This is a genomic window from Rhodanobacter thiooxydans (genome assembly GCF_021545845.1).
Taxonomy (GTDB): Bacteria; Pseudomonadota; Gammaproteobacteria; order Xanthomonadales; family Rhodanobacteraceae; genus Rhodanobacter.
This window is the reverse complement of sequence record NZ_CP088923.1, coordinates 2,783,512-2,838,937: the sequence shown is the minus strand read 5'-3', so window position 1 is coordinate 2,838,937 and position 55,426 is coordinate 2,783,512. Positions and strand designations below refer to the sequence as shown.

The 55,426-nt window shown below is 68.4% G+C and carries 54 protein-coding genes and 3 tRNA genes (2 of these 57 running past the window's edge); 25 read left to right on the top strand and 32 right to left on the bottom strand.

Annotation, left to right across the window (positions count from 1 at the left end; all coding sequences use genetic code 11):
* On the top strand, positions 1-299 hold the 3' end of the coding sequence (locus LRK53_RS12840; protein WP_027493073.1) for a pseudouridine synthase. It extends 403 nt beyond the left edge of the window; 299 of the gene's 702 nt are visible here — the last part of the coding sequence; the start codon falls outside the window, past its left edge; the stop codon is at positions 297-299.
* A gap of 38 nt (positions 300-337) precedes the next feature.
* Here the strand turns inward: LRK53_RS12840 and LRK53_RS12835 are convergent, their stop codons facing one another.
* The 3 genes from LRK53_RS12835 to LRK53_RS12825 all read right to left on the bottom strand — a co-directional run bounded on the left by LRK53_RS12835 (position 338) and on the right by LRK53_RS12825 (position 2,637).
* Complete coding sequence (locus tag LRK53_RS12835) at positions 338-1,360, bottom strand: IS110 family RNA-guided transposase (RefSeq protein ID WP_081666535.1); 1,023 nt, start codon at positions 1,358-1,360, stop codon at positions 338-340.
* A gap of 306 nt (positions 1,361-1,666) precedes the next feature.
* Positions 1,667-1,999: a YkgJ family cysteine cluster protein gene (locus LRK53_RS12830; RefSeq protein ID WP_027491578.1), complete on the bottom strand. Its 333-nt coding sequence runs from the start codon at positions 1,997-1,999 to the stop codon at positions 1,667-1,669.
* A 47-nt stretch (positions 2,000-2,046) separates the two neighbouring features.
* On the bottom strand, positions 2,047-2,637 hold the full coding sequence (locus tag LRK53_RS12825) for a DUF1415 domain-containing protein (protein WP_027491577.1): 591 nt from the start codon (positions 2,635-2,637) through the stop codon (positions 2,047-2,049).
* 562 nt (positions 2,638-3,199) lie between these two features.
* On the opposite strand from LRK53_RS12825, the gene LRK53_RS12820 reads away from it, so the two are divergent.
* Together LRK53_RS12820 and LRK53_RS12815 are read left to right on the top strand one after the other, a co-directional pair.
* A complete protein-coding gene (locus LRK53_RS12820; RefSeq protein ID WP_235642252.1) occupies positions 3,200-4,138 on the top strand; it encodes a lysozyme family protein in 939 nt (312 codons plus the stop codon).
* A gap of 65 nt (positions 4,139-4,203) precedes the next feature.
* Positions 4,204-5,763, top strand: coding sequence for a protein adenylyltransferase SelO (locus tag LRK53_RS12815; protein WP_027493905.1), 1,560 nt, complete (start codon positions 4,204-4,206; stop codon positions 5,761-5,763).
* A 150-nt stretch (positions 5,764-5,913) separates the two neighbouring features.
* On the opposite strand, the gene LRK53_RS12810 is transcribed toward LRK53_RS12815, so the two are convergent.
* A tRNA-Arg gene (locus tag LRK53_RS12810) sits at positions 5,914-5,990 on the bottom strand.
* A 225-nt stretch (positions 5,991-6,215) separates the two neighbouring features.
* Between LRK53_RS12810 and amaB the strand changes: the two genes are divergently transcribed.
* The 4 genes from amaB (at position 6,216) to murB (ending at position 10,344) form a co-directional block, all read left to right on the top strand.
* Positions 6,216-7,751, top strand: a complete 1,536-nt coding sequence (gene amaB / locus LRK53_RS12805) for an L-piperidine-6-carboxylate dehydrogenase (RefSeq protein ID WP_027493904.1) — start codon at positions 6,216-6,218, stop codon at positions 7,749-7,751.
* 91 nt (positions 7,752-7,842) lie between these two features.
* A complete protein-coding gene (locus LRK53_RS12800) occupies positions 7,843-8,145 on the top strand; it encodes a DUF4190 domain-containing protein (RefSeq protein ID WP_027493903.1) in 303 nt (100 codons plus the stop codon).
* A gap of 122 nt (positions 8,146-8,267) precedes the next feature.
* Positions 8,268-9,305: a quinone-dependent dihydroorotate dehydrogenase gene (locus LRK53_RS12795; protein ID WP_027493902.1), complete on the top strand. Its 1,038-nt coding sequence runs from the start codon at positions 8,268-8,270 to the stop codon at positions 9,303-9,305.
* A gap of 10 nt (positions 9,306-9,315) precedes the next feature.
* Complete coding sequence (murB, locus tag LRK53_RS12790) at positions 9,316-10,344, top strand: UDP-N-acetylmuramate dehydrogenase (RefSeq protein WP_027493901.1); 1,029 nt, start codon at positions 9,316-9,318, stop codon at positions 10,342-10,344.
* An 840-nt stretch (positions 10,345-11,184) separates the two neighbouring features.
* Here the strand turns inward: murB and LRK53_RS12785 are convergent.
* A complete protein-coding gene (locus LRK53_RS12785) occupies positions 11,185-12,435 on the bottom strand; it encodes an MFS transporter (protein WP_343230344.1) in 1,251 nt (416 codons plus the stop codon).
* A gap of 239 nt (positions 12,436-12,674) precedes the next feature.
* Between LRK53_RS12785 and ppk1 the strand changes: the two genes are divergently transcribed.
* A complete protein-coding gene (ppk1, locus tag LRK53_RS12780; protein WP_027493899.1) occupies positions 12,675-14,834 on the top strand; it encodes a polyphosphate kinase 1 in 2,160 nt (719 codons plus the stop codon).
* A gap of 440 nt (positions 14,835-15,274) precedes the next feature.
* Here the strand turns inward: ppk1 and LRK53_RS12775 are convergent.
* Together LRK53_RS12775 and rnd are read right to left on the bottom strand one after the other, a co-directional pair.
* Positions 15,275-15,350 (bottom strand) — tRNA-Ala (locus LRK53_RS12775).
* 59 nt (positions 15,351-15,409) lie between these two features.
* A complete protein-coding gene (gene rnd / locus LRK53_RS12770) occupies positions 15,410-16,525 on the bottom strand; it encodes a ribonuclease D (protein ID WP_027493898.1) in 1,116 nt (371 codons plus the stop codon).
* Positions 16,526-16,625: 100 nt separating this feature from the next.
* Between rnd and LRK53_RS12765 the strand changes: the two genes are divergently transcribed.
* Positions 16,626-18,560, top strand: a complete 1,935-nt coding sequence (locus LRK53_RS12765; RefSeq protein WP_027493897.1) for a formylglycine-generating enzyme family protein — start codon at positions 16,626-16,628, stop codon at positions 18,558-18,560.
* A gap of 60 nt (positions 18,561-18,620) precedes the next feature.
* Here LRK53_RS12765 and LRK53_RS12760 read toward each other — a convergent pair.
* The 22 genes from LRK53_RS12760 to LRK53_RS12655 all read right to left on the bottom strand — a co-directional run bounded on the left by LRK53_RS12760 (position 18,621) and on the right by LRK53_RS12655 (position 38,682).
* Positions 18,621-18,706, bottom strand: a tRNA-Leu gene (locus tag LRK53_RS12760).
* A 27-nt stretch (positions 18,707-18,733) separates the two neighbouring features.
* The gene (locus LRK53_RS12755; protein ID WP_027493896.1) at positions 18,734-19,315 is read right to left on the bottom strand and encodes a cysteine dioxygenase family protein; all 582 of its coding nucleotides are present in this window, start codon (positions 19,313-19,315) and stop codon (positions 18,734-18,736) included.
* A gap of 47 nt (positions 19,316-19,362) precedes the next feature.
* Complete coding sequence (metX, locus tag LRK53_RS12750; RefSeq protein WP_027493895.1) at positions 19,363-20,487, bottom strand: homoserine O-acetyltransferase MetX; 1,125 nt, start codon at positions 20,485-20,487, stop codon at positions 19,363-19,365.
* Positions 20,488-20,489: 2 nt separating this feature from the next.
* The gene (locus LRK53_RS12745) at positions 20,490-21,542 is read right to left on the bottom strand and encodes a tetratricopeptide repeat protein (RefSeq protein WP_027493894.1); all 1,053 of its coding nucleotides are present in this window, start codon (positions 21,540-21,542) and stop codon (positions 20,490-20,492) included.
* Positions 21,539-21,985, bottom strand: coding sequence for a cytochrome c-type biogenesis protein (locus LRK53_RS12740; RefSeq protein ID WP_027493893.1), 447 nt, complete (start codon positions 21,983-21,985; stop codon positions 21,539-21,541). The genes LRK53_RS12745 and LRK53_RS12740 overlap by 4 nt, the downstream gene beginning before the upstream one ends.
* Before the next feature lie 71 nt (positions 21,986-22,056).
* Positions 22,057-22,599 (bottom strand): DsbE family thiol:disulfide interchange protein, encoded by a 543-nt coding sequence (locus LRK53_RS12735; RefSeq protein ID WP_027493892.1) that lies wholly within the window; start codon positions 22,597-22,599, stop codon positions 22,057-22,059.
* Complete coding sequence (locus LRK53_RS12730) at positions 22,596-24,575, bottom strand: heme lyase CcmF/NrfE family subunit (RefSeq protein ID WP_027493891.1); 1,980 nt, start codon at positions 24,573-24,575, stop codon at positions 22,596-22,598. The genes LRK53_RS12735 and LRK53_RS12730 overlap by 4 nt, the downstream gene beginning before the upstream one ends.
* Before the next feature lie 105 nt (positions 24,576-24,680).
* Positions 24,681-25,130, bottom strand: a complete 450-nt coding sequence (ccmE, locus tag LRK53_RS12725) for a cytochrome c maturation protein CcmE (RefSeq protein WP_027493890.1) — start codon at positions 25,128-25,130, stop codon at positions 24,681-24,683.
* A gap of 24 nt (positions 25,131-25,154) precedes the next feature.
* Positions 25,155-25,361, bottom strand: a complete 207-nt coding sequence (gene ccmD, locus LRK53_RS12720; RefSeq protein WP_027493889.1) for a heme exporter protein CcmD — start codon at positions 25,359-25,361, stop codon at positions 25,155-25,157.
* Entirely contained in the window at positions 25,358-26,116 is a 759-nt protein-coding gene (locus LRK53_RS12715; RefSeq protein ID WP_235642247.1) for a heme ABC transporter permease, read from the bottom strand. The genes ccmD and LRK53_RS12715 overlap by 4 nt, the downstream gene beginning before the upstream one ends.
* Positions 26,117-26,121: 5 nt before the next feature.
* Positions 26,122-26,808: a heme exporter protein CcmB gene (gene ccmB / locus LRK53_RS12710; protein ID WP_027493888.1), complete on the bottom strand. Its 687-nt coding sequence runs from the start codon at positions 26,806-26,808 to the stop codon at positions 26,122-26,124.
* An 84-nt stretch (positions 26,809-26,892) separates the two neighbouring features.
* On the bottom strand, positions 26,893-27,534 hold the full coding sequence (gene ccmA / locus LRK53_RS12705; protein WP_425504507.1) for a cytochrome c biogenesis heme-transporting ATPase CcmA: 642 nt from the start codon (positions 27,532-27,534) through the stop codon (positions 26,893-26,895).
* 58 nt (positions 27,535-27,592) lie between these two features.
* Positions 27,593-28,000, bottom strand: coding sequence for a DUF3293 domain-containing protein (locus LRK53_RS12700; RefSeq protein ID WP_027493886.1), 408 nt, complete (start codon positions 27,998-28,000; stop codon positions 27,593-27,595).
* Positions 27,993-29,495, bottom strand: a complete 1,503-nt coding sequence (locus LRK53_RS12695; RefSeq protein WP_027493885.1) for an FAD-dependent oxidoreductase — start codon at positions 29,493-29,495, stop codon at positions 27,993-27,995. Before LRK53_RS12695 ends, LRK53_RS12700 begins: the two co-directional genes overlap by 8 nt.
* A 193-nt stretch (positions 29,496-29,688) precedes the next feature.
* Positions 29,689-31,236 (bottom strand): M4 family metallopeptidase, encoded by a 1,548-nt coding sequence (locus LRK53_RS12690; RefSeq protein ID WP_027493884.1) that lies wholly within the window; start codon positions 31,234-31,236, stop codon positions 29,689-29,691.
* 183 nt (positions 31,237-31,419) lie between these two features.
* On the bottom strand, positions 31,420-32,181 hold the full coding sequence (gene phbB, locus LRK53_RS12685; RefSeq protein WP_235642230.1) for an acetoacetyl-CoA reductase: 762 nt from the start codon (positions 32,179-32,181) through the stop codon (positions 31,420-31,422).
* 111 nt (positions 32,182-32,292) lie between these two features.
* Positions 32,293-32,790 (bottom strand): polyhydroxyalkanoate synthesis repressor PhaR, encoded by a 498-nt coding sequence (gene phaR / locus LRK53_RS12680; protein ID WP_027493883.1) that lies wholly within the window; start codon positions 32,788-32,790, stop codon positions 32,293-32,295.
* A gap of 94 nt (positions 32,791-32,884) precedes the next feature.
* Positions 32,885-34,447, bottom strand: a complete 1,563-nt coding sequence (locus LRK53_RS12675; RefSeq protein WP_027493882.1) for a DHA2 family efflux MFS transporter permease subunit — start codon at positions 34,445-34,447, stop codon at positions 32,885-32,887.
* A gap of 8 nt (positions 34,448-34,455) precedes the next feature.
* Positions 34,456-35,664: an HlyD/EmrA/EmrK family protein gene (locus LRK53_RS12670; protein ID WP_027493881.1), complete on the bottom strand. Its 1,209-nt coding sequence runs from the start codon at positions 35,662-35,664 to the stop codon at positions 34,456-34,458.
* On the bottom strand, positions 35,651-37,126 hold the full coding sequence (locus LRK53_RS12665) for an efflux transporter outer membrane subunit (RefSeq protein ID WP_235642228.1): 1,476 nt from the start codon (positions 37,124-37,126) through the stop codon (positions 35,651-35,653). The genes LRK53_RS12670 and LRK53_RS12665 overlap by 14 nt, the downstream gene beginning before the upstream one ends.
* A gap of 11 nt (positions 37,127-37,137) precedes the next feature.
* Complete coding sequence (locus LRK53_RS12660) at positions 37,138-37,662, bottom strand: MarR family winged helix-turn-helix transcriptional regulator (protein WP_027491852.1); 525 nt, start codon at positions 37,660-37,662, stop codon at positions 37,138-37,140.
* A 234-nt stretch (positions 37,663-37,896) separates the two neighbouring features.
* The gene (locus tag LRK53_RS12655) at positions 37,897-38,682 is read right to left on the bottom strand and encodes a TatD family hydrolase (protein ID WP_027491853.1); all 786 of its coding nucleotides are present in this window, start codon (positions 38,680-38,682) and stop codon (positions 37,897-37,899) included.
* 158 nt (positions 38,683-38,840) lie between these two features.
* Here LRK53_RS12655 and LRK53_RS12650 point away from each other — a divergent pair, with 158 nt between their 5' ends.
* Entirely contained in the window at positions 38,841-39,422 is a 582-nt protein-coding gene (locus LRK53_RS12650; protein WP_235642662.1) for a glycine zipper 2TM domain-containing protein, read from the top strand.
* A gap of 25 nt (positions 39,423-39,447) precedes the next feature.
* Positions 39,448-39,948: an outer membrane lipoprotein gene (locus LRK53_RS12645; RefSeq protein WP_027491854.1), complete on the top strand. Its 501-nt coding sequence runs from the start codon at positions 39,448-39,450 to the stop codon at positions 39,946-39,948.
* 163 nt (positions 39,949-40,111) lie between these two features.
* On the opposite strand, the gene LRK53_RS12640 is transcribed toward LRK53_RS12645, so the two are convergent.
* The gene (locus LRK53_RS12640; RefSeq protein WP_027491855.1) at positions 40,112-40,546 is read right to left on the bottom strand and encodes a cell wall hydrolase; all 435 of its coding nucleotides are present in this window, start codon (positions 40,544-40,546) and stop codon (positions 40,112-40,114) included.
* Positions 40,547-41,022: 476 nt separating this feature from the next.
* Positions 41,023-41,826 carry a CAF17-like 4Fe-4S cluster assembly/insertion protein YgfZ gene (gene ygfZ / locus LRK53_RS12635; protein ID WP_027491856.1) on the bottom strand — a complete coding sequence of 268 codons (804 nt, stop codon included), beginning with the start codon at positions 41,824-41,826 and terminating at the stop codon, positions 41,023-41,025.
* Between the two features lie 67 nt (positions 41,827-41,893).
* Between ygfZ and LRK53_RS19470 the strand changes: the two genes are divergently transcribed.
* The 14 genes from LRK53_RS19470 (at position 41,894) to lpxK (ending at position 54,932) form a co-directional block, all read left to right on the top strand.
* Positions 41,894-42,124: a DUF1674 domain-containing protein gene (locus tag LRK53_RS19470; RefSeq protein ID WP_369491340.1), complete on the top strand. Its 231-nt coding sequence runs from the start codon at positions 41,894-41,896 to the stop codon at positions 42,122-42,124.
* Between the two features lie 87 nt (positions 42,125-42,211).
* Complete coding sequence (sdhC, locus tag LRK53_RS12630; protein ID WP_027491857.1) at positions 42,212-42,604, top strand: succinate dehydrogenase, cytochrome b556 subunit; 393 nt, start codon at positions 42,212-42,214, stop codon at positions 42,602-42,604.
* The gene (sdhD, locus tag LRK53_RS12625; protein WP_027491858.1) at positions 42,601-43,014 is read left to right on the top strand and encodes a succinate dehydrogenase, hydrophobic membrane anchor protein; all 414 of its coding nucleotides are present in this window, start codon (positions 42,601-42,603) and stop codon (positions 43,012-43,014) included. Before sdhC ends, sdhD begins: the two co-directional genes overlap by 4 nt.
* A 4-nt stretch (positions 43,015-43,018) precedes the next feature.
* Positions 43,019-44,806, top strand: coding sequence for a succinate dehydrogenase flavoprotein subunit (gene sdhA, locus LRK53_RS12620; protein WP_027491859.1), 1,788 nt, complete (start codon positions 43,019-43,021; stop codon positions 44,804-44,806).
* Positions 44,807-44,827: 21 nt separating this feature from the next.
* Complete coding sequence (locus tag LRK53_RS12615) at positions 44,828-45,610, top strand: succinate dehydrogenase iron-sulfur subunit (protein WP_027491860.1); 783 nt, start codon at positions 44,828-44,830, stop codon at positions 45,608-45,610.
* Positions 45,611-45,713: 103 nt separating this feature from the next.
* Positions 45,714-45,962 (top strand): FAD assembly factor SdhE, encoded by a 249-nt coding sequence (locus LRK53_RS12610; protein WP_027491861.1) that lies wholly within the window; start codon positions 45,714-45,716, stop codon positions 45,960-45,962.
* Entirely contained in the window at positions 45,934-46,371 is a 438-nt protein-coding gene (locus tag LRK53_RS12605) for a protein YgfX (RefSeq protein ID WP_027491862.1), read from the top strand. The genes LRK53_RS12610 and LRK53_RS12605 overlap by 29 nt, the downstream gene beginning before the upstream one ends.
* Before the next feature lie 97 nt (positions 46,372-46,468).
* The gene (locus tag LRK53_RS12600; protein WP_027491863.1) at positions 46,469-47,710 is read left to right on the top strand and encodes a lipoprotein-releasing ABC transporter permease subunit; all 1,242 of its coding nucleotides are present in this window, start codon (positions 46,469-46,471) and stop codon (positions 47,708-47,710) included.
* A gap of 7 nt (positions 47,711-47,717) precedes the next feature.
* The gene (gene lolD / locus LRK53_RS12595; RefSeq protein ID WP_027491864.1) at positions 47,718-48,416 is read left to right on the top strand and encodes a lipoprotein-releasing ABC transporter ATP-binding protein LolD; all 699 of its coding nucleotides are present in this window, start codon (positions 47,718-47,720) and stop codon (positions 48,414-48,416) included.
* A 227-nt stretch (positions 48,417-48,643) separates the two neighbouring features.
* Complete coding sequence (locus LRK53_RS12590) at positions 48,644-50,944, top strand: DNA internalization-related competence protein ComEC/Rec2 (protein ID WP_027491865.1); 2,301 nt, start codon at positions 48,644-48,646, stop codon at positions 50,942-50,944.
* Between the two features lie 107 nt (positions 50,945-51,051).
* Positions 51,052-51,699: a MotA/TolQ/ExbB proton channel family protein gene (locus LRK53_RS12585; protein ID WP_027491866.1), complete on the top strand. Its 648-nt coding sequence runs from the start codon at positions 51,052-51,054 to the stop codon at positions 51,697-51,699.
* A gap of 9 nt (positions 51,700-51,708) precedes the next feature.
* Positions 51,709-52,140: an ExbD/TolR family protein gene (locus tag LRK53_RS12580; RefSeq protein ID WP_027491867.1), complete on the top strand. Its 432-nt coding sequence runs from the start codon at positions 51,709-51,711 to the stop codon at positions 52,138-52,140.
* Positions 52,137-53,921, top strand: a complete 1,785-nt coding sequence (msbA, locus tag LRK53_RS12575; RefSeq protein WP_027491868.1) for a lipid A export permease/ATP-binding protein MsbA — start codon at positions 52,137-52,139, stop codon at positions 53,919-53,921. The genes LRK53_RS12580 and msbA overlap by 4 nt, the downstream gene beginning before the upstream one ends.
* A 9-nt stretch (positions 53,922-53,930) precedes the next feature.
* On the top strand, positions 53,931-54,932 hold the full coding sequence (gene lpxK, locus LRK53_RS12570; protein WP_235642224.1) for a tetraacyldisaccharide 4'-kinase: 1,002 nt from the start codon (positions 53,931-53,933) through the stop codon (positions 54,930-54,932).
* On the opposite strand, the gene hutI is transcribed toward lpxK, so the two are convergent.
* Positions 54,869-55,426 carry the 3' end of an imidazolonepropionase gene (gene hutI / locus LRK53_RS12565; RefSeq protein WP_235642214.1) on the bottom strand. Its footprint extends 705 nt past the window's final position, so 558 of the gene's 1,263 nt are visible here — the last part of the coding sequence; its start codon lies off the right edge, out of view; its stop codon occupies positions 54,869-54,871. The two genes, lpxK and hutI, sit on opposite strands and share 64 nt — an antisense overlap.

Here is a 55,426-nt window from a genome sequence, read left to right as displayed (position 1 = left end):
CCCTGGCGCAGGACCTGCGCGGCGACGAGGGCGAGCTGTTCGCCAGCGGCACGCTGATGCTGGAAGAGGAAACCACCCCGCTCGCGCCTGCCGCGCTGGAGGTGCTGGGGTCGCGGCACGCCCGGCTCGGCGTCAGCGAAGGCCGCTACCATCAGGTGCGCCGCATGTTCGCCGCCGCCGGCAATCACGTCGAGACGCTGCAGCGGGTGTCGATCGGCGCCCTCACGCTGGGCGGGTTGGCACCGGGCGAATGGCGCGCGCTCGATGCCGCCGAGGTCGCACTGATTTTCGCGGCGTAGGGCAACGGCAACCTCTGTAGATACCGTCTCGTTCCGCGTTATGCAAGCGAGCATCCAGGTGATGCGTGCGCAGAGGCAACGAGGCGGTGTCTGGGGTAGTCAGGATCAAACAGCGAGTTGGTATGGATGACGCCCCAGACTAGGTGCAGGAGCTTCCGCATGGCGGCACACACGGTCACGATGGGGAGCTTCCCGCGTGCGAGCAACCGTTCGCAGAAGGCACGAACCACGGGGTTGTGGTTCTTGGCGCAGATGGCGGGAAAGTAGAGTTTGGCGCGCAAGCCGGGGGCACCGGTTTTGGAGATCCGGACCTGTCCCTTGAGCGTGCCCGACTCGCGCCGTGCCGGGTTGAGGCCGGCGAAGGCGACCAGCTTGCCCGGCGCGTCGAAGCGTCGCAGGTCGCCCAGTGCGGCGAGCAGGGAGGCCGACGTGGTCTTGGCGATGCCGGGGATGGACGTCATCAACGCCGCGTCGTAGCGCAGCTGGGGATCCTTGTCGATGTGATTGTTGATGCGCTGCTCCAGCGCCTTGATCTGCTTGCGCAGTTCCTTGAGCGACGCTTCCACCGAGTCGCGTACGGCGTCATTGGCGACGTCGAGTCGGTTCGCTTCCATCCGCTCCATGCCCTTGAGATCGTCCAGCCGTTCGACCAGCGCGCGCAAGGTGCGCTGGGCCGCTGTCGGCGGCATCCACGGCGCCATCGGATGGGTGCCGGCCTGCTGACTGGTGGCGAACTGCGCAATGAGCTTGGCGTCTGTGCGGTCGGTCTTGGTTCGCGTCAGCTGGCTCTTGCCGAAGTACTTTACTTGCGCCGGATTGGCCACGTAGACCGTCTTGCCTTGCTGTACCAGGAAGATGGCCAGTGCCTCGTGATAGATCCCCGTCGCTTCCATGCACACCGCCGCTTCCGGCGCGTGCTTGTCCAACCAGGTCATCAACTCCTGGAAGCCTTCTTCACGATTGGCCACCTTGGCGCGTGTCTGGAATTTGCCCGGCTTGGCCAGACCAACGGCCACATCAAACGTGGCCTTGGCCACATCCACTCCCACAACGTTTGTCATCGCCTTACCTCGCATGGTTTGTTCCGATCACCATGCTCATCCGGCTGATCCTTAGGTGTGCAGGCTCACGCCAGTGGCGGGCCGAGGGTACCGTTCAAACTTCTGGATGAGCGAAATCGGAACCGGGGTGTGCATCTACGTCACGGGCTCGAAGCCAAAGGAGCGCATCGGCATCACCCGGTTCCCCCGATGATCAGTCGGGAATGCTCGACCCTGACAGGTCGGACATCAAGACCTAAGGAGCGCACCCTGTGCGCGATGCTTTTCGTTACGTGACGAAGAGCATCGCGCGCACAGGGTGCGCTCCTACAATAGGTGCACCACGGTGGGAATCGTGTTGCCGAACCACTTGCGTCGTTCGTCGCGGCAGCTCGGGCTGCCCATCGCGAACTTGCGGCAGATGGTGGGGCGGTCTTCGTAGATGGTGCAGCGGAAGGTGTTCGGGTCGACCGCGGCGCACCAGCCGTCCTCGCCCTTGGCCAGGGTCGCCATGCCATGTTCGTCGTGGTCGATCAGCCAGGCGGGCACGCGGTCTTCCGGCATCAGCACCACGGTGAGGCGACAGCACACCGCTTCGCAGGTCGTGCATTGCACGGCGGGGTCGGTGCTTTCCGCGTGGGGATCGGGGAGATTGTTCACGCGTCAGCATGACAGCACCGGCATGAACACTTTGTTGTGGCGGCTGTTCAGCGCGGCTTGTCACGCCACAACGCCTGCCAGCCATCAGCCCCCAGGCGCTGCAGTGTCTCGATATTGCGGCGGTAGATGCTGTCGGTATCGCACATCCCCTCCATCGCACGCTCGACGCTGGATTCGCGCAGCAAATGCAGCGTGGGATACGGCGAGCGGTTGCTGAGGTTGCCGACGTCGTCCGGCGCGCTGTCGGCGAACTGGTAGTCGGGGTGGAAGCCCGCCACCTGCCATTCGCCTTCCAGTCCCAGCGTCTGCACGGCGGCGTCGGCCACGTCGAGGAAGTCGTTGTAGTCGAGGAAGTCGCCGAGCACGAACGGGTGGATCAGCAGGCCGGTCTCGCATTCGTCCGGCGCCAGTGCATTGAGCGACTGCAGCTCGCCGCAGAGGTCGTCGAGCAGCGTATCGGTGTCGCGTGCCTGGCTCACCCGCAGGCGCAGCTTGCCCTGCACGTGCGGCGCGCGGGCGAACGGGCACAGGTTCAGCCCGATCACCGCACGTTCCAGCCAGCGCGTGGTGGCGGCGAGGTAGGGCGCGTCCCCGGGCAGCGCGTCAGCGTTGAGGTCGTTGGCGGGCGTCGGGTCCATGCGGTTTTCGCGGGGAGAGGCAGTCGACTATAGCGGCTGGCTGGTGCACGGGCTTGTGCCCGCGCTGTCGGGGCCGTGCAGGCTTGCATCCGGTTTCGCGGGGGAGCACCCGGATGCGGGAACCGATTTCACAAACCTGATTTAATGGCGGTCCCCGGCACGGGGAACCCGCCGCGGTCGTGCCCCTGAACAGGATTCGCTCGTGGATGGTTCGACCCCAACGACCGCAGGTACCTCGCACGGCGCGAGCCGCGGGTATGCCGGGGTTGATGCTTGCGTGGTCACGTCCGGTGGCGTGCCGCCACGGGGGAAAGTTTGCGCCGAGGCGGGCGGTGGCAGGTATCCGGCCAAGCGCCCCGCGATCGCGCGGGAGATCCCCCGGAAGCCGGGCCAGGTTTATCTGATGGCGCCGGCGTGCTGGAGGTCCGGCGGTTCGTCGGGACGCCACCGCGCCGCCACCCCGCTCGTGGTGATGCCAGCACCTGCCCAGTGGGCCCGTTCACGGGCCGTGCCCGCCCGGCTGTCACCGCGTACGCGGCAGCCGCCAACCGAACGCTGGCTGTTGCCGCCCACCTGGCCGCTGGATGGTTGGCAGGTGACGGCAGCCGCCGGCTTGTGGCGACTCGTCGTCGCCCGGATCGTGCCGTGGGCACGCGCGCGCATCTCGACGTGGCCGGAATGGGCGGGTGCGCGCCGGCTGGTCGCCGCGAGCGCGATCGCCGGCGTTGCCCTGGTGTTGCTGCGCATCGGCACGCATCCGGCGACTGGATCAGGATCGGCCGCGGTCGTGGTTGGTGCACCGGCAACGCCGGCACCCACCCTGCGCGCCGCGCCCTTGCCGGTCAGGCCGGTGCCAATGCTGGCGGTTGCCGCGGCAGTCCCGGCAAACGCGGCGGCGGTTCCATCGGCAGTACGCTCCGCGCCGGTCGAGAGCGGCCGCACGCTGTTGTCCGAAGTCAGCACGATGGACCTGATGATGCCGATCGAGGAGCCCGACCTGGACATCACCTCGCGGGACAGCCTGTGGTCGCAGATCGGCCACAGCGCCGGCGTCGATCCACTGCTGCTGTACAGCATCGCCCTGGTGGAGTCGAAGGCGCTGTACCCGGACGGCAAGGTTGCGCCTACGCCGTGGCTGTTCCGCGTCAACGATCGCCTGGTGCGCGGTAAGCGCCATGACGTGCAGCTGGCGATGGCGGCGGCGAGCCAGTTCGGTTCGGCGGTGCAGGACGTCGGCATCATGCAGGTCTACTACCCGATGCATCGCGACGCGGTGCGCGATCCGCTGACCCTGCTGAACCCGCGCACCAACATCACGGTGGCAGCGAAAATCCTGCGCGACGGCATGCGCCAGACCCGCGACCGCGTGCTCGGCGTGGGCTACTACCACAGCCACACGCCGAGCCGCGCGCGGGATTACGGCAGCGCCGTGCTGACCGTCTACCAGCGGCTGCAGGCGATCCATCGCCCGGCGCGCCGCAGACAGGCGGTGGCGCGCTAGCCGCGCTGCGGCCTTGCATCGGGCCGACGGTGCCCGGATATAGGCTGCAGCTTCCGAGGCGACCGATGTTCGATCTTCGTTTCGACAATGCGTTCGTGCGCGAGCTGCCCGGCGATCCGGAGCAGGGCGCGCGGCTGCGCCAGGTCGACGGTGCGTTGTACTCGCGGGTCGACCCCATGCCGGTCGCCGCGCCGCGCCTGCTGGCGTATTCGGCGGAGATGGTGGCTATGCTGGGTTTCAGTGCAGCGGACCTCGCCGCGCCGGAGTTCGCGCAAGTGTTCGGCGGCAATGCGCTGCTCGACGGCATGCAGCCGTACGCGGCGAACTACGGTGGGCACCAGTTCGGCCACTGGGCCGGGCAGCTCGGCGACGGCCGCGCGATCTCGCTGGGCGAAGTCGTCAACGCCGCCGGCGAGCGCTGGGAACTGCAATTGAAGGGCGCCGGGTTGACGCCGTATTCGCGCGGCGCGGACGGCCGCGCGGTGCTGCGCTCTTCGGTGCGCGAGTTCCTGTGCAGCGAGGCGATGCACCACCTGGGCGTGCCGACCACGCGCGCGCTGAGCCTGGTCGGCACCGGCGAAACGGTGGTGCGCGACATGTTCTACGACGGCCACGCCGCGCCGGAACCGGGCGCTATCGTGTGCCGCGCGGCGCCCTCGTTCATCCGCTTCGGCAATTTCGAACTGCCCACCTCGCGCGGCGACATCGCCCTGCTGCGCCAGCTGGTCGAGTTCACCATCCGCCGCGATTTTCCGGAACTGGAAGGCAGCGGTGAGACGCTGTACGCGGCGTGGTTCCGGCAGGTGTGCGAGCGCACCGCCACGCTGCTGGCGCACTGGATGCGCGTGGGTTTCGTGCATGGGGTGATGAACACCGACAACATGTCGATCCTCGGCCTCACCATCGACTACGGCCCGTACGGCTGGGTCGACAACTACGACCCGGACTGGACCCCGAACACCACCGACGCGCAGCGCCGCCGCTATCGTTACGGACAGCAGCCGAACGTGGCGTGGTGGAACCTGAGCTGCCTGGCCGGCGCCCTGGCGCCGCTGTTCGACGGTGTCGAACTGCTGGAAGCCGGGTTGCAGCATTACGCTGCTACCTATGCCGCCGCCGACCGCGCCAACGTCGCCGCCAAGCTGGGCTTGGCCGAATGCCGCGACGAGGACGCGGCGCTGATGCAATCGCTGCAGGGAACGATGCAGCAGGCCGAGATCGACATGACGCTGTGGTTCCGCGCGCTGGCCGACGTCGACGTGCAGGCGCCCACGCTGGCGCCCTTCGGCGACGCGTTCTACGACGAAGCGAAGCGGCGTGCGGCCGAGCCCGCGCTTGCCGATTGGCTGGCCCGCTACGCGGCACGGCTGGCCGACGATCCGCTGCCGCCGGCGCAGCGCCGCGAACGCATGCGCCTGGCCAACCCGCGCTACGTGCTGCGCAACTACCTGGCGCAGCAGGCGATCGACCGCGCGGAGCAGGGCGACGCCAGCGGTGTCGCTGAGCTGCTCGACGTGCTGCGCCACCCGTACGACGACCAGCCCGGCCGTGAGGCGTACGCGCAAAAGCGCCCGGACTGGGCGCGGCACAAGGCTGGCTGCTCGATGCTGTCGTGCAGTTCCTGAGTCTTTGGGAACCTTGAAACCCCCAAACGTTCGTCATTCCAGCGAAAGCTGGAATCCAGCGCCTTGGCTATTCACATGCCTGGAGTCGCTGGATCCCAGCTTTACGCTGGGATGACGAGCTTGGAGCAGAGCCGACCCGCGGTCGAAAATTGGTGCCCTCGAGACGATTCGAACGTCCGACCTGTCCCTTAGGAGGGGACCGCTCTATCCAACTGAGCTACGAGGGCGGTGGCGGGATTTTCGCATGGATCGCGCGGTTCTGCTGCTCCCCCTTGCTCGCAGGGGAGGCTGATAGGGGTTGCGCAGGCTCGCCGAAAACCCGGATCAAGAGCGACCCCACCCCAACCCTCCCCTGCAAGCAGTGGAGGGAGCAAGGCGGCCGGCCTGCTAGAATGGGCAATTGCAGGTTTCACCCACGGCGCCCGCGAGCGCCGCACGTCCAGGAGACGTCCATGTCCCATGCAATCCTCAGCGCGCTCGGCCTCCACGGCGAGCAGTCCGGCAGCTACCTTGGCCAGGGCGAGTGGTCGAAGACCACCGACGCCGGCACGCTGCAGCCGGTGAACCCGGCCACCGGCGAGGTGATTGGCAGCGTGCATGCCTCCAGCGCCGCCGACTACGAGGTGATCGTCAAGCGCGCGCAGGAAGCGTTCAAGTTATGGCGCGCCACGCCGGCGCCGCGCCGCGGCGAGGCGGTGCGGCTGTGCGGCGAGGCGCTGCGCAAGCACAAGGATGCGCTGGGTTCGCTGGTGGCGCTGGAGATGGGCAAGATCAAGCCCGAGGGCGACGGCGAAGTGCAGGAGATGATCGACATCGCCGACTTCGCGTTGGGCCAGAGCCGCATGATGTACGGCGCCACCATGCACTCGGAGCGCCCCGGCCACCGCATGTACGACCAGTACCATTCGCTGGGCCTGGTCGGCATCATCAGCGCGTTCAACTTCCCGGTCGCGGTGTGGGCGTGGAACGCCATGCTGGCCGCCATCGCCGGCGACATCTGCATCTGGAAGCCGTCGCCGAAGACGCCACTTTCCGCCATCGCCGCCATTCGCATCTGCAACGACGCGCTGAAGGCCGGTGGTTTCCCCGACCTGTTCTTCCTGTTCAACGACGCCGGCAGCGACCTCGCGCAGGCCTTCGTGGACGACAAGCGCATTGCGCTGATCAGCTTCACCGGCTCCACCAGGGTCGGCCGCATGGTCGGCGAGCGCGTAGCCCGGCGCATGGGCCGCTCGTTGCTGGAGCTGGGCGGCAACAACGCGATCATCCTGGACGAGACGGCCGACCTGAAGCTGGCCATCCCGGGCATCGTGTTCGGCGCGGTCGGTACCGCTGGCCAGCGCTGCACCACCACGCGCCGGTTGTTCGTGCACGAGTCGATCTTCGATGGCGTGCTCGATACCCTGGTCAAGGCCTACCGGCAGGTCGAGGGCAAGATCGGCGATCCCACCCTGGCCACCACGCTGATGGGTCCGCTGAACAGCGCCGAGGCGGTGCAGGGCTATCTCACCGCGATCGAGAAGGCAAAGGCCGCGGGCGGCGCGGTGCGCACCGGCGGCAAGGCGCTCACCGACCGCAAGGGCAACTTCGTGCTGCCCACCATCATCACCGGGCTGCAGAACTCGGACGAGGTGGTGCAGGCCGAGACGTTCGCGCCGATCCTCTACGTGATGCCGTTCAAGACCATCGACGAGGCGATCGAGATGCAGAACGACGTGCCGCAAGGCTTGTCCTCGTCGATCTTCACCAACAACCTGCGCGCCACCGAGCAGTTCCTCTCCGCAGCCGGTTCCGATTGCGGCATCGCCAACGTCAACATCGGCACCTCCGGCGCCGAGATCGGCGGCGCGTTCGGCGGCGAGAAGGAGACCGGCGGCGGCCGCGAATCCGGCTCGGATGCCTGGAAGGTGTACATGCGCCGGCAGACCAATACCATCAACTACTCGGACGCGCTGCCGCTGGCGCAGGGCATCAAGTTCGACCTGTGAGGGCATGCGTCGACCGCGGGCGGTTCGCCGCCCGCAGCCGACGACAGTACACGACGGCGCCGATCCACCTCTTGCCTGAGCGAGCGACCCGATGAGCTATCAACCGTCCTACCGTCCGGGCGCCAGCACCAGTTCGCTGGCGGTGGTGAGCCTGGTCTTCGGCATCCTCGCCTGGTGCGTGCTGCCGTTCATCGGCGCGATCGTGGCGATCATCTGCGGCCACCTGGCGCGCGGCGAGATCCGCCGCAGCCCGCTCGATGCCCGCATCGAGGGCGACGGCATGGCGGTGGCCGGGCTGGTGCTCGGCTATGTGCAGCTGCTGCTGTGCGTGCTGGCGGCGTTCGTGCTGATTGCCGCCTTGATCTTCGGCTTCACCTTCGCGAACTGGCATTGATGCCGCACATGCCGTTCGCCTGCTCCGGGTGTCGCGTCGTCGCCGCTGGCGGCTGCGCCGGGAGCGGTGCGGCGCGCTTCGATCACCCCATCCGCGCGTTCGCGGGCCAACCGGGCTGACCCATGTACGACATGCTGCGCCCGCTGCTGTTCAGGTTCGACGCCGAGACCGCGCACCGCGCCACCCTGTATGCGCTGGGCGTGGCCCAGCGCAGCGGCTTCGCCCATCGGTTGGTCAAGCCGCCCGGCGATCTGCCGACGCGGGCCTTCGGCATCGCCTTTCCGAACCCGGTCGGGCTGGCCGCCGGCCTGGACAAGAACGCCGAGTACCTCGATGCGCTCGATGCGCTCGGCTTCGGCTTCATCGAGGTAGGCACGGTGACGCCGCGGCCGCAGGCGGGCAACGAGCGGCCGCGCCTGTTCCGCCTGCCGCGGCACGAGGCGATCATCAACCGCATGGGCTTCAACAACGCCGGCGTCGACGCGCTGGTGCGCAACGTGCAAGGTTCCGCCTACCACGGTGTGCTCGGCATCAACATCGGCAAGAACAAGGACACGCCGAACGAGAAGGCGGTCAGTGACTACCTGCTGTGTCTTACCCGCGTGTACGAACTGGCCAGCTACGTCACGGTGAACATTTCCTCGCCGAACACCCAGGGCCTGCGCGACCTGCAGCAGGAAGCCACGTTGCGCCGCTTCATCTCGGTGCTGCGCGAGGCGCAGGAGCGGCTGGGTTCGCAGCACGGCCGGCGCAAGCCGATGCTGCTGAAGATCGCACCGGACCTGTCCGAGGCGGAACTCGACTCGATCGCCGAGGTGCTGCTGCGCACCGGCATCGACGGCGTGATCTGCACCAACACCACGATCGACCACGCGGCGGTGGCCGACGACCCGCGTGGCAGCGAAACCGGCGGGTTGTCCGGCAAGCCGCTGTTCGAGCGCTCCACCGCGGTGCTTTCCGGCATGCACGCGCGGCTGCAGGGGCGCATCCCGCTGATCGGCGTGGGCGGCATCCTCGACGGCAGCGACGCCGCCGAGAAGATGGAGCTGGGCGCCTCACTGGTGCAGCTGTATTCGGGCCTGATCTACCGCGGTCCGCCGCTGGTCGCCGAATGCGTCGACGAGATCCGCCGCCAGCGCGAGAACGCCGATGCCGCCTGAACGAGTGGACATGGGCGGCTACACGCTCGTCGAGAACGCTCCGCTGGCGAAGCGCAACACCTTGCGCGTCGATGCGCGGGCGACGCTGCTGGCGGAAATTCGCGACGCGGCGAAACTGCCCGAACTGCTGGACTTCCCCGCCGTGCGCCACAGCCGCCTGCTGGTGCTGGGCGAGGGCAGCAACATGCTGTTCACCAGCGATTTCGACGGCACCGTGCTGGCGATGGCCACGCGCGGTGTGCAGGTGGAAGAGGGCGGCGACAGCGCACGCATCGCGGTGGCCGCCGGCGAGCGCTGGGACGACTTCGTGCGCTGGACGCTGGGTCAGGGCTACGCCGGCCTGGAAAACCTGATCCTGATCCCAGGCACGGTCGGCGCCGCGCCGATCCAGAACATTGGCGCCTACGGTTGCGAAGTGGCCGAGTTCGTCGAAAGTGTGGAAGCGTGGGACACCCGCGAGCGCCGCGTGGTAACGCTGGACCACGCCACCTGCGCCTTTGCCTATCGCGACTCGCTGTTCAAGCACCAGCTCGGCCGCTACGTGGTCACCGCCGTGCGCTTCGTGCTGCCGCGCAGCCGTCCGCTGCGCACCGATTACGCCGGCATCGACGAGGAACTGGCGCGGATGGGCGTGGACAAGCCCGCACCGTTCCACGTTGCCGAGGCGGTGGTGCGCCTGCGCATGCGCAAGCTGCCCGACCCGGCAGTGATCGGCAACGCCGGAAGCTTCTTCAAGAACCCGATCGTCGACGCCGCACTGGCCGAGGCGCTGCAGCGCGAGCACCCCGCGCTGGCCGCCTGGCCGCAGCCGGACGGCCGCTGCAAGATTTCCGCGGCGTGGCTGATCGAGACGACCGGCTTCAAGGGCATCCGCGAAGGCGATGCCGGCATCTCCAACCGGCATGCGCTGGTGCTGGTCAACCACGGCCATGCCACCGGCCCGCAGTTGTGGACGCTGGCGCAGCAGGTGATGCACGGCGTGCGCGACAGGTTCGGCGTGCAGCTGGAGCCGGAGCCGGTGGTAATCGGCACGCGCTGAATTTTTGTGGGGCGCACTCCGTGCGCGATGCTCTTGCTCCTGTCGCGTTCCAGGCGGCGAGCTTTCGTCGGCCTGCGACAGCCGAATTACTTTCTCTTGCGCGTCCCCTGTAGGAGCACACTCTGTGCGCGATGCTCTTGCTTCACTCAGAGCTGAGGGTTTCAAAGGCAAGAGCTTTCGTCTGCCTGCGGCAGCCGAGTTACTTCTCTTTTGCTTGTCCAAAAGAGAAGTAACCAAGAGAAAACGACACCCCGCTTGGCGCTTGTTGGGCATCCTGCCCAACAAGTCCGTGAGTCGGGGCCGGGCTTTTCGAGCGGGCATCGTGCCCGCGCGAAAAGGCGTTGCCATCCTTGGCAACGCCCGCTGCGCGGCCTGTCGTCCCCGCCTCACCGCCGCGCAAGGGACCCCGGGTAGAGCAGCGGGCCATCGTGGCCCGCACTCGGTGATGAAGCTGAAAAGCCAAAGCCACGGCAAAGCGTCGCTTTGCTCTGGCTCTTCTGAAGAGTGTGCGCTGGGAGCGCGCTGCTCTACCCGGGGCCCCTATGGCGCGGCGGGTGGGCGAAGGAAAGCCCGCAGGGTGGCCGGCAGGGATGCCGGCCAGTTTGTCGTCAGGGCAGGCGACGGCATGGATGCCGGAGTGGAGGCAACGCAGGAGCGGTTGCCCGATGCCCTGTCGACAAACCCCGTAGCCCACCCGCGCACCCGCAGGGCAGGATGCCCGGAGGGCGCGCCATCGGGGTGGCCTCTCTTTTGGTTACTTTTCTCTGGCCACCCAGAGAAAAGTGACTCGCCCTCCGAAGGAGGACGAAAGCTCTTGCTTTAAAGCGGCAAAAAGCGAAGCTACGCAGCCCGAACCCGCTTCTCGATATCCGGCAAAAACACCGTGATCAACCCCATCAACGGCAGGTAAGCGCACAGCTGGTAGACGTATTCGATGCCATGCGTGTCGGCCAGCCCGCCAAGCACGGCGGCGCCGATGCCGCCCATGCCGAAGGCGAAGCCGAAGAACAGGCCCGAGATCATGCCGACGCGGCCGGGGATCAGTTCCTGCGCGTAGACCAGGATCGCCGAGAATGCCGAGGCCAGCACCAGGCCGATGACCACCGTCAGCACCCCGGTCCACAGCAGGTTCACGTGGGGCAATAGCAGGGTGAACGGGGCCACGCCGAGGATGGATACCCAGATCACCCACTTGCGTCCGATCCGGTCACCGACCGGGCCGCCGATGAGCGAGCCGGCGGCCACCGCGAACAGGAACACGAACAGGTGTACCTGCGCGCTCTGCACCGACACGCCGAACTTGTGGATCAGGTAGAAGGTGTAATAACTGCTGAGGCTGGCCAGGTAGAAATACTTGGAGAAGATCAGCAGCCCGAGCACCGCCAGTGCGCCGACGATCCGGTTGCGCGACAGCGCGAGGATCTCGAAACGTCCCGCCGTGGCCTTGCGGCGCACCGCATGGTGCCGGCTGTACCAGCGCCCCACCTGCAGCAGCACCACGATCGCCAGCAGCGCCGCCAACGAGAACCACGCCACGCTGCCGCGCCCGTGCGGCACGATGATCCACGCGGCCAGCAGCGGCCCCAGCGACGAGCCGGTGTTGCCGCCGACCTGGAACAGCGACTGCGCCAGGCCGTGCCGCCCGCCCGAGGCCATCCGCGCCACGCGCGAGGATTCGGGGTGGAACACCGACGAGCCGGTGCCGACCAGCGCCGCGGCAAGCAGCAGCACCGGAAAGTTCGGCGCCGTCGCCAGCAGCAACAGGCCGCACAGGGTGAAGCCCATGCCCACCGGCAGCGAGTACGGCATCGGCTGGCGGTCGGTAACCATGCCCACCAGCGGCTGCAGCAGCGAGGCGGTGAGCTGGAAGGTCAGTGTGATCAGGCCGACCTGGGCGAAGCTGAGCTGGAAGTCGTTCTTCAGGATCGGGTAGATCGCCACGATCAACGACTGGATCATGTCGTTGAGCATGTGCGCGAAGCTGATCCCGCCGAGCACCGCGAACTGGGTGCGCTCCGCGGCCGGTACGGCAGCCGTCGGTGGCGCGGGGGCGGCAGGGGATAGCGGAATGGTCTCGGCGCGGGTCTGCATGAGGCGTGGGTTTGGCGGTGGGGCGGCACGGCCGCGAAGGCCGGTGCGGCGGCCACCATAGGGCAAACCGCCGCCGGCCCGCATGTGCCGCCAGTTCGGTCAGTGCGGGTGTCATTCTGCGGCAAGGAAAATGCCGCAGGCTGAGCGCGGCCTGACCCGCAGGCCCCGCGCTCGGCCGGCCCCGCTCGTGGCGGGCTACCATGGGGTGCTGCATCCCCTTGCCGAACCCGGTGTATCGAATGACCAGCCGCCTGATTCGCGAAACTTTGCCAACCGACGTCGCCGCCAACGATGCCGCGGCATCGGTGCCCGGCCCGGACCTCGGCGACGGCCGCCTGTACATCCACCGCGAGCTGTCGCAGCTCAAGTTCAACATCCGCGTGCTGGACCAGGCGCTGGACGAGCGCACGCCGCTGCTGGAACGGCTGAAGTTCCTGCTGATCTTCTCCGCGAACATGGACGAGTTCTTCGAGATCCGCGTGGCCGGGCTGAAAGGGCAGATCGCACTGGACCACGAGATGATCGGGCCGGACGGCATCCCGCCCAAACGCGCGCTGGCCGAGATCAGCGAGATCGCACACCGGCAGATCGCGCGGCAGTACGCGATCCTCAACGAGCGCATCCTGCCGGAACTGGCCACGCACGGTATCCGCATCGTGCGGCGCACGCAGTGGACGCACAAGCAGAAGCTGTGGGTGCGCCGCTATTTCCGCGAGGAGGTGGCGCCGCTGGTCACCCCGATCGGGCTGGACCCGACCCATCCGTTCCCGCTGCTGGTCAACAAAAGCCTCAACTTCATCGTGCGGCTGGATGGCGTGGACGCGTTTGGCCGCGATTCCGGCCTGGCCATCGTGCCGGCGCCGCGGGTGTTGCCGCGGCTGATCCGTCTGCCGCTGGAAATCTGCGAGGGCGGCGGCGACAACTACGTGCTGCTGTCCTCGATCATCCACGCCCATGCGGAGGAACTGTTCCCCGGCATGGCCGTGCTCGGCTGCTACCAGTTCCGGCTGACCCGCAACGCCGACCTCACGCTGGACCCGGAGGACGTCGAGGACCTGGCGCTGGCATTGCGCGGCGAGCTGTACTCGCGCCGCTTCGGCGACGCGGTGCGGCTGGAGGTGGCCGACAACTGCCCGAAGGAGCTGACCGACTACTTGCTCAAGCAGTTTGGCCTCAACGAGTCGGAACTGTACGAGGTGAACGGTCCGGTGAACCTGGCGCGGCTGTTCCGCATCGCCAATAACGTCAGCTACCCGAAGCTGCAATACCCGCCGTTCACGCCGGCGCTGCCGAAGGTGCTGCAGCACGCCGAGGACCTGTTCGAGGTGATCGGCAGGCAGGACGTGCTGCTGCTGCATCCGTACGAGTCGTTCGCGCCGGTGGTCGACCTGCTGCGCCAGGCTTCGGCGGACCCGAAGGTGCTGGCGATCAAGCAGACGCTGTACCGCACCAACGCGAACTCCGAGATCGTCGACGCGCTGGTCGACGCCGCCCGCGCCGGCAAGGAAGTGACCGCGGTGGTCGAGCTGCGCGCGCGCTTCGACGAGGAATCCAACCTCTCGCTCGCCTCGCGCCTGCAGCAGGCCGGCGCCATGGTGATCTACGGCGTGGTAGGCATCAAGACGCACGCCAAGCTGATGCTGGTCCAGCGCCGCGAGGGCAGCGAGCTGGTGCGCTACGCCCACCTCGGTACCGGCAACTACCATACCGGCAACGCCCGCGTGTACACCGACTACAGTCTGCTCACCTCCGACGAGGCGCTGTGCGAGGACGTGCACAAGCTGTTCAGCCAGCTCACCGGCATGGGCAAGGTGCTGCACATGAAGAAGCTGCTGCATGCGCCGTTCACGCTGAAGAAAACCCTGCTGGAACTGATCGCGCGCGAGAGCGCGCACGCAGCAGCGGGCAAGCCGGCGCAGATTCTCATCAAGGTCAATGCGCTGACCGAGCCGAAGGTCATCCGTGCGCTGTACAAGGCCAGCATCGCTGGCGTGCAGGTGGATCTGATCGTGCGCGGCATCTGCTGCCTGCGTCCCGGTGTGGCAGGCGTCTCCGAAAACATCCGGGTGCGTTCGATCATCGGTCGCTTCCTCGAACACAGCCGCGCCTACTGGTTCGCCAACGACGGCGAGCCGCAGCTATACCTGTCCAGCGCCGACCTGATGGAACGCAATCTCGACCGCCGCGTCGAGACCGCCTTCCCGGTCGATGGCAAGAAGCTGCAGCACCGGGTGCGGCAGGCACTGGAGCTGTACCTCACCGACAACGCCAGCGCCTCGCTGCTGCAGCCCGACGGTGAGTACCTGCGCCTCTCGCCTGCTGCCGGCGAACCCGTCCGCAACGTGCAGGCCGAGCTGATGGAGAAGCTGTGCGGGGCGGGGGCCAGCGGCACGCACTGAAGCCCGCATCTCGAAGGGCGGGCACCACCCGCCCTACGATGCTGGCGGAACGTGGAGCTTTTCGCCTGGAGCGCGGAGCTTTTTTGCTCGGGGCGTCGAGCTCTTTTGCCCGGGGCGTGAATCTTTCTACTTGGAGCGTCGAGCTTTTTGCCCGGAGCGCAAGGCTCGGGGCTTGGCGCCTGGTGTGCCGGGGACGGTCAGCCGGGGAAACCCCCGGCAGGCCTGCTGGCTGCTGTAGCGGTCGTCCTCTTCGCGGGCGCGGCCCAGCGCCACCAGTATGTCGAGCAATGCGGCAGGCGTTTCTTTCACGGGGCGCGGGCGGTGAAGCGGCTGGCCGGTGCATCGACCTCGAGCGTGATCGGGCTGGCGGCGAGGGCGTCGGCCACGGCGGACGCGCAACAAAAAAGCCTCCGGAGACCGGAGGCTCTTCGTGCATGGAATGGTGGAGCGGATGGGGATCGAACCCACGACCTTCGCATTGCGAACGCGACGCTCTCCCAGCTGAGCTACCGCCCCACGGCAAGCGGCGAATGTTAGCAGCGTGACGGGGCTTCGCCAAGACCCCGCGTGCGGATTCAGCCGGGGAGCAGCGCGGGCAGGCGCTCGTGCAGCACCTCGCGGCGCCAGCCTTCGAGGAACTCGGGCCACTCGGTGGTGACCACGTACTCCTCCAGCACCTTGCGCGGGCACAGCAGGCCGGGCGGCAGGTCGAGTTCGCCGGCGAGGTGGTCGACCAGCGTCTTCATTGCGGCCAGCGCCTTCTTCGCCTCACCCTGGGGGTGGCCGGGAATGCGCGCGGTGGCGGCGATTTCCTCGTCGCTGACGGTGGCGGCGAGCAGCTCGAACAGCTCGCCGCGCTGGGCCGAGCGCAGCGCACGCTGACCACGGCTGCGCTGTTCGAGATCGCCGAGGCTGCGCGGCGGCTGCTGGGCGAGGTTGAGCGCCAGGGCGTCGTCGAGCAGCCATGGGCGCGGCACGTCGAGGCGGCGGGCGCTGCGGTCGCGCCACAGCAGCAGGCGGCGCAGCAGGGCTTGCTGTGCTGGCGGCCAGTCGGCGGCGCCGCGCAGCGCGCGCTGTGGCTGCGGGTCGCCTTCGCGATGGCTGGCGCGCAGCTTCAGGCGCGCGCAGTCCTCGGCATGCCAGGCGCTGCGGTCACGTCGCTGCAGGCGTTCGGCCAGTTGTTCGTGGAGGGTCTTCAGGTACACCACATCCAGCGCGGCATAGTTGCGCTGCGAGTCGGTGAGCGGACGCTGCAGCCAGTCCGAACGGGTCTCGCCCTTGTCCAGCTCCACCCCGGCCAGTTCGGCGACCAGCGCGCGATAGCTGATGCCCAGACCCATGCCGGCGAAGGCGGCGGCGATCTGCGTGTCGAACAGCTGGCCCGGCCCCTCCGGCAGCAGCGGCGCGAGGGTTTCCAGATCCTCGCCGGCGCTGTGCATGATGGTGACCGCCGCGCCGCTGCCGAGCCGCGGCTGCAGCGCTGCGCCGATGTCGAAGGCGAGCGGGTCGACCAGCGCGTAACGGCCGTTCCAGCCCAGCTGCAGCAGCGCCAGTTGCGGATAGAACGTGTTGCGACGCATGAACTCGGTGTCCAGGCCGACAGCGGCGCCGGCGGGTACTGCGGCCAGCCACGCCTGCAAGGCGTCGGGGTGGGCGATCCAGTCGGCGGCAGCGGTTTCGGGTGGCGACATCGGTACTCCTTGGACGGGTTCGGGCGCGGATTGCCCTGACGGCGGTTTCTGCCTATGGTGGACAGCGCACGATAACAGGCCGCACCAAGGACGCCCATCCATGCCGAACAACGCAACCCTGCGCCGACAGCGCGCGCTCGGCGGGGCGCTCGGGGTGATCGTGCTGGGGTTCGCGCTGCTGTACCACTTCTTTCCGCGGCTGTTCCACGTCAACCCCGAACAGGCACCGCGCCGCTCGATGTCGCTGGGGGCCGTCACGCCGGGCAGCGGCCCGCAGCCGGAACGGCTGTCGGCGATCAGCGAACTGAATGCCGGGCCGCCGCTGACGCTGGCGCCGGCGGCGGTGATCGCCGCGCGCGGCAGCCGCAACGCGAACCTGCCCGAGCAGATGGGCGTGGACCCGCCCGAGGTGCGCGCGCTGCTGGAGCAGGCCGCCCGGGCGCTGCATGCCGGCCGGCTGGTCGGCGCCGCCGACAGCGCCGCCGCGTTGTTCCAGCAGGCGCTGAAGGACAAGCCGGACAGCCGCCGCGCAGCGCAGGGCATGTTCGACGTGCGCGCGCGGCTGGTGGCGGAGATCGACCAGGACATCGCGGTGGGCGACGCCGACGCGGCGCAGGACCTGCTCGACGCCCTGCGCACGCTGCCGAACGCCGAGAAGGAAGTGGCGCAACTGGAGGCGAGCCTGAAAGTGCTGGAGCAGGTGCGGCCGATGCTGGCCGATGCCGCCGGCCTGCTGCGGCAGGGCAACGCCGACCGGCCCGCGGGGGGCAATGCGCTGGAAATGTACCGCGAGGTGCAGAAGCTCGACCCGGAGAACGCGGTGGCCGAGCAGGGCATCTTCCAGGTGCAGCGGGCGGTGCTCGACCGCGCGCTGGCGGCGGTAGCGCAGAACGATTTCGCCGGGGCCGACCGCGAGCTGGCCGCGGCGCAGGCGATTCGCCCCGGCTCGCAGCAGATGATCGACGTGCACAGGCGCGTGGACGACATGCGCGAGCAGCGCGCCAACGGCATGCTGGCGCAGGCGCATTCGGCCCTGGATGCCGGCAATCTCGAACTGGCGACGAAGCTGGCGGTGCAGGTGCGCGCGATCGCCCCGCACCTGGCGGCGCTGGCGGCGTTCGACGAGCAGCTGACCAACGCGCGCCTGTACGCCAGCTACAAGCCTGGCCAGGTATTCACCGACCGCTACGTCGACCTGCCGGGCAAGACGCCGGCGATGGTGGTGATCCCCACCGGCAGCTTCCGCATGGGCGCCTCCGCCGACGACGACCACGGCGGCGCCGCACAGCCGCAGCATACGGTCACCATCGCCAAGGGCTTCGCGATGGCGCGCAGTGCGGTGACTGTGGCGCAGTTCCGCGAGTTCGTGCGCGCCAGCAACTACGTGCCCGACTCGGTCAAGCTGGGCGGCGCCAGCGTGTACGACGAGCGCAGCGGTGCCCTGCGCGATGACAGCTCGGCCACCTGGCAGGACGACTACGCCGGCCGCAAGGCCGACGACAACCTGCCGGTGGTGAACGTCTCCTGGAACGACGCCAAGGCGTATGCCGACTGGCTCAGCCAGCGCACCGGCAGAACCTATCGGCTGCCCAGCGAGGCCGAATTCGAGTACGCCCTGCGCGGCGGCACCAGCAGCCGCTACTGGTGGGGCGACGACGCGCCGAAGCACGTGGTGGAGAACCTGACCGGTTCCGGGGACCGCTCGCGCAGCAGCCGCCGCTGGAGCCATGCTTTTCGCAACTACCGTGACGGCTACTGGGGCCCGGCGCCGGTGATGAGCTTCGCCGCCAACCCGTTCGGCCTGTACGACATCAACGGCAACGTCTCGGAGTGGGCGCTGGACTGTTGGCACGACAACTACATCCGCGCACCAGACGACGGCAGTGCCTGGGTCAACCCCGGCTGCCGCTCCCACGTGGTGCGCGGCGGCTCATGGGGCAGCTCGCCGGAGCAGGTGGACTCGGCCTACCGCCAGGGCGCCGACGTCGAACTGCGCAGCGGTCGCGTGGGGTTCCGCGTGGTGCGCGAGCTGTAAGAGCCTGTTCGAGGTCTCCAAGCATGAAAAACCCCGCGCGGGGCGGGGTTCTTCGATACCTGGTACCGGTGAGAGGACTCGAACCTCCACTGTGTCACCACAAGCGGATTTTGAGTCCGCCGCGTCTACCATTCCGCCACACCGGCATGTGCGAGCGGGCAATTATGCCGGGTTCAGTGCACGCGGTCGAGGCCCAGCTGGCGCACGTTGCGGCCGTACCAGCGGTCCTCCGGCAGCGGCTGGAACACCGAGCAGCGGGTCATCGGGCCGGAGTAGACGTGCAGGCTGACGGTGACCGCGCTGTCGCTGGGGTTGCGGATGCTGTGGTATTCGTGCGGCGGGATCAGGCTGCCGGCCGAGCCGGCGCCGGCCTGGATCGAGCCGACCGGCTGGAAGCAGTAGCGCTGCGCATCGTGCTCGATCAGCTCGTACTGCACGATCTCCAGCGCGCCGTTCCACACGCCCTCGACGCACCACATGCCGTCGTGGTCGTGGATCGGCGTGCCCTGGCCCGGGCCCCAGGTCATCGCTACCACGCAGTAGCCGTGTTCCTCGCTGCAGTACAGCTCGCGGCGGGCGTAGTGGTCGGCGTTCGCCTCGAACACGCACTCGGGCAGGGTGACCGCGTTGTCACGGATCAGCTTGCACAGGCTGTGGCGCAGGCTGTCGGTGAGCTCGTGGGTGGTCGGCTTGATCACGGCGGCGTCGATGGCGTCGATCAGGAGGCGGCTACCGGGGAAATCCAGGGTGAGCATGGCGGTCTCGGTCCGGTGCGTGAGGGTGGATAGTATCAGCGCAGGGATCAGCAGGCCGGTAGCCGGTTCAGGAAGCCGCCGATGGCGCGGCTGTAGTTGTCGATGTCGACCAGGAAGGCGTCGTGGCCCTGCGGCGAATCCAGCGCCACGAACTCCACCCTGGCGCCGGCCGCTTCCAGCCCCTCGGCGATCTGCTCCTGCTGCTGCAGCGGGAACAGGATGTCGGTGCTGACGCCGATCACCATGGCCTGTTCGATGCAGATGCGCTTGAGTCCTTCCAGTACGCTGCCGCGGCCGTACTCGGCGACGTCGAACCAGTCGCTGGCGCGCGACAGGTACAGGTAGCTGTTCGGGTCGAAGTGGCGCACGAAGCGGCGGGCATGGCCCTCCAGGTAGGACTCGACCTGGAATTCGCGGCCGAACGGTTCGTCCTCGCGCTGTTCGGGGTCGAGCCGGATGCGCGCGAAGCGGCCGTTCCATTCCATCGCCGAGCGGTAGGTGATCACGCCGAGCTTGCGCGCGATGCTCATGCCGAGCTCGGGATAGCGGCCGCCTTTCTCCACATGGATGTCGTAGTTGCCGTCGTCGAACTGCGGGTCGAGCCGGATCGCCTCGCGCTGCAGCGAGCGGATCGCGATGGCGAACGGCTGCGCCTGCGGCGCGGTGTCCACGCTGATGTGCGCGCGTGCGCTGCCGGGGTGCAACAGCATGTAGGCCAGCGCGCTCATGCCGCCCATCGAGCAGCCGATCAGGCAGGCCAGCCGCGTGATGCCGAGGCTGGCGACCACGCCGTGCGCGGCGTTGGCCACGTCTTCCAGCGCAAGTTCGGGAAAGCTGAGGCGGTACGCTTCGCCGGTGGCCGGGTCGGTCGAGGCGGGACAGGTCGAACCCTTGTCGCTGCCCAGCGAATTCACGCAGATCACGAACCAGCGGGTGGTGTCGATGGCCTTGCCGGGGCCGGCCATGCCCTCCCACCAGCCCGGTGACGGGTCTTCTTCGCACGAGGCCATGTGCGCGCTGGGCGACAGGCCGGTGAGCACCAGTACCGCGTTGTCGCGCGCCGCGTTCAGCGTGCCCCAGGTCTCGTAGGCGACGTGCGCGCCATGCAGGGCGCCACCACGCTTCATCGCAAACGGCGAAGGCAGGGCGAAATAGCGGCGCGCGTCGCTCATGGTCAGTGCACCTGGTCGATGCTGATCTTGACCGGCGCCTTGCTGTCCACCGCGACCACACCGGCGTCGCCTTCCAGGTCGCCGGGCTGGACGACCGGCTGGCCGCTGTGGCTGATCCGCGCGCCGACGAAGACGCGTTCGACCGAGGACAGCCGGTACGCCGGCGTCATCGCCATCGCGTCGGTGAGGGTGACGGTGACGGGCAGCTGCGCGGGGTCGAGTTTGGCCACGGCCAGCGGCATCGGCGGGCCGTTCTCGGCGCGGGCATAGACGAACAATGCGTCGCCGGGGGCAAGCTTGTCCTTCAGCGCGGGAGCCAGCGCCACCTGCACCTGCAGTGCGGCGCCTTGCTGGGTAGCAGCGGCGGCGCTCGACGACGCATCGGCCGGGGCGCCGCCGGCACGGGCGTCGGCCACGGCGATCTGCTCGGCGACCGCCTTGGCCACGTTCGACCCCGGCTCCAGTTGCGGCTGCAGCAGGCGCCAGGTGGCGGCGGCCTCGCGGTAGGCGCCGCGCTGGAAATCGCCGATGCCGAGCAGCCACAGGCCGCGCTGGCTGTCCGGGTGCAGCTGCACGGCGCGCTTGAGCAGCTCCAGGCCCCGGCCTTCGATCGAGTGGTCGCTGCGCATCATGGAGTCGTTCTCGGCCCAGCCGACCATCGCCTCGGCGTCGTTCGGGGCCAGCCGCAGCACCTGGTCGAATGCGTCGCGCGCCTCGGCCGGCTGGCGCAGCATGCTGCTGGTCTGCGCCAGCAGCATCCAGCCCTGCAGGTCGTCCGGCTGCTGCTTGAGGTGCGCGCGCAGTTCGGTGAGCGCCTGCTGCATGCTGATCGGCGCAGCGGCCGCGGCGGTCGCCCCGTTCAGCGCGGCCGGCGTGCCCACCAGCAGATACAGCGCGCCGGTGCCCAGCGGCAGCACCAGCGCGATCAGCAGGGCGACGGCGAACACGCCGCGCGGCCGGCCCAGCTTGCGCCCCTGGCGCAGCAGCGGCAGCAACAGCACGGCCAGCGCCACCGCAACCATCACGGCGGCGGCAATCACGAAAGCGGTCTTCACCAGTCGTCCCCGTTGTCGATCGGCCGATCGTCGGCCGCGGTCGCCGTGCCGGCGGTGGCGCCGGCACGGCTGCGTTTGCGGATCACCGCCAGTACCACGCCGGCGCCGCCGAGCAGGATCAGCAGCGGGCCGAACCAGAGCAGCCAGGTGCGTGAGCTCAGCGGCGGGTCGTACAGCACGAAGCTGGAGTAGCGCGCGACCAGGTACTGCTTGATCTGCTCGTCGCTCCTGCCCTGCTGCATCATCTGGAAGATCTGGTTGCGCAGGTCGCGCGCGATCGGCGCGTTGGAATCGGCCAGCGTCTCGTTCTGGCACATCGGGCAGCGCAACTGGTGCGTGAGGTGCTGGAAGCGCAGCTCCTGCACATGATCCTTGAACGGCATCGGCTCGATCGCCTGGGCGTGGGCGAAGCCGGCGAACGCCAGCACGACCAGCAACAGCATGCGTAGGAGCCCGCTTGCGGGCGATGCCTTTGCTTTTGCGAATCCCGAATCCCAAATCCCGAATCCCGACTTCACGGCGCCTCCTTCAGCATCGCCGCGATCGCCGGCTTCAGCTCCTTCGCCATCACCTCGGGTGTCAGCGGGCCGATGTGCTTGTAGCGGATCACGCCCTTCGCGTCGATCAGGAAGCTTTCCGGCGCGCCGTACACGCCGAAGTCGATCGCGGTGTGGCCGGGTTCGTCGGCGATCAGCAGGTTATACGGGTTGCCGTGTTTCGCCAGCCAGCCCTTGGCGTCGTCGGGCGCATCCTTGTAGTTGTAGCCGACCAGCTCCACGCCCAGGGTCGGGCCCTCGGCGGTCAGGACCGGATGCTCCACGCCGCATTCGATGCACCAGCTGGCGAACACGTTGAGCAGGTAAGGCCGGCCCAGCAGGTCGGCCTTGCTGACCGTCTGCGCGGGCTCGTACAGCTTGGGCAGGTTGAACTCGGGCGCCGGCTTGTTCAGCAGCGGCGTCGGGATCGCGTTCGGGTCGTGCTGGGTGTTCCACCAGATGCCGAAGCCGAACAGGCCCACCAGCAGCATGAAGCCGATGAACGGCAGCAGCCGGCTCATGCGCGCGTCTCCTGCGGCAGCAGGCCGTCGGTCGCCGGGGCACCGACGGTGGCGCTGCGCTTGAGGCGGAAACGCTTGTCGGCGGCGCAGACCAGGCCGCCCAGCATCATCAACAGGCCACCGGCCCAGATCCAGCGGATGAACGGCTTGTAGTACAGCCGCAGTGCCCAGGCGCCCTCGATGTCGTTCGCGTCCATCGGCTCGCCCAGCGCCACGTACAGGTCGCGGGTAACGCCGGCGTCCACGGCGGATTCGGTCTGCACCTGGCCGCGCGGATAGGTGCGCTTCTGCGGGTGCATCACCGCGATCCGTTTCTCGCCGCGGGTCACGGTGACCGCGCCCTGGTCGGCGGTCCAGTTCGGCCCGGTGGTGTGGTGCACGCCGTCGAAGCGGAACTCGTAGCTGCCGATGCGCTGGCTCTCGCCCGGCGCCATGCGTACGTCGCGGGTCACGCTGAGCGACTCGGACAGCAGCACGCCGACCACGAACACGCCAACGCCCAGGTGCGCCATCAGCATGCCGGCCATCTCGGTCGGGTAGCGCCGGCCGCGCGGCATTTCACGCCAGCGCTTGTACGCATAGAGCAGCACGCCGACCACGACCCACACGCCGGCGGCCACGCCGACGATCGCCTTCAGGTTGCCGTCGACCAGGAAGGCCGCGATGATGGCGCAGGCCAGCGCGGCAATGGCCACGCGCAGCAGCAGGCTCTTGAGCGCCGACGCCTCGCCCTTGCCCCAGCGCAGGAACGGGCCGAACGGCAGCAACAGCACCACCGGCAGCATCAGCAGCGGGAACAGGAAGCCGAAGTAGGGCGGGCCGACCGAGATGCGGCCCAGGTTCATCGCGTCGCCGATCAGCGGGAACAGCGTGCCCAGCAGCACCATCGCCGCAGCCACCGCGAACATCAGGTTGCTGGTCAGCAGCGCGGTTTCGCGCGAGACCACCTGGAATGGCTTGCCGCCCAGCACCTTCGGCGCGCGCAGCGCGTACACCAGCAGCGAGCCGCCGACCACGATGGTCAGGAAGGCGAGGATGAACACGCCACGGCGCGGGTCGGAGGCGAACGCATGTACCGAGGTGAGCACGCCCGAGCGCACCAGGAAGGTGCCGAGCAGCGACAGCGAGAACGCGAAGATCGACAGCAGGATGGTCCAGGCGCGCAGCGAGCCGCGCTTTTCGGTCACCGCCTGCGCGTGGATCAGCGCCACGCCGACCAGCCACGGCATGAAGCTGGCGTTCTCCACCGGGTCCCAGAACCACCAGCCGCCCCAGCCCAGCTCCGCGTAGGCCCACCAGCTGCCGGCGACGATGCCGCAGGTGAGGAAGGCCCAAGCCACGTTGGTCCACGGTCGCGCCCAGCGCACCCAGGCCTGCTCCAGCTCGCCGCCGAGCAGGGCGGCGATCGAGAACGCGAACGCCACCGAGAAGCCGACGTAGCCCATGTACAGCATCGGCGGATGGAAGGTCATGCCCGGGTCCTGCAGCACCGGGTTCAGGTCCGCGCCGTCGCCCGGCATCGGCAGCAGCCGGCCGAACGGGTTGGAAGTGAAGATGATGAAGGCGAGGAAGCCCACCGCGATCAGTCCCATCACGGCGAGTACGCGCGAGGCGAACACCTCGGGCAGCTTCTGGCTGAACGCGGCCAGCGCCACCGTCCACAAGTTGAGGATCAGGATCCACAGCAGCAGCGAACCCTCGTGCGCGCCCCATACCGCGGCGATGCGGTAGTACCACGGCAGCGCCAGATTCGAGTTGTCGGCCACGTACTGCACCGAGAAGTCGAAGTGCAGGAACGCCCAGGCCAGGATGCCGAATGCCATGGCGACGAACACCGCCTGGCCGGCCGCCGCCGGGCGCGCCACCGCCATCAGCGCGCGGTTGCCGCGCCACGCGCCGATCAAGGGCAGGATGCTCTGCGCCAGTGCCAGCAGCAGGGCGAGGATCAACGCGAGTTGGCCGAGTTCGGGGGTCATGGCTGGGTGCCGGGATTCGGGATACGGGATTCGGGATTCGTCAGAAGCATGGCGTCATGTGCGATGGTGCGGTAGGGAAGGGGTGGCCTGAGGAGTTCCGATGCCCTATTTCCGATTCTCGATTCCCTTCTGTCCATGCGCCTTCGCCATGGCGTCCTTGAGTTCCTTCGGCATGTAGGTCTCGTCATGCTTGGCCAGCACTTCGGTGGCGACGAAGCGGGCGCCGTCCATGTGGCCGGTGGCGATCACCGACTGGTTGTCGCGGAACAGGTCGGGCAGGATGCCGGTGTATTCCACCGGCATCCTGCCGCCGGCGTCGACCACGGTGAAGGTGACCTTGAGCGAATCGCTGGAGCGCTGGATCGAGCCGGCCTTGACCATGCCGCCGAGCCGGAACGTGTTGTAGCTGGCCGCCTCGCCCGACTGCACCTGGCTCGGGGTGAGCAGGTAGTTCATGTTGTTCTGCAACGCCAGCACGACCAGCACGGCCGCGACGGCCGCCGCGGCGAGGATGGCCAGCACGATGGTGAGTCGGCGCTTGCGGGTGGGGTTCATGGGCATAGTGGTCGATCGCCCCGCTCAGGGAGATGGTGGAGTGGAAAGGGGTTTGCGTTCCTGTCGCGCGCTCTGACGCGCCAGGCGGACACGAAGTTCCGCCAGCACGCGGCGGCGACGCAGGCGCGGCGCCAGGGTGTCGGCGAGCAGCACGGCGAAGAACAGCGCGTAGGCCGGCCACACGTAGGCGGCGTAACCGCCCATCGCTAGAAGGTGCTGCAGGGCGTTCATCGACGGGCCTCGTCTTCGGCGATCTTGCGCACCCAGTCCTTGCCGCCTTCCAGCGCCAGCAGGTCGGTGCGTGCGCGACTGAACAGGCTGGCGAGGTAGTAGAACTTGGTCGCCAGGGTTATGGTCAGCAGCGGCCACAGCATGCCCGCGGAGATCTTCGACTGGCCGAACAGATTGACCGTGCTGCCCTGGTGCAGGGTATTCCACCAGTTCACCGAGAAATGCACGATCGGCACGTTGATGATGCCGATGATGGCCAAGAAAGCGGCGGCGCGCGCGCCCTGGCGGCGATCCTCGAACGCGTGGTACAGCCCGATCACGCCCAGGAACAGGAACAGCAGCACCAGCTCGGAAGTGAGCCGCGCGTCCCAGGTCCACCAGGTGCCCCACATCGGCTTGCCCCACAGCGAGCCGGTGACCAGGGTGATGAAGGTGAACGCTGCGCCGATCGGCGCCGACTCCATCGCCACCACCTCGGCCAGCTTGATCCGCCACACCAGCGCGATGAACGAGGCCACGCCCATCACCCCGTAGATGAACATGCTCATCCACGCGCTGGGCACGTGGATGAAGATGATCCGGTAGGCATCGCCCTGCTGGTAGTCGGTCGGCGCCAGCACCAGCCCGCCATACAGCCCGATCGCGCCGAGCAGCAGCGCCAACGCCATCGCCCACGGCTGCAGCGCGCCGGCGAAGCGGTAGAACGTCGGCGGCGAGCCGAGCTTGTGCAACCAGAGCGGAATCCAGTCAGACATAAACGTTATGCGTCCAGGGCAATGCGAAGGGCCGCTGCGCAGGCCAGTGGCGCCAGCACCACGACCAGCACCAGCGCGGCCGCGAGCCAGGCGACCGGCGCGAACCACGGCAAGCCCTGCTGGGCGGCAGCCACGGCGCCGGCGGCGAAGATCACGGTTGGCACGCAGAGCGGCAGCAGCATCAAGGCGAGCAGCATACCAGAGCGCCGGGTGCCGGCCGTCAGCGCCACCAGTACTGCGCCGAGCAGGCTGAGCAGCGGCGTGGCCAGCGCCAGCGCCAGCAGCAGCACCGGGATCACCGCGCCGGGCAGGTGCAGCATCGCGGCCATCAGCGGTGCGATCACGATCAGCGGCAGCGCGGTGGCGAGCCAGTGGGCGAGGATCTTCATGCCCAGCAGCAGCGCCAGCGGCTGCGGCGCCAGCACCAGCTGCTCCAGCGAGCCGTCCTCGATGTCGCTGGCGAACATCGCGTCCAGCGCCAGCAGCATCGCCAGCAGCACGGTGACCAGCACCACGCCGCCGGCGATCCGCTGCAGCAGGGTGTCCTCCGGCCCCAGCGCGAACGGGAACAGCATGGTCACGATCAGCGCGTACAGCACCGGCATGGCGATGTCGCCGCGCCGGCGCCAGGCGAGCGTGAGGTCGCGCCGCAGCATGGCGGCGCAGGCGCTGGCGAGGCTGGGGCGGTTCATGGCTGTACTCCTCCCCCGGCTTGTCCCGAAGGAAGTCCCTTTGGGGCAAGCAGGGGAGGGCGTCCACGCATGGAATTCCCGGCGTTAATCATGCATGCGGATCCGTCGCGGTTCGCCGCCGTGGAAGCTCACCGTGCCGTGGCTGGTGACCATCGCCGCGCCACCGGTGTCGGTGTGGCTTTCCAGTAATTCGTTCACCAGCGCGATGCCGATGCGGTCAAGGTTTGCGTACGGCTCGTCGAGCAGCCACAGGCTGGCCGGCAGCAGCAGCAGGCGCGCCAGTGCGGCGCGCTTCTTCTGGCCGGCGGACAGCCGGCGCACCGGTTCGTCCTCGTAGCCGCGCAGGCCGATTCGCGCCAGTACCGAGGCCGCGCTGGTCCCATCATCGCGCACCCCGTGCAGGCCGGCGGCGATGCGCAGGTTTTCCCGTGGGCTGAGATCGGCCTTGAGGCCGAGCTGGTGGCCGAGGAACAGGATCTCGCCGGCGCAGCGGTCGCGCTGCATCGGCTCGCCGTGCCAGTGCAGCTCGCCGGCGGTGATGTGCAGCAACCCCGCCAGCATGCGCAGCAGGGTGGTCTTGCCGCTGCCGTTGTCGCCTTCGACCAGGGCCAGCTCGCCCGCATGCAGACGGAAATCCAGCGGTGCGAACACCGGCTCATCCTGGCGAAAGAAACTCAAGGCCCGTGCTTCGAGCAGGGGCAGGGCGGTATCGGCGGCGGTCATCACCTTGATTGTCCGCAATGCCGATGGCGCTTGTCCATGCGGCGCGCTGCCGCTGTGCGGGTCAGTCCAGCAGCCGCAGCAGGGCGGCGCCACTGGCTTCGCCGTGCACGTAGGCCAATTGCCCATGGGCGCGGGCCAGCCGGTCCAGGGTGTGGGCGTCCGCCCCGATGGCGAACAGGCTGGGTTCACTCCAGCCGGAGGTGCCCACCCCGATGGCCGGGCGGACGTCGACGCCGGGCTGCTCCTGCAGCGCGGCCAGCAGTTCGCGCTGGGCGACGAGGTTCTCCGCCGGCGGGCGTCGGCGCGCCTGCGGATTCCATGCCGTGATGAAAGCCCACGGGCGCGAACCGACCGCGTCAGCGAGTTGGGCCGGCAACGGCAGGTCTACGCGGATCGTCGCCCACGTCACGGCGTCCAGGCAGACGTGGTAGGCGGTGGCGCGGAACGCCTCGAGCAGGGCCTCATCCATGGCGCAGTCTCGGCAGCGGTTCCAGTTTCGCCTGGAACAGCCGCCCCGCGGCGTCGAGGTCGACGGCCGCCGCGTTCGGCGTATCGCGCAGCAGCTGTTCCAGCAAGCGGTCCTGCGCACGGCCGCGTTCGAGCGCGTAGGCGTAGGGCACATGGGTGAAGGTCACCAGCCGGTAGCGCGCCATGTAATGGCCCGGAATGCGCGCGGCCAGCGCGCTGCCCAGTTCGCGCTTGGCCAGGTAGCGCGGGTCGGCCACCGAGTCGCGCATCTCCACGTAGTTCTCCAGCGCCATCGCGGCGATCGCGTCGGCGTTCGGCTGGCGCACGCGCTGGAATTCGGCGAACACCCCGGCGCTGTCGTCCGGCGCCGCGGCCAGCAGGTCGGCCAGCGCCACGGTGTCCTCGAAACCGCAGTTCATGCCCTGGCCGTGGAATGGCACGATCGCGTGCGCGGCGTCGCCGATCAGCAGCGCGCGGCCGTCCAAGTGCCAGCGTTCGAGGTACAGCGTGGACAGCGTGCCCACTGGATGGCTGTCGAAATCCTCGTCGAAGCGCGGGATCAGCGGCAGCAGGTCGGGGAAGTCGGTGGCGAAGAAGGTGCGTGCTGCCGCGACGTCAGGCAACGCCGCGAAGCTCGGCGCGGCGCCCTGCGCCGGCAGGAACAGGGTGACGGTGAAGCTGCCTTCGGCATTCGGCAGCGCGATGCACATGTAGCCGCCACGCGGCCAGATGTGCAGCGCGTGCGGCTCCAGCGCGAACTGCTCGCGGCCGCTGCCCTGCTGCTGCAGCGCCGCCGGCAACTCGCCGGCCGGCGGGATCTCCAGCTCCTTGTAGCCGTGGCCGAGCGATTCGATGCGTTCGCCCAGCGGCGCATATGCGTTCATCGCCGCGCGCAGCGCGGAGCCGGCGCCGTCGGCGCCGATCAGCAGGCCAGCGTCCCGTTCGCGTTCCGTGCCAGCTTCGTCGGCGAGCCGGATGCGCTGCTGCCCGAAATCGGCGCCGGTCAGCGACTGGCCGAAGTGGAAGCGCACGCCGGCGGCCTCGGCCGCGTCCAGCAGCAGCATGTTCAGCGCGCCGCGCGAAACCGACCAGATCACCTCGCTGTCGTCCACGCCGTAGCGCTGCAGCGCGCTGCGGCCGTCGCGGTCGTGCACCATGCGCCCGCGCATCATCACCGCCCGCTGCAGCACGTCGTCGGCCAACCCCGCCGTACGCAGCGCCTGCAGGCCGCGCTCGGCCAGCGCCAGGTTGATCGAGCGGCCGCCGCCCATGGATGGGCCAGTGCTGCGGGCGCAGGCGACGGCAGGGATGCCGGAGGTAGAGCAATGTCGGGAGCGATTGCCGAATGCGCTGGAGCAGCCGCCCAGAAAGCCTGCGCGCCGCGGATCGGGCCGTTTCTCGAACACCTCGACCGCGAAACCGCGCCGCGCCAGCTGCTGCGCCAGCAGGGTGCCGACCAGGCCGCCGCCGATGAGGGTGATGGGTTGCTGCGCCATGCTGCGATCCGTAGAAGGAGTCCGCACACTGTTCCGCAAGCGCCGCGGGACTGCAATCCCGGGCAGGCCGTTCCGTGTCAAAGGAGCGCCATGGGAAGTGGGCTGCACCGGGCGGATCCCGCATGGAGGCTGCAGCAAAAGAGAAGGGCCGGCCCAGGTGGGCCGGCCCTTGGGTCACGCACTTGCGGGCTGCTTACTTGCAGGTCACGCCGACGGCATTGAACGCCGCCGTCACGTCGCTGCGGGTGTAGGCGTAGTCGACTGCCGCGGTTTCCACGCCGCAGGCACCGGAGTTGAACGTGGAGGTGGCCGTCCAGTACATCGCATTGGCGCGCGCAAACACCTCGAAGGCTTTTTTCGTATTCCAGTTGGTGGTCTTCGCCAGCGTGCAGAACGCCTTGTTGTAGACGCCGCTGGAATAATGCACGTCCATGGAGCTGGTGAAGTTGGCGGCGTTGTCGATCGAGCGGCCGTCCTGGGTCGGCGTGCACATCCAGCGCAGCGCGGTGCCGGTCTTCATGATGTCGGCGCCGACCAGCCAGTCGTTGCCGCCGCGGTCATAGAACTCGGCCGCTTCGCCGGCCATGTCCGAGAACGCCTCGTTGATGCCGCCGGACTGGCCGGAGTACTGCAGGTTGGAGTGCTGCTCGGTGAAGCCGTGGCTGACTTCATGGCTGGTCACGTCCAGCGAGGTCAGCGGATAGAAGTAGCTGGCGCCGTCACCGAAGTTCATCGACGAGCCGTTCCAGAACGCGTTCTCGTAGTTGCGGCCGTAATGCACGTTCATCACCAGCGAGAAGGTCAGCGGCGGCGCGCCGAGCCAGGTGTTGTACATGTCGTGCACGACGCCGCCGAAATGGTGCGCATCGTTGATCGGCGAATAGGCGCCGTTCACGCCGTCGCCGCTGCTGTTCGGGCAGATGAAGCTCCACAACGTACCCGTGCGCGTGCTGCCGGCCATGTTGTTGGTCTTCACGTTCGTGTTCTGCATGTAGCAGGTGGAACCGGACTGGGTGACCGCGAGCGAAGCGTAGTTGGTGCCGTAGAAATACTGGCCGGTCTTCAGGTTGCCGCCGGCGCCGGTGGCGAGCGCGGGCGTGCCGGTGACGGTGCCGGCGCCCGGCTTGCCCTTGGTGGTGAGGCCTTCCCAGGCCTGGATCACTTCGCCGGTGTTGGCGTCGATGATCGCCATCGGGCGCGTCGGGCCGTTGCCGCGGTCGACGAAGAACGAGCTGAGGTAGGCAAGGCGGGCGCGGTTGCCCTCGGCATAGACGTACAGATCGTTCTTCGCGTTCTGGATGTCGCTGTCCTGGATGCCGTTGACGCCGATGCCAAGCGGCAGCAGGCCGGCGTGTTCGCGCAGCAGGGCGGTGGCGCGGGCACCATTGATGGCGGGGGCGACCGACGCGACGTCGTGGCTGATACCGCGAGAAATTTCGCCGCTGACGCCGAGCACGCTGCCGCTGCCGTCGCGTTCCACCACGACCTGGCGGCCGTACACGGGTACGCCGCGGAAAGTCTGTTGCTCGCGGGTCTTGAAGGTCCCGTGGGCGGTCCGCGCCTGCAGGCGCGGCGACAACGAGGCGTCGGCTTCCAGGCCGATGCGGCTGGCCAAGGCGGCAGGCGCGATCTGGCCCATGGTTTGGGCCTGGACGCGGGTATGCGTGGCGGCGCCGGCGTCGGACATGGCGGCCAGGCCGAAGGCGCCCAGCAGCGCCGCGGCGAGTGGTTTGTGCATCATCTGTGTTTCCCCTCCTCATGATTGGAAAGACGCACCCGCTGGGTGCGTCTTGCGGTCCGGTATGCGAGAAGTCCCCCCCAGGACGGCAACCGGATCGCAGGAAATTACGGCCAAGGCCGGTCCGCGTCAATGCAGCCGGTCGACGTTGGCGGCGGCCGGCGGCGTGGGTTCCGACCGGCCGGCTCAGAAGCTCATGAAGTAGCCGCCGTTCACCGGCAGGTTGGCGCCGGTGATGTAGCCGGCGTCGTCGGCGGCGAGGAAGGCCACGGCGCGGGCGATGTCGGCGGGCGAGCCGAGGCGGCCGACCGGAATGGCGGCAATGATCTGCGCGCGGATCTCGTCCGGTACCGCGGCCACCATCGGGGTATCGCAGTAGCCGGGCGAGACGGTGTTGACGGTGACGCCCTTGCGCGCCGTCTCGCGCGCCAGCGCCATGCTGAAGCCGTGTACGCCGGCCTTGGCGGCGGAATAGTTGGTCTGGCCGAACTGGCCGGTCTGGCCGTTCACCGAGCTGATGTTGACGATGCGCCCGAAGCTGCGCGCGGTCATGCCCTCGACCACTTGGCGGCACATGTTGAACACGCCGTCCAGGTTCACCTGCAGCAGCTCGTGCCACTGCTGCGGGGTCATCTTGCGCAGACTGGCGTCGCGGGTGATGCCGGCGGCGTTGACCAGGATGTCGATGCCGCCGTGCTGCTGTTCGACCCGTTCGACCAGTTGTCGGCAGCCGTCGAAGTCGCTGACGTCGACCGGCTCGAACGCGATGGCGCCGCCGAAGTCGGCGACCTCATCGTGGAACGCGGCCACGCGCTCCGCGCGCGAGGCCAGGTCCAGCGCGATCACCTTGCGCCCGGCGCGGGCCAGCTGACGGCAGATTTCCGTGCCGAGGCCGCCGATGCCGCCGGTGACCAGGGCGAGGCGTGAAGAAGGGTTGGTGCGAGTCATGTTCGGGGTCATCGGTGTGCCATGCCGCATGGCAGCACGTGCTGTGCTGCAGCGACCAGAATGGGGTGCAAACGAACGGCGCGCCGAAGCGCGCCGTGGGAGTCAGGTGCCTCAGCCGGATTTCTTGCCGCTGCGGCTGGGCGCCGCCGGGGTGGGCATGACCTTGGCGGCGGTGTCCATCAGCCCCCGCTGCAGCGCCTGGAATGCGGCGAGGTTGCGTTCGGTGAGATCGTTCAGCGTGTTCCAGGGGGTTTGCCCCATCAGGCTGTTGAGCTGGCTGCGGAACTGGTTCTGCTGGTCGAGGAAGACCTGCAGGCTGCGCTCCAGGTAGGGGCCCATGAAGCCCTGCAGCGAGTCGCCGTAGAAGCGGATGATCTGGCTGAGCAGCTGCGGCGACAGCATCGGCTGCCCCTTGTCCTCATGCTCGGAGATGATCTGCAACAGCACCGAACGGGTCAGGTCCTCGCCGGTCTTGGCGTCGCGGACCTCGAAGTCCTCGTTGTCCAGGACCAGCTGGCGGACCTCTTCCAGCGTGATGTAGCTGGAGATCTCCGTGTCGTAGAGACGCCGGTTTGGATACTTCTTGATGGTGCGCTTTGCTTGTGCCATGCGGCGCACGCTAGCAGAAGATATTGCGCCGCACCAGCCAGTGGCGGATTTTCATGCTGCGGCCATCGGCCGCAGCATTTCCAGAGCAGGCTGTTCAATGACCGACCGCGCCGCCGGTGCTGCCGAACGGCGGTTTGGCGAACCACAGCAGCGGGATCAGCAGCATGAACAGGATCGCGCTGGCCCAGAACACGTCGTTCACCGCCAGGGTCAGCGCCTCGCGCGTCAGCAGCCGATCGATCAGGCCCAGGCTCTGGGTGTGCGACAGCCCGCCGTGCGTCAGCTGACCGAGGAACCCGGTGGTGGCCGGGTGGCCCGGGCTGACGTACTCGGTGAGGCTGGCGTGGTGCGAGTCGCCGCGGTGCTGCCACAGCGTCACCATGACCGCGGTGGACACGCTGGAGCCGATCGTGCGGCAGAAGTTGGACAGGCCCGATGCGCTGGCGATCTGGTCCACCGGCAGGCCGGACAGGTAGACCTGGTTCAGCGGGATGAAGAAGCACGGGATCGCCAGACCCATCACAAAGCGTGGCACCACCAGGGCGGCGAACGAGGCCGAGCTGTCGAAGGTGGAGAACCAGTAGGAGGTGCCGGCGAACACCAGGAACGAAAATGTCACCACCGCGCGCAGGTCCAGCCGGTGCATGTTCTTGCCCAGCACCGGCGCGATCAGGAACGCCAGCACGCCGACCGGCGCGGTGGCCAGGCCGGCCCAGGTGGCGGTGTAGCCCAGGGTGATCTGCAGCCACAGCGGGAACACCACGTTGATGCCGAAGAACGCGAACATGCCCAGCGACAAGCTGACCACGCCCACCGTGAAATTGCGTTGCCGGAACAGCGACAGGTCGACCACCGGGTGCTTCGCGTGCAGCTCCCACACGATCAGGAAGGTGATGCAGACCAGCGCGGTGAGGCCCAGCACCAGGATCATCGGCGAGGCGAACCAGTCGTGGTCGTTGCCGTTGTCCAGCATGAACTGTAGCGCGCCCACACCGACCACCAGCAGGGCCAGGCCGATCATGTCGATCGGTGCCTTGTAGGTCTTCGTTTCGCGCTTGCGCAGCAAACCCCAGGTGACCACGGCCGCCGCCAGCCCGACCGGCAGGTTGATGAAGAAGATCCACGGCCAGGAGAAGTTGTCGGTCAGCCAGCCGCCCAGGATCGGGCCGAAGATCGGTGCCACCACCACGGTCATCGCCCACAGCGCCAGCGCGATGCCCTGCTTTTCCTTCGGATAGTTCGACAGCAGCAGGGTCAGCGACAGCGCCACCATTGGGCCGGAGCCGGCGCCCTGCAGCAGGCGGCCGATCACCAGCACCGGCATGCTGGTGGCCAGGCCGCACAGCATCGAGAAGATCACGAACAGCAGCACCGAGCCGACGAAGGTCTTCACCTCGCCGAAGCGGCGCGCCAGCCAGCCGGTCAGCGGCTGCATGATCGCGCTGGCCAGCGCGTAGGAGCTGATCGTCCAGGTGCCTTCGCTGGGGCTCACGCCAAGGCTGCCGGCGATGTGCGGCACGGAGACGTTGACGATCGTCATGTCCAGCACCTCCATGAAGGTGCTGAACGCAACGGCGATGGTGAGCAGCGCCAGTGGGCCGCCATGCAGCGGCTGCAGCGGGGCGTCGGGTGCGGCGTCGTTCGGCGTGGCGGCCATGCTGAGGCTCAGTTCGCGGCGGTGCTGCGGGGCAGGTTGGCGCGGATGATCTGCTCCGCTTCCGCGTCGGCCTGGCTGGCCATCTGGTCGTAGACCTTGGTCTGCGCCACCGGCTGCTGCGTCGGCGCGCTGGCCAGTACGCTGCCCTGGTCATGGCGGATGTCGACGGTGACGTCGGTGGACAGGCCGATGCGCAGCGGATGCTGGTCCAGTTCCTGGTTGTCCAGCGCGATGCGCACCGGCACGCGCTGGACCACCTTGATCCAGTTGCCGGTGGCGTTCTGCGCCGGCAGCAGCGAGAACACGCTGCCGGTGCCGGCACCCAGGCCGACCACCTTGCCGTGGTAGACGGCATCGCTGCCGTACAGGTCGGAGACGACCTTCGCCGGCTGGCCGATGCGGATGTGGCGCAGCTGGCCTTCCTTGAAGTTGGCGTCGATCCACAGGTCGTGCAGCGGCACCACGGTCATCAGCTGCTGGCCCGGCTGCACGCTGTTGCCCAGCTGCACGCTGCGCTCGGCCACGTAGCCGGACACCGGTGCGTAGATCGCGTTGCGCTGCGCGGCGACCCAGGCGGCGCGGAAATTCGCGCGGGCCTGCAGCACCACCGGGTTCTGCGCCACGTCGGTACCCTCGATCGCGGCGTGCGCCGCGGCGGACTGCGCCTCGGCGGCGTTCACCGCCGCGTTCGCCTGCTCCACGCCGTCGCGCAGATGCTGCACGATCTCCGGCGATTCGGCCTGGGCGGCGATCAACGGCAGGCGCCGCTGCAGGTCCGCCTCGGCCTTCTTCAGGTCGAGCTTCGCGGCAACCACCTGGGCGTCGGCACTGCTCGCCGAGCTGGTCTGCTGGCGTACGCCGCGCACGGCCTGGGCCAGTGTGCTGCGCGCCTGTGCCAGGCGGGTGTCGGCATCGGTGCTGTCCAGTTTCACCAGCACCTGGCCGGCCTCGACGCGCTGAGTGTCGTCGGCGAGGATCGCCACCACGGTGCCTGGCACCTGGGCCGAGATCGCCACCTGGTTGCCGCCGACGTAGGCGTTGTCGGTCTTCTCGCGGGTGGAGAACACGAACAGCCACAGCAGGAACCAGCCCAGCGCGGCGAGCGCGAAGATGCCGGTCACCACCAGCAACGAGCGGCGGCGCTTGGCCGGGTCCTTCGCGGCCATGCCGCTGTCGTTGGCCTCGGCGGAGGACTTGGCGGATTCAGTGGCGCTCATGGTGGGCGGCTCCGGCGGTAACGGAAGAGGGGGTGGCGGCATCGTCGGTGCTGCGGTAGCCGCCGCCGAGCGCCTTGATCAGGGCCAGGTCGGTGCTCACCGCCTGCGCCTGCAACTGGGTGGTGGCGTCGCGTTGCAGCAGCAGCGCGGCTTGCGCGCCGAGGCTCTCGCGCAGGTCGCGCACGCCCTGACGGGCCCGCGCCTGTGCGTTCGCCAGCAGACGCTGGTCGGCGTCCAGCTGAGCCTGCTGTTCGCGCTGGCGCGCGGCAAGCTGTTCGGCGCCCAGCGCCTGCGTGGCTACCTCGCGCGCGGCGGCCAGCACGGTGCTGTCGTACTGTGCCACGGCGGCGTCGAGCTGGGCCTTGCTCACGCCGTAGTTCGCCTCGAGCGCGCCGCCAGTGAAGATCGGCAGATGCAGCGCCGGGGTCAGCTCGAAGGCGCGGCTGCCGGCGGTGAGCAGCTTGCCCATGTCGATGCTGGACAGGCCGGCCAGAGCGGTGATGCTGATGTCGGGAAAGAACTCGGCGCGCGCGGCGTCGGTCTGCTTCAGCGCTGCCTCGACCTGCCAGCGGCTGGCGGCGATGTCGGGGCGGCGCGCGATCAGGTCCAGCCCGCCGTTCGCCGGCACGCCGCGCTCGATCGTCGGCAGCGGCCGCGGCTGCAGCTCGGGCAATTCGGCCGGCGCCACGCCGAGCAGCGAGGCCAGTGCGGCGCGGCGGATCTGCGCCGAGCCGTCGAGCGCCACGCGTATCTCGCGCACCGCGGCCAGCTGGGCCTGGGCCTTCTGTGCTTCATCGGGCAGGTCCACGCCCTGGTGCACGCGCAGCTCGGCGATATCGGCGAACTGCTGTTGCGTGGCCAGCAACCGGTCGGCCAGCTGCAGCCGCGCCTGGTCGGCCTGCCAGCCGAAATAGGTATCGGCGATGGCGTACTGGATCGCCAGCGCGGCGGCGCTGTGCTGCGCTTCGGCGGCGCGCGCCTGGTCCAGTACGGCTTCCATCGTCGCGCGCTTCTTGCCCCACCAGTCGAAGTCGTACCGCAGTTGCACGCCGAGGTCGGCCTGGTTGTACCAGCTGAAGCCGAGGAACTGGCTCGGGATCAGGCCGTGATCGCTCAGCCGCTCGCGCGTCACCTGCGCGCTGCCGTTGACCGTGAGCCCGAGCTGCGCGGCGGCCAGCTTCGCCGACTGCTCGGCGTTGCGCACGCGGCTCTGCGCCAGCGCCAGGTCCGGTGATTCCCGCATGGCGCGCTCGATCAGCGCGTCCAGCTGCGGGTCGTCGTACTGGCGCCACCATTGGGCGGCCGGCCAGCCGGCGCGGGTGGGAGCCTGCAGGCCGGCCAGCGGCACATCGTCGCGCAGCACGGGCTGGCCGAGCCTGGCAGGCGCGGCGGCGCAGCCGGCCAGCGCCAGCGCCAGCGCGGCGGCCAGCACCGCGCGACCGCGGAGCGGGGCGTGATTCATCGGGGTTTCCTTCATGGGAGGCGGCTCTCGCCCAGTTGGCCAAGATTGCCGGCCAGCTTGCGCAGCAACCGATCAAGATGGCGTTTGTCGGTATCGCTGAAGCCGGCAAACATGATGGCGATGCGGGGAAACATCGGCGGCAGCATCTTCTGCACGAAACGCCGCCCGGCCGGGGCAATGCGGATCAGCACGCGGCGGCGATCCTCCTCGCTGACGCCACGGGTGATCAGCCGGCGCTTGACCAGCGCGTTCGCGATGCGGGTCATGTTGGTGGCGCCCTGCGAGGTGTACTCGCACAGCTCGCCCGGCGTGGAGCTGCCGTCCGGGCGGCTGTACAGGATCATCAGGGTCAGGAACTCGCTATGGTTGAGCTTGTGCGGCTTCAGCTTGAACTCGAGCTCTTCCTCGATGTGGTTGCCCAGCATCAGCATCAGCCGGCACAGCCGCGCTTCGCTGGCCGGCATTTGCGGGATGATCCGGCTGATCCGGCCGATGCCTTCGTCCATCAGCGCGATGCAGTTTGTCAGACGCGCCATTTCACTGACTCATATTTCACCAGTGAAATAAAAACTAGCAAACCTGGGCTGTCGCTGGCAAGTGACGGATGGCCTATGCGTCGGAGCTTGAGAAGAAAACCACCTCCTGTGGTTTTCTTCTTGTCGCAAGTCCGTTGCACGCCCGGACTCGCTCGCATGAAACAGTCACTGGAGTGACTGTTTCATGTCCGGCCATCGATGGCCGGTCTGAGAGGTCGAAAAATCCGCAAGCTCTCAGCCGAGCCCGAACAGGCGACGGGCGTTGGCGCTGGTGGTGGCGGCGATCTCCGCTTCCGGCGCATCGCGCAGCGTCGCGATGCAGCGCAGGACTTCGATCACATGGGCCGGTTCGTTGCGCCCGCCGCGGTGGGTAGCGTCCGGCTGGTCCGGGGCGTCGCTCTCCAGCAGCAGGAATTCGATCGGCATGCGCGCCACGATCCGGCGCAGGCGCTGCGCTCGCTCGTAGGTCACCGGGCCGCCGATGCCGAGCTGAAAGCCAAGCTCCCACAACTGGTGCGCCTGCTGCTCGCTGCCGGAGAAGCTGTGCACCACGCCGCGCCGGTTGCCGCTGCGGCGCAGGGTTAGGATGACTTCCTCCAGCGCACCGCGGGCATGCACGATCACCGGCAGGTCATGCTCGCGGGCCAATTGCAGCTGGCGCGAGAAGCAGTGTCGCTGCAGCTCGCGGTCGGGAGTGTCCAGGTGGAAATCCAGGCCGATCTCGCCGACCGCCACCGGACGGTTTTCGTTCAGCCAGGCGGCCAGCGCATCGACCTGTTCCGGCGCGTGCGCGGTCAGGAACAGCGGATGCAGCCCGTAGGCGGGGTAGGCACCGGCGTGGCGGGCGCAGAGCTGGCGGATCCGCGGCCAGCTTGGGGCATCGACGGCGGGCACCACCAGCGTGTCGACGCCGTTGCGGCGGGCGCGTTCGACGACCGCCTCGCGGTCGCCGGCGAACGCCTCGTCGTCGAGGTGCACGTGGCTGTCGACGAGCGGGTACGGGTTGCGTTTTTCGTGCACTGGCAGAGGGTCCCGCGTGGCTGGCGTGAAGATAATGTAACGAGCGTGAGCTAGCTGCGATTCAGTTGGACAACCGTTCAATGGCCACGCAGGTATTTGCGCCGGTGCCGAGGGGCATCCCGCCATGTCGCCAAACAAAAACGGAGGAGAGGATCGTGATGAACAGGTTGACAGCCAATGTACTCAATGTCGCCATCGCGGCGGTACTCGCGACTGGCCTATCGGCCTGCAACCGCAATGCGGATGCGGGCGCTTCCAATGCCTCTGCCGACGCGGGCAGCAGCGCGGACGCCAGGGTCAAGTATGCCAAGGTGGTCAGCGTCGACCCGGTACGTTCGACGGTGAACAATCCGAAACAGGTCTGCCATGACGAGACGGTCACGCACACCACGCCGCCGACGGACGAGAACCGCATTGCCGGTACCGCGATCGGCGCCGTCGTTGGCGGCCTCGTCGGCAACCAGGTCGGTGGCGGCAAGGGCAAGACGCTGGCCACGGTGGCTGGTGCGGTCGGCGGCGGCTATGCCGGCAACCGCATCCAGGCCAGCCGCCAGCATGCCCAGGTCAGCTCGACGGTGGAGCGCAAATGCGAAACCGTCAACAACACCAGCAGCAAGATCGTCGGTTACGACGTCCGTTATGAATACAACGGCGTCACCCGCACCGTGCGGATGGATCATGACCCGGGCGACCGGGTGCAGGTGCAGGAAGGCGTGACGGCTGTGTCCGACGCCCACTGAAGCAACCCCGGAGAGGAACGAACCCATGAATGCACTGACCAGCAAATTCGCCATGGCCGCCGCAATGAGCGTTGGGCTGGCCCTCGGCGGCTGCGCAACCTCGCCGTATGGCAATGACGGCAACTACAACCGCGGCTATCAGGGACAGAGCGGTTACGGTCATGGCGACCGCAGTGTGCGCTGCCAGGCCTGCGGCGTGGTGCAGGAAGTGCAGCAGGTCTACCTCGACGGCGGCAGCGGCAATGGCGGCACGCTGGGCGCGATCATCGGCGCGGTGGCCGGCGGGGTGCTCGGCAACACGGTCGGCAAGGGCGATGGCCGCAAGGCCGCCACCGTGGCCGGCGCGGTGGTCGGTGGCGTCGTCGGCAACCAGGTCGGCAAGCGCAACAGCGGCAGCGACGTCGCCTGGCGCATCGTGGTGCGACTGGACGACGGCCAGTACGCCACGGTGACCCAGCGCGAGAACCCCGGCGTCCGCAGCGGCGACTATGTCGAGGTGCGCGGCGATCATGTCTATGCGCGCTGAGTAGTTCGCGTACGGACGTCTGGACGTCCAAATGAAAAGGCCCTCGCAAGAGGGCCTTTTTCGTTCATGCGGTCACAAGCGGTCGCTGAATTGTTCGGAAGTGCAGCCAGGGAAGGCCGCCCATTGGACTCTCGCGATCATGGATGACCGCAAGGACTGATCCTCAGTTCACCGCGTAGAACGCATGCTCGCCGATGGTCACACTGGGGCGGTTGTGCGACCAGGCCGGCGAGACTGCGGTCGAGGCGAAGTGGTCGGCGCGCGGCACCAGTATGCGGCGCTGCGCCACCGGCAGTTGCCAGTTCTCGATCGACATGCCGGCCACCTGCCACGCCTTGCCGAAGGCTTCCAGGTTGGTGATCTCGAATGAGCCGGGTGTGGTCGTGGTGGCGAACTGGTGAGGCGAGCTCACCACCTTGCACACGGTGTTGCCCCAGCGGCCGCGGTCGCGGCGACGCAGCGCCACTTCCGCCACGGCGAGCTGACCATTGGTCGACTCGCTGCGCGCCTCGAGGTAGACAGTGGTGGCCAGGCAAGCCTGGTCGGCGGCGGGCTGGGGCATCAGGGTCGTCAGCCACAACAGCATGGAAAGTTTCATGGTTCTGCCTCCAACGTGCTGTACGCGCGAAGCAGACCGCGGCTTCGAACGCCGTTGCGGTGGACGGGCGGGCAGGCCGTTCCACCTGGATCAATCGCCATGGCCGAAACTTGTGGCCGTGACGCTTTGCCACGGGAATGTGGCGGGTCGAGCGGCAGGTCATGCCGATCGGGGGAGCTTGATGTTGTCGGGCGTTGCGCGGCCGTTCGGCCGTGTTGCCTTCGACTACGACGCACTCGTTGGCTGCGAGGCGGTGTTCCATCCGGCGTTGTTTCTGCCGGGTCGCGCCGATTCGGATTCTTCCGGTTCGTCGCGTGTATCGGCACCCCGTGTTCCGGGTGCCGCGATATTCGATCGGCGGAGCCTAGTGGCGGAATTCGCCGCTGGCAAGTGCCGCGGGTGCGAAGTTCAGTCGACGCTCACGATCCGTTGACGAGTGCTGTACGCGCGATTCACCTGCGTCGACAGTCCATCGTTCACGCTGGCCACGACGTGATGATGCCGAGCGCGAGATCATCGTCGAATGGCTGCGGATGCGCGCAGGAAAGCTGCGCCGCGATGTCGTCGGCAAGTACGACGAGCGCTTCGTTGCCGTCGTTCGTCGCGACCACGTCGAGCACGCAACCGACCACGCGCCCGTCACGATGCAATGCGTTGCCGGCGGTCGTTGCTTGCGACAAAGTGACGCGATGCAGGTGGCGTTTGTGGCCGCCGCGAAAATGCAGCCGCGCGACGATTTCCTGACCCGGGTAACAACCCTTGTCGATGGCGACGGCCTGCAGACGATGCAACGACAGGGCCGGCGGCAACAACTCGCCCAGCAAAGGCGTCGGCAGCCACGGCCAGCCTGCGTGCAATTGCGGCAGTCGCCACGCGTCGTCGCCCGCACCGACGGCGCTGATGCGCAGGCTGTACGTGTCGCCACCAAGCGACACGCTTTCGCCGCCGTCGATGACCGCATGCAGCGGCAACGCCGGGCCGGTGGCGAGCGCGCGCGGCGGCAGCGCCGTCACGGTAAGTTTCGCGCGGAACACGAAGCGACGCAGTGCATCGGCCATCGCCGCGGCATCGCCTCCACGCAGCAGCAGCAGGTAACGCTGGTCGGCGAGCCGGGCCAGATGGAACAGTGCGCGTACGCGCCCCTGCGGATCGAGCCATGCGCTGAATTGCCAGTGGCCGGTGGCGAGCGAATTGATGGCGCTGCTGAATTGCGCCTGCGCAAAAGCCGGCGCGTCGTGGCCTTCGAGCAGCAGGGTTTCGGCGGGAAGATGTGTCGGCATGAGGTTGGCGCAGCTGGGGGCAGGCGGATCGGGGCACAAGTGGTGACGCGATGATTCCGTGGCGTCGATGCGGTGTGCATGGTTGTACTGCATTGCTGCAAGTATTAACCTTTACCGGCTTTCAAAAACCATGTCCGATACCTTCTCTCCAGCCGAATCCACACCAGTTTCCGTTCCGGCGGAAACGACAGCCGTGCCTGCGGGCCCGGCAGCGGACAAGGCGTCGGAGGAGCGACCGGCTCCGGATCCCACGCGTTACGGTGATTGGGAAAAGAACGGACGCTGTATCGACTTCTGAACGGTCGCGCGACGCATGTCGTCGTCGCGTATCAGGACAGGGGAAGGTGCGGCATGAGCACCAGCGATTCCACACAGGATAGCCGCCATGGCAGATACGCAACGACCGCTCTCCCCGCACCTGCAGGTTTACAGGTGGCAGATACAGATGGTGACCTCCATCCTGCATCGCGCCACCGGCATCGCGCTGGCCATCGGTACTCTGCTGGTGGTGTGGGGGCTTCTGGCGCTGGCCTCCGGTGAGGCGACTTTTGCGCAGTTCAGGATCTGCATCGGCAGCCCGCTCGGCCTGATCCTCCTGCTGGGTTGGAGCTGGGCGCTCAGCTATCACCTGTGCAACGGCATCCGCCACCTGGTGCAGGACACCGGCGCAGGCTACGCGATCCCGCAGTTCGTGCGTTCGAGCTGGTTGTCGGTGGTTGGCAGCGTCGTGCTGACGGTCGTCATCTGGGCCTTCGTACTGATTGGGGGTGTGGCATGAACCTGCGCGTGGGTACCGACGACGTGCGCAGCCAGCTGCGCCATCCCATGAAGTTTGCGCGTGGCCTTGGCTCGGCGCAGCACGGTGCGGATCACTGGTGGGTGCAGCGCGTCACCGCTGCCGCGCTGATTGCGCTCGGCCTGTGGTTCCTGGTCACCGTGCTCTCGCTGCTGCACGCCGACTACGCCTCGGCGAAGGCCGCGGTGGCGAAGCCGTGGAATGCGTTGCTGCTGATTCTGTTCGTGGTCACCGCGTTCTGGCATGCCGTGCTCGGCCTGCAGGTGGTGATCGAGGATTACGTGCACACCCGCTGGAAGGAAGTGGTGCTGCTGGTGGCGATCAAGTTCCTCGCGGTGCTGGGCGCGCTTGCGGGCGTGCTGGCCGTGCTGCGCATCGCATTGGGAGTCTAAGACCGTGGAAAGCTACAAGATCCAGCAGCACAAGTACGACGTGGTGGTGGTCGGCGCCGGCGGCGCCGGCCTGCGCGCCACCTTCGGCCTCGCCGAGAAGGGCCTCAAGGCGGCCTGCGTCACCAAGGTGTTTCCCACCCGCTCGCACACCGTGGCGGCGCAGGGCGGCATTGCCGCCGCGCTCGGCAACATGGGCGAGGACGACTGGCGCTTCCACTTCTACGACACCGTGAAGGGTGGCGACTGGCTGGGCGACCAGGACGCGATCGAATACATGTGCAAGAACGCGCCGCAGTCGGTGATCGAGCTGGAGCACTACGGCGTGCCGTTCTCGCGCACCGAGGACGGCCATATCTACCAGCGCCCGTTCGGCGGCATGACCACGCACTACGGCAAGGGCACCGCGCAGCGCACCTGCGCCGCCGCCGACCGCACCGGCCACGCCATCCTGCACACGCTGTACCAGCAGGCGCTGGCGCATGACGCCACGTTCTTCGTGGAGTACTTCGCCACCGACCTGATCTTCGACGAGGAAGGCGTCTGCCGCGGCGTGCTGGCGCTGGACATGAACGAGGGCACGCTGCACGTGTTCCGCGGCCAGGCCGTGGTGCTGGCCACCGGCGGCTACGGCCGCGCCTATTTCAGCGCCACCTCGGCGCACACCTGCACCGGCGACGGCGGCGGCATGGTGCTGCGCGCCGGCCTGGCGTTGCAGGACATGGAGTTCGTGCAGTTCCATCCCACCGGCATCTACGGCGCCGGCTGCCTGATCACCGAGGGCGTGCGCGGCGAAGGCGGCTACCTCACCAATTCCAACGGCGAGCGCTTCATGGAGCGCTATGCGCCCAGCGCCAAGGACCTGGCATCGCGCGACGTGGTCAGCCGGGCCATCACCATCGAGATCCGCGAAGGCCGCGGCGTGGGCGAGCACAAGGACCACGCCTTCCTCAACCTGATGCATCTGGGCGCCGAGGTGATCCACGAGCGGCTGCCGGGCATCGCCGAGTCGGCGCGCATCTTCGCCGGCGTGGACGTGACCCGGGAGCCGATCCCGATCCTGCCCACCGTGCACTACAACATGGGTGGTATTCCCACCAACTACCACGGCGAAGTGGTGCAGAAGAAGGGCGACGACATCGACGCCGTGGTGCCGGGCCTGTTCGCCATCGGCGAGGCAGCCTGCGTGTCGGTGCACGGCGGCAACCGCCTCGGCTCCAACTCGCTGCTCGACTTGGTGGTGTTCGGCCGCGCGGCGGCGCATCGCTGCGCCGAACTGATCCAGCCCGGCGCCGCGCACAAGGACCTGCCGGCCAGCGCGCTGGACAAGGCGCTGGCGCGCTTCGATGGCTTGCGCCACGCCAACGGCGAGCTGCCCACCGCGCAGATCCGCCTCGACATGCAGCGCACCATGCAGGCGGACGCCGCCGTGTTCCGCACCGGCGAGACACTGAAGGAAGGCTGCACGAAGATCGACAAGGTGCACGACTCGTTCAAGCAGGTGAAGGTCAGCGACCGCTCGATGGTATGGAACTCCGACCTGATCGAGACGCTGGAGCTGGCCAACCTGCTCGACCAGGCGGTGGCCACCATGCACTCGGCCGAGCAGCGCCCGGAAAGCCGCGGCGCCCACGCGCGCGAGGACTTCCCCGAACGCAACGACGCCGAGTGGATGAAGCACACCCTGGTGAAGGTGGACGAACGCGGCAAGACCAGCTTCGACTACCGCCCGGTGCACATGTTCACCCTGACCGACGAGGTCGAGGTGGTGCCGCCGAAGAAGCGCGTTTACTGATACCCGGACTGGAGAGCCACTGTGGCAGAGTTTTCGCTACCCAAGAATTCCAAGATCCAGCCGGGCAAGCACTGGCCGGCGAAGGACGCGAAGAAGCCGCGCACCTTCCGCATCTACCGCTGGAGTCCGGACGACGACCAGAACCCGCGCATCGACACCTACGAGGTCGACCTGGCTGCGTGCGGCCCGATGGTGCTGGACGCGCTGCTGAAGATCAAGAACGAGATCGATCCCACGCTCACCTTGCGCCGCTCCTGCCGCGAGGGCATTTGCGGTTCGTGCGCGATGAACATCGACGGCACCAACACGCTGGCGTGCATCTGCGCGATCGACAAGATGGCCGCGGGCGACGTGAAGATCTACCCGCTGCCGCACATGCCGGTGGTGAAGGACCTGGTGCCCGATCTCACCCACTTCTACGCGCAGTACGCGTCGATCAAGCCGTGGATCCGCACGCAGAGCGCGGTGCCCGACAAGGAGCGCCTGCAGTCGCCGGAGGACCGCAAGAAGCTCGACGGCCTGTACGAGTGCATCCTGTGCGCCTGCTGCTCCACCAGCTGCCCGAGCTACTGGTGGAACGGCGACAAGTACCTGGGCCCGGCGATCCTGCTGCAGGCCCAGCGCTGGATCGTCGATTCGCGCGACGAAGCCACCGGCGAACGTCTGGACGACCTGGAAGACCCGTTCAAGCTGTATCGCTGCCACACCATCATGAATTGCACGCGCACCTGTCCGAAAGGCCTCAACCCGGCCAAGGCGATCGCGGAGATCAAGAAGCTGATGGTGGAGCGCCGCTCGGCCTGAGCACGCTGCCCACGCCGGCAAGCGACAGGCCGCCATGCGCGGCCTGTCGCGTTCTGGCGCAACGGCTACACTTCGCATGCATGGATAACGACCGAGCCTGGTGATGGATGAAGCACGCATCAAGCGCCTGCGCTGGCGCGCCCGCCGCGGCACCCGCGAGCTGGACGCCCTGTTTGGCGGCTGGCTGGACGATCGCTTTGCCAGCGCCGACGAAGCGCAGCGGCAGGCATTCGACGAACTGCTCGATGTGCAGGATCCGGACCTGTGGGACTGGGTGATGGGCCATGCGCGTCCGCAGCGGGCGGACTGGCAGGCGATCATCGATGACATCCGCGCCCGCCATCGGCTTTGAGTACCGGCCGTCGCGATGGCTGCGGCGGGCCCTGCTGCTGGTCGCGGCGCTGGCCCTGCTCGCGGTGGCGCTGAGCGCGCTGCCGACATGGCTGGAACTGCTGCTGGCGATGCTGGTGGTGCTGACGACCTGGCAGGCGCTGCGCCGCGTGAACAGCAGCCCGGTGGTGGCGGCCGGCTGGAGCGCCGGGCATGCCTGGAGCTTGCGCCTGCACGATCATGCCGACCTACCGGCCACGCTGGCCTCGTTCCGCGTGCTAGGCGGATTCGTGCTGCTGCGCCTGCATACGGCGGAACGCGGCACGCAGGTGCTGTTGCTGGGGCCGGACAACAGCGACACAGACATCCGCCGGCGCCTGCGCATGCGTCTGGCCACGGTCCAGCCGGGCGAGGCGCTGCCGCGACTGTGACCGGCCGGCAACTTTGCCGCCGCAGCACGGTCCGAGCGAATGCCCGATAATGGGCGACCGGGCGGCCCGCCCTGCAATTCCCACCAGCGACCCGCCCATGTTCCGACCGCTCGAACTGTTCATCGGCCTGCGCTACACCCGCGCCAAGCGGCGCAACCAGTTCATCTCCTTCATCTCCACCGTGTCGATCGTGTGCATCGCGATCAGCGTGATCGCGCTGATCACGGTGATGTCGGTGATGAACGGCTTCGACTACCAGATGCGCTCGCGCATCCTCGGCGCGATCTCGCATGCCACCGTGTCCGGCGTCGGCGAGAGCGTGCAGGACTGGTCGCGCGCGCTGAAGATCGCCGAGGCGAATCCGCACGTGCTGGGCGCCGCGCCTTACGTGGAGAGCGAGGCGATGCTGCTGGCGCGGCGCTCCAGCGGCGCGCTGGTGCGCGGCGTGGAGCCGGCGCAGGAGCCGAAGGTCGTCGACATCGACAAGCACATGCTCGAGGGCAAGCTCGATCAGCTCACCCCGGGCAGCTGGAACATCGTGCTGGGCCGCGAACTGGCGATGACGCTCGGCGTCACCGTGGGCGACCGCGTCACCATGGCGGTGCAGCAGCTGCGCGCCACGCCGATGGGCAGCGTGCCGCGCATGCGCGTCTTCCACGTGGTGGGCACGTTCGAGCTGGGCATGGAGCAGTTCGACTCCGGCCTGGCGCTGGTCAACATGGGCGACGCCGAGAAGCTCAACGACCTCAGCGGCCCTACCGGCATCCGGCTGAAACTCGACGACCTGTTCAACGCCCGTCCAGTCGCGCGCGAGCTGGCCGACCAGCTCGGCCAGATCTACCGGGTGCAGACCTGGATGGACACCAATGCGAACCTGTTCGCCGCGCTGTCGATGGAAAAGATGGTGATGTTCATCATCCTGTCGCTGATCATCCTGGTCGCGGTGATCAACCTGATCTCCATGCTGATGATGCTGGTCACCGACAAGCAGGCCGACATTGCGATCCTGCGCACGCTCGGCGCCACCCCGCGCAGCATCATGGGCATGTTCATGGTGCAAGGCGTGCTGGTGGGCTTCGTCGGCATCGGCTTCGGCGTCGGCTTCGGCTCGCTGCTGTCGTGGAAACTGCCGGGCATCATCAAGTGGATCGAGCACACCTTCCACGTCACCTTCCTGTCGCCGGACGTCTACTACATCAGCGAGGTGCCGAGCCGGTTGGACTGGTACAACGTGGGCTGGACCGCGCTGCTGACCTTCGCGTTCTCGCTGCTGGCCACCCTCTATCCCGCGTGGCGCGCCTCGCGCACGCAGCCGGCGCAGGCGTTGCGCTATGAATAAGGCCGTCATGAAACCCGCGACCGAACACGTGCTGCGCGCCAGCGGCGTCGCCAAGACCTACGCCGAAGGCGGCCTGCGCACCGAGGTGTTGAGCGACGTCAGCTTCACCCTGAAGCGTGGTGAGACGATGGCGATCGTCGGCGCCTCCGGTTCGGGCAAGAGCACCTTGCTGCACATCATCGGCGGACTCGACACGCTCACCGCGGGCGAGGTGGAAGTGGATGGCCGCGTGCTGTCGAAACTGTCCGACGCCGAGCGCGGCCGCGTGCGCAACCGCTCGCTCGGCTTCATCTACCAGTTCCATCACCTGCTGCCCGAGTTCACCGCGCTGGAGAACGTGTGCATGCCGCTGCTGATCCGCGGCACCTCGATCGCGCAGGCGCAGAAGCAGGCGGTCGCGCTGCTGGAGCGGGTCGGGCTGGGTGGGCGCGCGCAGCACAAACCGTCGGAGCTGTCCGGCGGCGAGCGCCAGCGCTGCGCGGTGGCGCGCGCGCTGGTGACCCGACCGGCCTGCGTGCTCGGCGACGAGCCGACCGGCAACCTCGACGAGGGCAACGCCGCGCAGGTCTACGCGCTGATGCTGGAACTCAACCGCGAGATCGGCACCAGCTTCGTGCTGGTCACCCATGATCCGCAGCTGGCGGCAAAGATGGACCGCACCCTGGTGCTGCACAACGGCGTGCTGCAGGAAAGCCCGGGGGCCTGACGCTGCGCTCCTCACCATGTATGCAGGGGGAGGCTGGGTGGGGTAGCCCGAGCTTGCGGCAAGATCAAGAGCCACCCCTCCCTGACCCTCCCCTGCTGGGCAGGGGAGGGGACCCATCCTGACGGGTTCGGCAAGTCGTCTGGGTGAGCGCCTACGCGTTTTTCATCCTCATCGTCGCGCGCGTCACGTTAGGCTCGGCTTCTTCCAGGAAGGGACGGGCCGGCGGCATGACGCGAACGACGGCAATCATGGCGGCGCCGGCCTTGCTGGCCGGCGTGCTGCTGGTGCAATGGTTGCCGCAATTACCGCCGTCCTGGTGCCTGGGCTTGCTGTTGCTGATGGCCGCAGGGCTGGCCTGGCGCTGCCCGCGCTGGCGCTGGCTGGCCTGGCTGCTGGCCGGTATCGCCTGGGCGGCCTGGCGTGGTGGTCTGGCGATGGACGCACGCCTGCCGCGGGCGCTGGAAGGGCGCGATCTTGCGGTCATCGGCACGATCGCCGAGCTGCCACTGGCGCAGCCGGACGCCAGCCGCTTCACCTTTAAGGTGGAGCAGGCCACGCTGGATGGCCAGCCGGTTGCGCTGCGCGGCCGCGTCACCGTGGCCTGGTACGAGGATGCGCCGCCGCTGCGGCCGTGCTCGCGCTGGCGGCTGTCGCTGCGCCTGAAGCGGCCGCGCGGGCTGCTCGACCCCGGTGGCGCCGACAGCGAGCGCTCGGCGCTGGAGCGCGGCATCGTCGCCACCGGCTACGTCCGCGACGATCCGGACAACGCGCCGCTGGCCGTCGCGCGCTGGTGCGTCGACGGCGTGCGTGACGCGGTGGCCCGCGGTATCGCGGCGCGCGTGCGCGACCGGCATGATGCGGCCTTGCTGCAAGCGTTTACGGTTGGCGACACGCGCGGGCTGCAGCAGCGCGACTGGGCGGTGGCGCGCGCGAATGGCGTATCGCATCTGATCGCGATTTCCGGCTTCCACGTCGGCGTGGCGGCCGTATTCGGGGTGGGGCTGGCCTGGCTGGTTTACGCGTTGTGGCCGCGGCTGGGTCTGCACCTGCCGCGGGTGCAGGCGCAGGCCGCCGCGGCGTTGCTGGTGGCCGCGCTGTACAGCGCGCTGGCCGGCTTCGGCTTGCCCACGGTGCGCACCCTGCTGATGATCGCGGTGGTAACGCTGGCGCGCTGCAGCCGCCGCGGCGCGAGCGGTGCGCATTCGCTGGCGCTGGCGCTGATCACGATCCTGCTGGCCGATCCGCTGGCGGTGCTGGCGGCCGGCTTCTGGCTGTCGTTCGTGGGCGTGGCGTTCCTGATGCTGTGCCTGCAGTCGCGCGGCCGCGGCCTGCGCGCGTTTCTGCACGAGTTGTCGGCCGGGCAGCTGCTGATGACGGTGGCGCTGCTGCCGCTGACCCTGTGGTTCTTCGGCCAGGCCTCGCTGGTGGGCGCCTTGTCCAATCTGGTCGCGGTGCCGCTGGTCAGCTTCGTGATCGTGCCGTGCGCCTTGTCCGGCATGCTGCTGCTCGGCCTGTGCCCGCCGCTGGCCGCGCCGGTGCTGTGGCTGGCGGCGCGCATTGCGCACGCGCAATGGTGGCTGCTGGAGCAGATGGCCGGTTGGCCCGGCGCGCAGTGGTACCTGCCGGCGGTGCAGGCGCATGCGCTGCTGCTGGCCGTGCTCGGTGCGCTGTGGCTGTTCCTGCCGCGTGGCGTGCCACTGCGCTGGCTTGGCCTGCTGCTGTTCCTGCCGCTGCTGTGGCCGCCGAACCCGTCGCCGCCGGAGGGTGCGTTCAAGGTCTGGGTGCTCGACGTGGGGCAGGGCCAGTCCGTGCTGCTGCGCACCCGCAGTCACGTGCTGGTGTACGACGCCGGCGCGCGCTACCCGTCCGGCTTCGACCTGGGCGAGGCGGTGGTGCTGCCGTCGATCCATGCGTTGGGCCTGGGGCGGGTCGACATGCTGATGGTCAGTCACGGCGACAACGACCATGCCGGCGGTGCCGAGGCGGTGGCGAAGGCGTTTCCGCGGGCGTCGCGCTACGCCGGCGAGCCGTCGCGGCTGCACCTGCCGATGCAGCAGTGCGTGGCCGGTCAGGCGTGGCAGTGGGACGGCGTGCGCTTTCGCGTGCTGAACCCGGCTCCCGGCGCGGGTGACCGCGACAACGACAGCTCCTGCGTGCTGCTGGTCGAGGGCGGCGGCGGACGCCTGCTGCTGACCGGCGACATCAGCTCCGCGGCCGAGCCGCAGGTGGCGGCGGCGCTCGGCGCGGGGCCGCCGACGGTGCTGCTGGTACCGCATCACGGCAGCGGGACCTCATCCGGCGCCGCCTTCATCGCTGCCGTGCGGCCGCGTCTGGCGCTGGTGTCGGCGGGTTGGCGCAACCGCTTCGGCCACCCCAGGGCGCAGGTGCTGGCGCGCTACGCCGACGCGCAGGTGCCGGTGTTCGACACGGCCCGGCAGGGAGCGATGGCGCTGGATTTCTCCGCCGACGCGCCGCCGCGGCGCGAGCCAGGCTGGCGTCAGCGACAGGCGCGCTACTGGCGCGAGTGAGCCGCGGCGGGGAATGCCACGCGTGCCGCAGTACGACGGGGCGACGCTGCTATCATGCGCGCTCCTGTCAGGTCGCGCGTCGGGGTCGAAAAGTGCTGGAAATTCTGCTGGCTGGCGGCTGGGCGATGGTGCCCATCCTGATCTCCTCGGCGATTGCCCTGGCGATCGTGCTGGAGCGTTGCTGGACGCTGCGCCGCAAGTCGGTGCTGCCACCGGGCCTGGGTGACGAGGTGCGCCAGTGGGTGCGCTCCGGCCAGCTCGACCCGCAGCATCTCGAGAACCTGGCCAACGGCTCGCCGCTGGGCGAACTGCTGGCCTCCGCCCTGGTGGTGCGCCGGCAGTCGCGCGAGCTGATCAAGGAGCGCATCGAGGACACCGGCCGGCACGTGGTCCACCGGATGGAGCGCTACCTCAACACGCTCGGCACGATCGCGCTGATCGGCCCGCTGCTGGGCCTGTTCGGCACGGTGATCGGCCTGATCCGCATGTTCATGGAAGTGATGGCCGGCGGCATCGGCGATCCGGCCCGGATGGCCGGCGGCATCGGCGAGGCGCTGATCTGCACCGCGGCGGGCCTGACCGTGGCGATTCCCGCCTACGTGCTGCACCGCTACTTCCGCTCGCGCGTGGCCGGCTACCGCATAGAGATGGAAAAGCAGGCCACGGCGCTGCTCGACGAGCTGACCCTGGCCACCGCTGCAGCCACCGCGCCGGTGCGTCCGCGGCGCGCGCCGGCAACCCCGAGCGTGGGCTGAGGCGCACCGATGCGTATCGGCGACGACCGCCGCGGCGACGAGTTCGAGATCAACGTGATCCCGTTGATCGACGTGCTGCTGACCCTGCTGATGTTCTTCGTGCTGACCAGCACGTTCATCCAGCACTCGCGCATGCAGGTCACCCTGCCGCAGGCGAGCACGCCGGACCGCGACCTGGATACGCAGGCGCTCACCATCATGATCGACCGCGACGGTCGCTTCTACGTCGGCAGCGACGAGGTGATGGGCGAGGGCATCGAGGCGCTGAAGCAGACCATCGCGCGCAATGCGGGCGACGATCGCGCGCGGCCAGTGACGATCCGCGCCGACGCAATGACGCCCAACCAGAACGTGGTCACCGCGATGGACGCGCTGGGCCAGCTCGGCTTCACCCGGCTGTCGATTGCCACCACGCCAAGCAAGTCGGGTAACGGCCGGTGAGCAGCGGCAGGATCGGCGTGTGGGATGCCGAGAGTCGGCGCGTCTACAAGCGCCTGCTTGGCTACACCCGGCCTTACTGGGCGGTGGGCCTGATCGCACTGGTCGGCATGGCGGTGGACGGCGGTGGCCTGGCGGTTTTCACCAACCTGCTCAGGCCGATGTTCGACGAGCTGTTCCTGAACAAGGATCCGTACCTGATTTTCTGGATGCCGATCTGGATCCTGGCCATCTTCGCGATTCGCGGCATCGGCACTTTCGTCAGCAGCTACGGCATCTCCTACATCGGACGCAACATCGTGCAGGCGATACAGCACGACGTGTTTGCGTCCTATCTGCGCCTGCCGGCGACCTTCTTTGGCCGCGAGCCGTCCGGCCAGCAGATTTCCCGCATCACCTACACCAGCGAACAGGTCGCCTCGGCCTCGACCGATGCGGTGAAGATCGCGGTGACCGAAGGTGTCACCGTGATCGGCATGTTCTACGTGATGTTGCACAACAGCGCCTACCTCACGCTGGCGCTGCTGGTAATGATCCCGGCGATCATGCTGATCGCCACCGTGGTCAGCCGGCGCTACCGGCAGATCAGCCGGCGCATCCAGGGCAGCATGGGTTCGGTCACCGGTACGGTGGAGGAATCGGTGGGTGCCCATCGCGAGGTGCGCATCTACGGCGGCCAGCAGCATGAAGCGACCCGTTTCGATGAGGTCACCCATCGCGCGCGCCGGCTCAACCTGAAGATTGCGGCAACCAATGCCAGCTCGAGCACCGCGATCCAGACGGTGGCGGCGTTCGCGCTCGCGGTGCTGGTGTTCCTGGGCACGCGGCCGGGTGTCATCGATCAGATTTCTTCGGGCGTTTTCATCGCCGTGCTCACCGCGATGGGCGCCATGATGCCGTCGCTGAAGCGACTCGCCACCGTACAGGCGAACATCCAGCGAGGGATCTCCGCGGCGGAGGATCTGTTCGGGGTCATCGACATGCCACCGGAGCTCGACCAGGGTTCGCGCGAGCTGACGCGCACGCGTGGCGACCTGCGTTTCGAGGACGTGCGGCTGACCTACCCGCGCAACGACTTCGAGGCCCTGCGCGGCGTCGACCTGCATTGCACGCCCGGCACGGTAACTGCCCTGGTCGGCCGCTCCGGCAGCGGCAAGAGCAGCCTGGTCAGCCTGCTGCCGCGCTTCTACGAGCCCAGCGCCGGGCGCATCGTGCTGGACGGCGAGGACTACCGGGAGTACACGCTGGCCTCGCTGCGCCGGCAGATCGCCTGGGTCGGGCAGAGCGTGGTGCTGTTCGACGACACCGTGGCCAACAACATCGCCTACGGCGAACTGGCCGGCGCCAGCGAGGCGGAGATCGTGGCCGCCGCCGAGGCAGCGAACGCGATGGAGTTCATCGCGCGCCTGCCGCAAGGCATCCACACCCCGGTCGGGCAGAGCGGCAACACGCTGTCCGGCGGCCAGCGCCAGCGTATCGCGATCGCCCGCGCGATCCTCAAGAACGCCCCGATCCTGGTGCTGGACGAGGCCACCAGCGCGCTCGACACCGAATCGGAGCAGCTGATCCAGCAGGCGCTGCAGCGGCTGATGCGTGACCGCACTACGCTGGTGATCGCGCACCGCCTGTCCACCGTGGAAGGTGCCGACCAGATCGCGGTGATGGAGCAGGGCACCATCATCGAGCGTGGCACGCACGCCGAGCTGGTCGCGCTGGACGGGCAGTACGCCGCGCTGCACCGGATGCAGTTCCACGATCATGCGATCAACCAGGGCAGCGACTGAGGCCATTCCATGGCGCTGATCGACACGCTCGAATCGGCCTGGTACGGCAACGGCCGTGCCCCATGGTGGACGGCGCCGCTGGCAGCGCTGTACGGCGGCGTGATCCGCCTGCGCGGCGCGCTCTACCGGCGCGGCTGGTTGCACAGCGTGCGTCTGCCGGTGCCGGTGGTGGTCATCGGCAACCTCACGGTGGGCGGCACCGGCAAGACGCCGCTGACGATCGTGCTGGCCCGCGCCCTGCGCGAGCGCGGTTGCCGGCCCGGCGTGATCAGCCGCGGCTACGGCGGCAGTCAGCGCGAACCGCTGCTGCTCGGCGACGCGCCCGACCCGGCGCAGGTCGGCGACGAACCCTGCCTGATCCGCGCCGGCGGCGTGCCGGTGGCGGTGGGGCGCGACCGCCCCGCAGCGGCGCAGCTGCTGCTGGATGCCGGCTGCGACGTGCTGATCGCCGACGACGGCCTGCAGCATTACCGCCTGGCGCGCGACGTGGAGGTCTGCGTGATCGACGGCGTGCGCCGTTTCGGCAACCGCCGGCTGCTGCCGGCCGGGCCGCTGCGCGAGCCGCTGGACCGGCTGCGCCGTGTCGACCTGCGCGTGTGCAACGGCGGCGCGGCCGAAGCCGGCGAGTATCCGATGCAGCTGCACGGCGGCGAGGCGATGGCGTTGGACGGCAGCCGCACGCAGGCACTGGCGGGCTTTGCCGGCCAGCGCGTGCACGCGGTGGCGGCGATCGGCAATCCACGGCGCTTCTTCGACAGCCTGCGCGGGCACGGCATCGAGGTGATCGGCCATGCGTTCGCCGACCATCACGATTTCGTCGCGGCCGAGCTGGATTTCGGCGATGGCCTGCCGCTGCTGATGACCGACAAGGATGCGGTCAAGTGCCGCCGTTTCGCCCGGCCGAACTGGTGGCGGGTGCCGGTGCAGGCGCAGCTGCCGGACGCGTTTTACGCGGTGTTGCTCGAACAGCTGGACGGTTTGTGCCGCAAAACGGGTTCGCCTGCCACGTAGACCCGGCGCGCCAGGCTGCCGCCGATCCAGTAGCACAGCTCGCCCGGCTGGCGCACGTTCCACGCCACCAGGTCGGCGCGCTGGCCCGCCGCCAGCGTGCCCCGATCGTGCAGCCCCAGGGCGCGGGCGGCGTTGATGGTCACCCCACGCAGTGCTTCTTCCGGAGTGAGCCGGAACAGCGTGCAGGCCATGCCGGCAGCCAGCCGCAGCGACAGCAGCGGCGAGGTGCCGGGGTTGCAGTCGGTGGCGATCGCGATCGGTACACGCCGTTCGCGCAGCGCCGCGACCGGCGGCAGTTGCGTCTCGCGCAGCGCGTAGAACGCGCCGGGCAGCAGCACCGCGACGGTGCCGGCCTGCGCCATGGCGGCGATGCCGGCTGCGCTCAGGTGCTCCAGGTGGTCGGCCGACAGCCCGCCGAATTCGGCGGTCAGGGCGGCGCCGCCATGATCGGACAATTGCTCCGCGTGCAGCTTCACCGGCAGGCCGAGTTGCGT

What these genes read in the sequence shown, in the direction of transcription:
- LRK53_RS12835 (WP_081666535.1), bottom strand. Translation starts at nt 1,360, where the DNA reads ATGACAAACGTTGTGGGAGTGGATGTGGCCAAGGCCACGTTTGATGTG.
- LRK53_RS12825 (WP_027491577.1), bottom strand. Translation starts at nt 2,637, where the DNA reads ATGGACCCGACGCCCGCCAACGACCTCAACGCTGACGCGCTGCCCGGG.
- LRK53_RS12815 (WP_027493905.1), top strand. Translation starts at nt 4,204, where the DNA reads ATGTTCGATCTTCGTTTCGACAATGCGTTCGTGCGCGAGCTGCCCGGC.
- amaB (WP_027493904.1), top strand. Translation starts at nt 6,216, where the DNA reads ATGTCCCATGCAATCCTCAGCGCGCTCGGCCTCCACGGCGAGCAGTCC.
- LRK53_RS12800 (WP_027493903.1), top strand. Translation starts at nt 7,843, where the DNA reads ATGAGCTATCAACCGTCCTACCGTCCGGGCGCCAGCACCAGTTCGCTG.
- LRK53_RS12795 (WP_027493902.1), top strand. Translation starts at nt 8,268, where the DNA reads ATGTACGACATGCTGCGCCCGCTGCTGTTCAGGTTCGACGCCGAGACC.
- murB (WP_027493901.1), top strand. Translation starts at nt 9,316, where the DNA reads ATGGGCGGCTACACGCTCGTCGAGAACGCTCCGCTGGCGAAGCGCAAC.
- LRK53_RS12785 (WP_343230344.1), bottom strand. Translation starts at nt 12,435, where the DNA reads ATGCAGACCCGCGCCGAGACCATTCCGCTATCCCCTGCCGCCCCCGCG.
- ppk1 (WP_027493899.1), top strand. Translation starts at nt 12,675, where the DNA reads ATGACCAGCCGCCTGATTCGCGAAACTTTGCCAACCGACGTCGCCGCC.
- rnd (WP_027493898.1), bottom strand. Translation starts at nt 16,525, where the DNA reads ATGTCGCCACCCGAAACCGCTGCCGCCGACTGGATCGCCCACCCCGAC.
- LRK53_RS12765 (WP_027493897.1), top strand. Translation starts at nt 16,626, where the DNA reads ATGCCGAACAACGCAACCCTGCGCCGACAGCGCGCGCTCGGCGGGGCG.
- LRK53_RS12755 (WP_027493896.1), bottom strand. Translation starts at nt 19,315, where the DNA reads ATGCTCACCCTGGATTTCCCCGGTAGCCGCCTCCTGATCGACGCCATC.
- metX (WP_027493895.1), bottom strand. Translation starts at nt 20,487, where the DNA reads ATGAGCGACGCGCGCCGCTATTTCGCCCTGCCTTCGCCGTTTGCGATG.
- LRK53_RS12740 (WP_027493893.1), bottom strand. Translation starts at nt 21,985, where the DNA reads ATGCTGTTGCTGGTCGTGCTGGCGTTCGCCGGCTTCGCCCACGCCCAG.
- LRK53_RS12735 (WP_027493892.1), bottom strand. Translation starts at nt 22,599, where the DNA reads ATGAGCCGGCTGCTGCCGTTCATCGGCTTCATGCTGCTGGTGGGCCTG.
- LRK53_RS12730 (WP_027493891.1), bottom strand. Translation starts at nt 24,575, where the DNA reads ATGACCCCCGAACTCGGCCAACTCGCGTTGATCCTCGCCCTGCTGCTG.
- ccmE (WP_027493890.1), bottom strand. Translation starts at nt 25,130, where the DNA reads ATGAACCCCACCCGCAAGCGCCGACTCACCATCGTGCTGGCCATCCTC.
- ccmD (WP_027493889.1), bottom strand. Translation starts at nt 25,361, where the DNA reads ATGAACGCCCTGCAGCACCTTCTAGCGATGGGCGGTTACGCCGCCTAC.
- LRK53_RS12715 (WP_235642247.1), bottom strand. Translation starts at nt 26,116, where the DNA reads ATGTCTGACTGGATTCCGCTCTGGTTGCACAAGCTCGGCTCGCCGCCG.
- ccmB (WP_027493888.1), bottom strand. Translation starts at nt 26,808, where the DNA reads ATGAACCGCCCCAGCCTCGCCAGCGCCTGCGCCGCCATGCTGCGGCGC.
- LRK53_RS12700 (WP_027493886.1), bottom strand. Translation starts at nt 28,000, where the DNA reads ATGGATGAGGCCCTGCTCGAGGCGTTCCGCGCCACCGCCTACCACGTC.
- LRK53_RS12695 (WP_027493885.1), bottom strand. Translation starts at nt 29,495, where the DNA reads ATGGCGCAGCAACCCATCACCCTCATCGGCGGCGGCCTGGTCGGCACC.
- LRK53_RS12690 (WP_027493884.1), bottom strand. Translation starts at nt 31,236, where the DNA reads ATGATGCACAAACCACTCGCCGCGGCGCTGCTGGGCGCCTTCGGCCTG.
- phbB (WP_235642230.1), bottom strand. Translation starts at nt 32,181, where the DNA reads ATGACTCGCACCAACCCTTCTTCACGCCTCGCCCTGGTCACCGGCGGC.
- phaR (WP_027493883.1), bottom strand. Translation starts at nt 32,790, where the DNA reads ATGGCACAAGCAAAGCGCACCATCAAGAAGTATCCAAACCGGCGTCTC.
- LRK53_RS12675 (WP_027493882.1), bottom strand. Translation starts at nt 34,447, where the DNA reads ATGGCCGCCACGCCGAACGACGCCGCACCCGACGCCCCGCTGCAGCCG.
- LRK53_RS12670 (WP_027493881.1), bottom strand. Translation starts at nt 35,664, where the DNA reads ATGAGCGCCACTGAATCCGCCAAGTCCTCCGCCGAGGCCAACGACAGC.
- LRK53_RS12665 (WP_235642228.1), bottom strand. Translation starts at nt 37,126, where the DNA reads ATGAATCACGCCCCGCTCCGCGGTCGCGCGGTGCTGGCCGCCGCGCTG.
- LRK53_RS12660 (WP_027491852.1), bottom strand. Translation starts at nt 37,662, where the DNA reads ATGGCGCGTCTGACAAACTGCATCGCGCTGATGGACGAAGGCATCGGC.
- LRK53_RS12650 (WP_235642662.1), top strand. Translation starts at nt 38,841, where the DNA reads ATGAACAGGTTGACAGCCAATGTACTCAATGTCGCCATCGCGGCGGTA.
- LRK53_RS12645 (WP_027491854.1), top strand. Translation starts at nt 39,448, where the DNA reads ATGAATGCACTGACCAGCAAATTCGCCATGGCCGCCGCAATGAGCGTT.
- LRK53_RS12640 (WP_027491855.1), bottom strand. Translation starts at nt 40,546, where the DNA reads ATGAAACTTTCCATGCTGTTGTGGCTGACGACCCTGATGCCCCAGCCC.
- ygfZ (WP_027491856.1), bottom strand. Translation starts at nt 41,826, where the DNA reads ATGCCGACACATCTTCCCGCCGAAACCCTGCTGCTCGAAGGCCACGAC.
- LRK53_RS19470 (WP_369491340.1), top strand. Translation starts at nt 41,894, where the DNA reads ATGCGGTGTGCATGGTTGTACTGCATTGCTGCAAGTATTAACCTTTAC.
- sdhC (WP_027491857.1), top strand. Translation starts at nt 42,212, where the DNA reads ATGGCAGATACGCAACGACCGCTCTCCCCGCACCTGCAGGTTTACAGG.
- sdhD (WP_027491858.1), top strand. Translation starts at nt 42,601, where the DNA reads ATGAACCTGCGCGTGGGTACCGACGACGTGCGCAGCCAGCTGCGCCAT.
- LRK53_RS12610 (WP_027491861.1), top strand. Translation starts at nt 45,714, where the DNA reads ATGGATGAAGCACGCATCAAGCGCCTGCGCTGGCGCGCCCGCCGCGGC.
- LRK53_RS12605 (WP_027491862.1), top strand. Translation starts at nt 45,934, where the DNA reads ATGACATCCGCGCCCGCCATCGGCTTTGAGTACCGGCCGTCGCGATGG.
- LRK53_RS12600 (WP_027491863.1), top strand. Translation starts at nt 46,469, where the DNA reads ATGTTCCGACCGCTCGAACTGTTCATCGGCCTGCGCTACACCCGCGCC.
- lolD (WP_027491864.1), top strand. Translation starts at nt 47,718, where the DNA reads ATGAAACCCGCGACCGAACACGTGCTGCGCGCCAGCGGCGTCGCCAAG.
- LRK53_RS12590 (WP_027491865.1), top strand. Translation starts at nt 48,644, where the DNA reads ATGACGCGAACGACGGCAATCATGGCGGCGCCGGCCTTGCTGGCCGGC.
- LRK53_RS12580 (WP_027491867.1), top strand. Translation starts at nt 51,709, where the DNA reads ATGCGTATCGGCGACGACCGCCGCGGCGACGAGTTCGAGATCAACGTG.
- lpxK (WP_235642224.1), top strand. Translation starts at nt 53,931, where the DNA reads ATGGCGCTGATCGACACGCTCGAATCGGCCTGGTACGGCAACGGCCGT.